At 58.2% G+C, this 56,168-nt stretch carries 51 protein-coding genes and 2 pseudogenes; 27 read left to right on the plus strand and 26 right to left on the minus strand.

Annotated features, from left to right (window positions below):
- Window positions 1–39 precede the first annotated feature (39 nt).
- Both rpsA and cmk read right to left on the minus strand, forming a co-directional pair.
- Window positions 40–1,737 (minus strand): 30S ribosomal protein S1, encoded by a 1,698-nt coding sequence (gene rpsA / locus KUL77_RS08390; RefSeq protein WP_297145671.1) that lies wholly within the window; start codon window positions 1,735–1,737, stop codon window positions 40–42.
- A 162-nt stretch (window positions 1,738–1,899) separates the two neighbouring features.
- Window positions 1,900–2,577, minus strand: a complete 678-nt coding sequence (cmk, locus tag KUL77_RS08395) for a (d)CMP kinase (protein WP_297145673.1) — start codon at window positions 2,575–2,577, stop codon at window positions 1,900–1,902.
- Window positions 2,578–2,710: 133 nt separating this feature from the next.
- Between cmk and ykgO the strand changes: the two genes are divergently transcribed.
- Together ykgO and KUL77_RS08405 are read left to right on the plus strand one after the other, a co-directional pair.
- Window positions 2,711–2,836, plus strand: coding sequence for a type B 50S ribosomal protein L36 (gene ykgO, locus KUL77_RS08400; RefSeq protein WP_010342887.1), 126 nt, complete (start codon window positions 2,711–2,713; stop codon window positions 2,834–2,836).
- A gap of 81 nt (window positions 2,837–2,917) precedes the next feature.
- A complete protein-coding gene (locus tag KUL77_RS08405; RefSeq protein WP_297145676.1) occupies window positions 2,918–3,970 on the plus strand; it encodes an agmatine deiminase family protein in 1,053 nt (350 codons plus the stop codon).
- On the opposite strand, the pseudogene KUL77_RS08410 reads toward KUL77_RS08405, so the two are convergent.
- From KUL77_RS08410 to KUL77_RS08425, 4 genes and pseudogenes are all read right to left on the minus strand, one after another.
- Window positions 3,936–4,826 (minus strand): annotated as a pseudogene (locus KUL77_RS08410) (ATP-binding protein); the annotation flags it as partial. The gene KUL77_RS08405 and the pseudogene KUL77_RS08410 sit on opposite strands and share 35 nt — an antisense overlap.
- Window positions 4,827–4,870: 44 nt before the next feature.
- Window positions 4,871–5,206, minus strand: coding sequence for a flagellar protein FlgN (locus KUL77_RS08415; RefSeq protein WP_297145679.1), 336 nt, complete (start codon window positions 5,204–5,206; stop codon window positions 4,871–4,873).
- The gene (gene flgM, locus KUL77_RS08420) at window positions 5,203–5,517 is read right to left on the minus strand and encodes a flagellar biosynthesis anti-sigma factor FlgM (RefSeq protein ID WP_297145681.1); all 315 of its coding nucleotides are present in this window, start codon (window positions 5,515–5,517) and stop codon (window positions 5,203–5,205) included. The genes KUL77_RS08415 and flgM overlap by 4 nt, the downstream gene beginning before the upstream one ends.
- A 78-nt stretch (window positions 5,518–5,595) precedes the next feature.
- On the minus strand, window positions 5,596–6,108 hold the full coding sequence (locus tag KUL77_RS08425; protein WP_297145684.1) for a flagella basal body P-ring formation protein FlgA: 513 nt from the start codon (window positions 6,106–6,108) through the stop codon (window positions 5,596–5,598).
- Between the two features lie 90 nt (window positions 6,109–6,198).
- Here KUL77_RS08425 and KUL77_RS08430 point away from each other — a divergent pair, with 90 nt between their 5' ends.
- From KUL77_RS08430 to flgL, 12 genes are all read left to right on the plus strand, one after another.
- The gene (locus KUL77_RS08430) at window positions 6,199–7,125 is read left to right on the plus strand and encodes a chemotaxis protein (RefSeq protein ID WP_297145686.1); all 927 of its coding nucleotides are present in this window, start codon (window positions 6,199–6,201) and stop codon (window positions 7,123–7,125) included.
- Window positions 7,126–7,244: 119 nt separating this feature from the next.
- Window positions 7,245–7,607 carry a flagellar basal body rod protein FlgB gene (gene flgB, locus KUL77_RS08435; RefSeq protein ID WP_297145689.1) on the plus strand — a complete coding sequence of 121 codons (363 nt, stop codon included), beginning with the start codon at window positions 7,245–7,247 and terminating at the stop codon, window positions 7,605–7,607.
- Window positions 7,608–7,619: 12 nt separating this feature from the next.
- Window positions 7,620–8,027 carry a flagellar basal body rod protein FlgC gene (gene flgC, locus KUL77_RS08440; protein WP_297145691.1) on the plus strand — a complete coding sequence of 136 codons (408 nt, stop codon included), beginning with the start codon at window positions 7,620–7,622 and terminating at the stop codon, window positions 8,025–8,027.
- Window positions 8,028–8,029: 2 nt separating this feature from the next.
- Complete coding sequence (locus KUL77_RS08445; RefSeq protein WP_297145694.1) at window positions 8,030–8,704, plus strand: flagellar hook assembly protein FlgD; 675 nt, start codon at window positions 8,030–8,032, stop codon at window positions 8,702–8,704.
- A gap of 30 nt (window positions 8,705–8,734) precedes the next feature.
- Window positions 8,735–9,964 (plus strand): flagellar hook protein FlgE, encoded by a 1,230-nt coding sequence (flgE, locus tag KUL77_RS08450; protein ID WP_297145697.1) that lies wholly within the window; start codon window positions 8,735–8,737, stop codon window positions 9,962–9,964.
- Between the two features lie 49 nt (window positions 9,965–10,013).
- Window positions 10,014–10,760: a flagellar basal body rod protein FlgF gene (locus KUL77_RS08455; RefSeq protein ID WP_297145700.1), complete on the plus strand. Its 747-nt coding sequence runs from the start codon at window positions 10,014–10,016 to the stop codon at window positions 10,758–10,760.
- Window positions 10,761–10,792: 32 nt separating this feature from the next.
- Entirely contained in the window at window positions 10,793–11,578 is a 786-nt protein-coding gene (gene flgG, locus KUL77_RS08460; RefSeq protein ID WP_297145703.1) for a flagellar basal-body rod protein FlgG, read from the plus strand.
- A gap of 8 nt (window positions 11,579–11,586) precedes the next feature.
- Window positions 11,587–12,303 (plus strand): flagellar basal body L-ring protein FlgH, encoded by a 717-nt coding sequence (locus tag KUL77_RS08465; protein ID WP_297145705.1) that lies wholly within the window; start codon window positions 11,587–11,589, stop codon window positions 12,301–12,303.
- Between the two features lie 7 nt (window positions 12,304–12,310).
- Window positions 12,311–13,417: a flagellar basal body P-ring protein FlgI gene (locus KUL77_RS08470; protein ID WP_297145708.1), complete on the plus strand. Its 1,107-nt coding sequence runs from the start codon at window positions 12,311–12,313 to the stop codon at window positions 13,415–13,417.
- 39 nt (window positions 13,418–13,456) lie between these two features.
- Window positions 13,457–14,428 (plus strand): flagellar assembly peptidoglycan hydrolase FlgJ, encoded by a 972-nt coding sequence (flgJ, locus tag KUL77_RS08475; protein ID WP_297145711.1) that lies wholly within the window; start codon window positions 13,457–13,459, stop codon window positions 14,426–14,428.
- A 3-nt stretch (window positions 14,429–14,431) separates the two neighbouring features.
- Complete coding sequence (gene flgK, locus KUL77_RS08480) at window positions 14,432–16,318, plus strand: flagellar hook-associated protein FlgK (protein ID WP_297145713.1); 1,887 nt, start codon at window positions 14,432–14,434, stop codon at window positions 16,316–16,318.
- An 18-nt stretch (window positions 16,319–16,336) separates the two neighbouring features.
- Window positions 16,337–17,557: a flagellar hook-associated protein FlgL gene (gene flgL, locus KUL77_RS08485; protein ID WP_297145715.1), complete on the plus strand. Its 1,221-nt coding sequence runs from the start codon at window positions 16,337–16,339 to the stop codon at window positions 17,555–17,557.
- Window positions 17,558–17,616: 59 nt separating this feature from the next.
- On the opposite strand, the gene KUL77_RS08490 is transcribed toward flgL, so the two are convergent.
- Genes KUL77_RS08490 through KUL77_RS08500 form a run of 3 tightly spaced genes read right to left on the minus strand, consistent with a single transcriptional unit; the run spans window position 17,617 to window position 25,248 of the window.
- The gene (locus KUL77_RS08490; protein ID WP_297145718.1) at window positions 17,617–20,691 is read right to left on the minus strand and encodes an efflux RND transporter permease subunit; all 3,075 of its coding nucleotides are present in this window, start codon (window positions 20,689–20,691) and stop codon (window positions 17,617–17,619) included.
- Window positions 20,692–20,698: 7 nt separating this feature from the next.
- Entirely contained in the window at window positions 20,699–24,184 is a 3,486-nt protein-coding gene (locus tag KUL77_RS08495; RefSeq protein ID WP_297145721.1) for an efflux RND transporter permease subunit, read from the minus strand.
- Window positions 24,181–25,248, minus strand: a complete 1,068-nt coding sequence (locus KUL77_RS08500) for an efflux RND transporter periplasmic adaptor subunit (RefSeq protein WP_297145724.1) — start codon at window positions 25,246–25,248, stop codon at window positions 24,181–24,183. Before KUL77_RS08500 ends, KUL77_RS08495 begins: the two co-directional genes overlap by 4 nt.
- Before the next feature lie 254 nt (window positions 25,249–25,502).
- Here KUL77_RS08500 and KUL77_RS08505 point away from each other — a divergent pair, with 254 nt between their 5' ends.
- The 3 genes from KUL77_RS08505 to KUL77_RS08515 all read left to right on the plus strand — a co-directional run bounded on the left by KUL77_RS08505 (window position 25,503) and on the right by KUL77_RS08515 (window position 26,603).
- Window positions 25,503–25,796, plus strand: coding sequence for a cytochrome c (locus tag KUL77_RS08505; protein WP_297145806.1), 294 nt, complete (start codon window positions 25,503–25,505; stop codon window positions 25,794–25,796).
- 8 nt (window positions 25,797–25,804) lie between these two features.
- Window positions 25,805–26,242 carry a c-type cytochrome gene (locus tag KUL77_RS08510; RefSeq protein ID WP_297145727.1) on the plus strand — a complete coding sequence of 146 codons (438 nt, stop codon included), beginning with the start codon at window positions 25,805–25,807 and terminating at the stop codon, window positions 26,240–26,242.
- A gap of 73 nt (window positions 26,243–26,315) precedes the next feature.
- Window positions 26,316–26,603 (plus strand): DUF6522 family protein, encoded by a 288-nt coding sequence (locus KUL77_RS08515; protein WP_297145729.1) that lies wholly within the window; start codon window positions 26,316–26,318, stop codon window positions 26,601–26,603.
- A gap of 76 nt (window positions 26,604–26,679) precedes the next feature.
- Here KUL77_RS08515 and nuoN read toward each other — a convergent pair whose 3' ends face one another.
- From nuoN to KUL77_RS08585, 14 genes are read right to left on the minus strand one after another with little or no spacing between them, the layout of a single operon-like run.
- On the minus strand, window positions 26,680–28,143 hold the full coding sequence (nuoN, locus tag KUL77_RS08520; protein WP_297145732.1) for an NADH-quinone oxidoreductase subunit NuoN: 1,464 nt from the start codon (window positions 28,141–28,143) through the stop codon (window positions 26,680–26,682).
- Between the two features lie 4 nt (window positions 28,144–28,147).
- The gene (locus KUL77_RS08525; protein ID WP_297145734.1) at window positions 28,148–29,659 is read right to left on the minus strand and encodes an NADH-quinone oxidoreductase subunit M; all 1,512 of its coding nucleotides are present in this window, start codon (window positions 29,657–29,659) and stop codon (window positions 28,148–28,150) included.
- A gap of 31 nt (window positions 29,660–29,690) precedes the next feature.
- Complete coding sequence (nuoL, locus tag KUL77_RS08530; RefSeq protein ID WP_297145736.1) at window positions 29,691–31,703, minus strand: NADH-quinone oxidoreductase subunit L; 2,013 nt, start codon at window positions 31,701–31,703, stop codon at window positions 29,691–29,693.
- Window positions 31,704–31,706: 3 nt separating this feature from the next.
- On the minus strand, window positions 31,707–32,030 hold the full coding sequence (gene nuoK / locus KUL77_RS08535) for an NADH-quinone oxidoreductase subunit NuoK (RefSeq protein WP_297145739.1): 324 nt from the start codon (window positions 32,028–32,030) through the stop codon (window positions 31,707–31,709).
- Complete coding sequence (locus KUL77_RS08540; RefSeq protein ID WP_297145742.1) at window positions 32,027–32,671, minus strand: NADH-quinone oxidoreductase subunit J; 645 nt, start codon at window positions 32,669–32,671, stop codon at window positions 32,027–32,029. The genes nuoK and KUL77_RS08540 overlap by 4 nt, the downstream gene beginning before the upstream one ends.
- Before the next feature lie 13 nt (window positions 32,672–32,684).
- Window positions 32,685–33,176 carry an NADH-quinone oxidoreductase subunit NuoI gene (gene nuoI / locus KUL77_RS08545; RefSeq protein WP_297145745.1) on the minus strand — a complete coding sequence of 164 codons (492 nt, stop codon included), beginning with the start codon at window positions 33,174–33,176 and terminating at the stop codon, window positions 32,685–32,687.
- Window positions 33,173–34,264 (minus strand): NADH-quinone oxidoreductase subunit NuoH, encoded by a 1,092-nt coding sequence (gene nuoH / locus KUL77_RS08550; protein WP_297145808.1) that lies wholly within the window; start codon window positions 34,262–34,264, stop codon window positions 33,173–33,175. Before nuoH ends, nuoI begins: the two co-directional genes overlap by 4 nt.
- A 20-nt stretch (window positions 34,265–34,284) precedes the next feature.
- The gene (gene nuoG, locus KUL77_RS08555; RefSeq protein WP_297145748.1) at window positions 34,285–36,513 is read right to left on the minus strand and encodes an NADH-quinone oxidoreductase subunit NuoG; all 2,229 of its coding nucleotides are present in this window, start codon (window positions 36,511–36,513) and stop codon (window positions 34,285–34,287) included.
- On the minus strand, window positions 36,510–37,877 hold the full coding sequence (gene nuoF / locus KUL77_RS08560; protein WP_297145751.1) for an NADH-quinone oxidoreductase subunit NuoF: 1,368 nt from the start codon (window positions 37,875–37,877) through the stop codon (window positions 36,510–36,512). Before nuoF ends, nuoG begins: the two co-directional genes overlap by 4 nt.
- A complete protein-coding gene (gene nuoE, locus KUL77_RS08565) occupies window positions 37,877–38,404 on the minus strand; it encodes an NADH-quinone oxidoreductase subunit NuoE (RefSeq protein WP_297145754.1) in 528 nt (175 codons plus the stop codon). Before nuoE ends, nuoF begins: the two co-directional genes overlap by 1 nt.
- Window positions 38,401–39,711 (minus strand): NADH-quinone oxidoreductase subunit D, encoded by a 1,311-nt coding sequence (locus KUL77_RS08570; RefSeq protein WP_297145757.1) that lies wholly within the window; start codon window positions 39,709–39,711, stop codon window positions 38,401–38,403. Before KUL77_RS08570 ends, nuoE begins: the two co-directional genes overlap by 4 nt.
- Window positions 39,708–40,472, minus strand: a complete 765-nt coding sequence (locus KUL77_RS08575) for an NADH-quinone oxidoreductase subunit C (RefSeq protein ID WP_297145759.1) — start codon at window positions 40,470–40,472, stop codon at window positions 39,708–39,710. The genes KUL77_RS08570 and KUL77_RS08575 overlap by 4 nt, the downstream gene beginning before the upstream one ends.
- A complete protein-coding gene (locus KUL77_RS08580; protein ID WP_297145762.1) occupies window positions 40,469–41,059 on the minus strand; it encodes an NADH-quinone oxidoreductase subunit B in 591 nt (196 codons plus the stop codon). The genes KUL77_RS08575 and KUL77_RS08580 overlap by 4 nt, the downstream gene beginning before the upstream one ends.
- Window positions 41,056–41,412, minus strand: a complete 357-nt coding sequence (locus KUL77_RS08585; protein WP_297145765.1) for an NADH-quinone oxidoreductase subunit A — start codon at window positions 41,410–41,412, stop codon at window positions 41,056–41,058. The genes KUL77_RS08580 and KUL77_RS08585 overlap by 4 nt, the downstream gene beginning before the upstream one ends.
- Before the next feature lie 283 nt (window positions 41,413–41,695).
- Between KUL77_RS08585 and KUL77_RS08590 the strand changes: the two genes are divergently transcribed.
- The 3 genes from KUL77_RS08590 to KUL77_RS08600 all read left to right on the plus strand — a co-directional run bounded on the left by KUL77_RS08590 (window position 41,696) and on the right by KUL77_RS08600 (window position 45,522).
- Window positions 41,696–43,510 (plus strand): DEAD/DEAH box helicase, encoded by a 1,815-nt coding sequence (locus KUL77_RS08590; RefSeq protein ID WP_297145767.1) that lies wholly within the window; start codon window positions 41,696–41,698, stop codon window positions 43,508–43,510.
- Window positions 43,511–43,579: 69 nt separating this feature from the next.
- On the plus strand, window positions 43,580–44,335 hold the full coding sequence (locus KUL77_RS08595) for a gamma-glutamyl-gamma-aminobutyrate hydrolase family protein (protein ID WP_297145770.1): 756 nt from the start codon (window positions 43,580–43,582) through the stop codon (window positions 44,333–44,335).
- The gene (locus tag KUL77_RS08600) at window positions 44,332–45,522 is read left to right on the plus strand and encodes an NAD(P)/FAD-dependent oxidoreductase (RefSeq protein WP_297145773.1); all 1,191 of its coding nucleotides are present in this window, start codon (window positions 44,332–44,334) and stop codon (window positions 45,520–45,522) included. Before KUL77_RS08595 ends, KUL77_RS08600 begins: the two co-directional genes overlap by 4 nt.
- Before the next feature lie 10 nt (window positions 45,523–45,532).
- On the opposite strand, the gene KUL77_RS08605 is transcribed toward KUL77_RS08600, so the two are convergent.
- Entirely contained in the window at window positions 45,533–45,688 is a 156-nt protein-coding gene (locus tag KUL77_RS08605) for a hypothetical protein (protein WP_297145775.1), read from the minus strand.
- Window positions 45,685–46,452 carry a sulfurtransferase gene (locus KUL77_RS08610; protein ID WP_297145778.1) on the minus strand — a complete coding sequence of 256 codons (768 nt, stop codon included), beginning with the start codon at window positions 46,450–46,452 and terminating at the stop codon, window positions 45,685–45,687. Before KUL77_RS08610 ends, KUL77_RS08605 begins: the two co-directional genes overlap by 4 nt.
- Before the next feature lie 48 nt (window positions 46,453–46,500).
- Between KUL77_RS08610 and KUL77_RS08615 the strand changes: the two genes are divergently transcribed.
- Window positions 46,501–47,748: a TIGR03862 family flavoprotein gene (locus tag KUL77_RS08615; protein ID WP_297145780.1), complete on the plus strand. Its 1,248-nt coding sequence runs from the start codon at window positions 46,501–46,503 to the stop codon at window positions 47,746–47,748.
- Between the two features lie 12 nt (window positions 47,749–47,760).
- Here the strand turns inward: KUL77_RS08615 and KUL77_RS08620 are convergent, their stop codons facing one another.
- Complete coding sequence (locus KUL77_RS08620; RefSeq protein WP_297145781.1) at window positions 47,761–48,801, minus strand: zinc-binding dehydrogenase; 1,041 nt, start codon at window positions 48,799–48,801, stop codon at window positions 47,761–47,763.
- A gap of 210 nt (window positions 48,802–49,011) precedes the next feature.
- On the opposite strand from KUL77_RS08620, the gene KUL77_RS08625 reads away from it, so the two are divergent.
- The 6 genes and pseudogenes from KUL77_RS08625 to KUL77_RS08650 form a co-directional block, all read left to right on the plus strand.
- Window positions 49,012–49,308 (plus strand): DUF1778 domain-containing protein, encoded by a 297-nt coding sequence (locus KUL77_RS08625; RefSeq protein WP_297145783.1) that lies wholly within the window; start codon window positions 49,012–49,014, stop codon window positions 49,306–49,308.
- A complete protein-coding gene (locus KUL77_RS08630; protein ID WP_297145786.1) occupies window positions 49,309–49,827 on the plus strand; it encodes a GNAT family N-acetyltransferase in 519 nt (172 codons plus the stop codon).
- Between the two features lie 724 nt (window positions 49,828–50,551).
- Window positions 50,552–52,702 (plus strand): ATP-binding protein, encoded by a 2,151-nt coding sequence (locus KUL77_RS08635; protein WP_297145788.1) that lies wholly within the window; start codon window positions 50,552–50,554, stop codon window positions 52,700–52,702.
- Window positions 52,703–52,745: 43 nt separating this feature from the next.
- Window positions 52,746–54,245 carry a DUF2779 domain-containing protein gene (locus tag KUL77_RS08640; RefSeq protein ID WP_297145791.1) on the plus strand — a complete coding sequence of 500 codons (1,500 nt, stop codon included), beginning with the start codon at window positions 52,746–52,748 and terminating at the stop codon, window positions 54,243–54,245.
- Between the two features lies 1 nt (window position 54,246).
- Window positions 54,247–55,221, plus strand: coding sequence for a WYL domain-containing protein (locus tag KUL77_RS08645; RefSeq protein WP_297145793.1), 975 nt, complete (start codon window positions 54,247–54,249; stop codon window positions 55,219–55,221).
- A gap of 17 nt (window positions 55,222–55,238) precedes the next feature.
- Window positions 55,239–56,168 (plus strand): annotated as a pseudogene (locus KUL77_RS08650) (hypothetical protein); the annotation flags it as partial.

The raw sequence follows: 56,168 nt of genomic DNA on the forward strand, positions 1-56,168 counted from the left end.
TATGCATCAGGCCGCCGCATGGGTACGACTACAGCAAGATTAGTCAGCCTTGTTCAGCTGTTCACGCAGCAGCGCGCCCAGCTTGGTGGTGCCGCTGGCGGCTTCTGCATTGGCCTTGTTGTACTCGGCAATGGCTTCGGCGGTTTCTGCCTCGTCCTTAGCCTTGATCGACAACTGCAGGCTGCGGCCCTTACGGTCCATGCCCACAAACTTGGCTTCAACTTCCTGGCCCACCTTCAGCACTTGGCTGGCATCTTCGATACGGTCGTGGCTGATGTCGCGCACGGCCACGTAGCCTTCCACGCCTTCGCCCAGATCAATGGTAGCGCCCTTGGCATCGACTTCCTTCACGGTGCCGGTAACCTTGGTGCCCTTGGCGTGCGCGGCCATGAACTGACCCAGCGGGTCCTGTTCCATTTGCTTGACGCCGAGGCTGATGCGCTCACGTTCCGGGTCCACAGCCAGCACCACGGCTTCCAGCGTGTCGCCCTTCTTGTAGTTGCGGGCCAGCTCTTCGCCGGTGGAGTTCCAGCTGATGTCGGACAGGTGGATCAGGCCGTCGATACCGCCGTCCAGACCGATGAAGATACCGAAGTCAGTGATCGACTTGATCTGACCGGATACCTTGTCGTTCTTCTTGTGGATGGCCGCAAAGGTTTCCCACGGATTGCTGGTGACCTGCTTGATGCCCAGCGAGATGCGGCGACGCTCTTCATCCACGTCCAGCACCATCACTTCAACTTCGTCACCCACCTGTACCACCTTTGCCGGGTTGACGTTCTTGTTGGTCCAGTCCATTTCGGAAACGTGCACCAAGCCTTCCACGCCCGGCTCGATCTCGACGAACGCGCCGTAATCGGTGACGTTGCTGACCTTGCCGAACACGCGGCAGTTGGCCGGGTAACGGCGAGCGATGTTGTCCCACGGATCCTCGCCCATCTGCTTCAGACCCAGCGACACGCGGTTGCGCTCGCGGTCGTACTTCAGCACGCGCACTTCGAGCTCTTGACCCACTTCCACCACTTCGGACGGATGGCGCACGCGCTTCCACGCCATGTCGGTGATGTGCAGCAGGCCGTCGATGCCACCGAGGTCGACGAATGCACCGTAGTCGGTCAGGTTCTTGACAACGCCCTTCAAGATGGCGCCTTCAACCAGCTTCTCCATCAGCTGTTCGCGCTCTTCCGAATGTTCGGTCTCAACCACCGCACGGCGGGAAACCACAACATTGTTACGCTTACGATCGAGCTTGATGAGCTTGAACTCCAGCTCCTTGCCTTCCAGATAGACCGGGTCACGGACCGGACGCACGTCCACCAGCGAGCCCGGCAGGAACGCACGGACGTCCTTGATGTCGACGGTGAAACCGCCCTTGACCTTGCCGCTGATGCGGCCAACGATGGTGGCATTGGCTTCGAGCGCTTCTTCCAGCTCGTCCCACACCATGGCGCGCTTGGCCTTCTCGCGCGACAGCACGGTTTCGCCGAAACCATTTTCGAGGGAGTCAAGGGCGACCTTGACTTCGTCGCCGATGCCAACATCGATTTCGCCGTTGTCGTTGCGGAACTGTTCGATCGGCACGATGCCTTCGGACTTCAGGCCGGCGTTGATCACCACAACGTCGTTGGTAACAGCAACCACGACGCCCTTGACGATGGCACCAGGCTTGAGCTTGGCAAAATTGGCCTGGCTGGCTTCAAACAGTTCGGCGAAAGATTCGGTAGCTACGGAGTTCATGAAAAATCTCAGGTGGATACACGGGCTGCTCACAGATATGGAAGCGGCCCACCTTGGGTCTGGCGTTTACGCAGAATGCGCTTGGCCATGTGTGAGTGAATGAATTAAGCCGCCGATATATGCAATACCTGCGGCACCTATCTGCAACGACATCAACGCGCGTCAAGTACCGGACACAACACCCAGCACCCGCGCCACGACCGTTTCAATGGAAAGCCCGGTAGTGTCGATGTGCACAGCCTCAAGGGCTGGCCGCAGCGGCGCTACCGCGCGATTCGCATCGCGGGCGTCACGAGCGAGAATCTCTCGTAGCAGACCGTCCATTGTGACCGAAACCCCTTTGTCTTTCAACTGTTTATAGCGCCTCTGTGCGCGCTCATCGGCGCTGGCGGTCAAAAACACCTTATGCGCCGCATCGGGAAAGATGACCGTCCCCATATCGCGACCATCCGCCACAAGGCCAGGCAATTGCCGAAACGCGCGCTGCCGGTCTTTTAGCGCCGTCCGCACCTCTGGAATTGCTGCAATAGCCGAAGCCGCCGCCCCTGCGGTTTCGGTGCGCAGCTCATCGGTTGCGTCCACACCATTCACAATGACGCGTGGCTCACCTGCTGCGTCGTCGCGGAAGCCAATATCGGTATCAAACGTGCAGCGCACCAGCGCCGAAGCATCCGATAAATCCACATCCGACCAACCCGCCGCGATACCAATAGCCCGGTATAACGCGCCGGAATCTAAATAATGCCAGCCCAGGCGCGCGGCCACGATGCGGCTAATCGTCCCCTTCCCTGAACCGGAAGGGCCATCAATTGTAAGTACAGGAGCAAGAATGGAAGTCATCCAGGTATTATGACGCGGCCTATCAATTTCACGCAGTGAATTTTATTTCCGGCAACCCATTGATCTAGCGATCAATTGCACGCTAGAATGTGCGGCTTCGTATTTCTTCCCATCCATTTGCCGAGGTTTCATCATGAAGGTCCTGTCCTCCCTGAAGTCGGCGAAGGCCCGTCACCGCGACTGCAAGGTGGTTCGCCGTCGTGGCAAGGTCTTCGTGATCTGCAAGTCCAACCCGCGTTTCAAAGCGCGTCAGCGCTAAGCAACAGCGCGTTGGCTGCATGCCAAAAAGGCCGCCTCTGGGCGGCCTTTTGCGTATTGAACTCTTGAGTATCTCAACACTATGACCACGCAAACGCTGCGCTTCCCCGCCGAATGGGAGCCGCAATCCGCCATCCTCATCGCTTGGCCGCACGCCGGAACCGATTGGGCGAAGCGCCTTGCCGCCGTCGAAACCACCTATACCGAACTTGCTGCAGCCATCACCCGCTTTCAGCCGCTGATCATCTGCGTGGCCGATGCCGAGGTGGAAGCGCGCGCGCGTGAGCTACTCGCCGTCAGCAGCGCATCGCTTGAGCGCATTCGTTTCGAACGGGTGGCCTACAACGACACCTGGCTGCGCGATAGCGGCCCGGTCACACTCGTGCCTGCAGAGAGCGCTGATGCTTCGCAGCCGTTTGGCCTGCTCGACTTTCACTTCACCGCGTGGGGTGGAAAATTTGAGGCCAGCCTCGACGACCAACTCGTAGAAAAACTTGCAGCACGCGGCCTGTTTCCCAATGCCTCGCGTCAGCGCATCGACTTCGCCTTAGAAGGTGGCGGCATCGAGACCGATGGCAAGGGCAGCTTGCTCACCACGTGGATCTGCCTGCACGAACGTCACCCTCACCTCAGCCGCGAAGAACTTAGCGCTCAGCTCGCCGCATGGCTCCAGCAAAAGCGCGTGCTGTGGCTCGATCACGGTTATTTAGAAGGTGACGACACCGACGCCCATATCGACACCCTCGCCCGCTTCGCACCGAATGAGGCCATCGTCTATCAGGCCTGTGATGACGCTGCAGATGCGCACTTCACCGAGCTACAGGCGATGGCGGCTGACATCGCGGCGCTACGCACCCTAGGTGGCCAGCCTTATCGGCAATTTCCGCTGCCGTGGGCGCAGCCTATTGTGGATGAAGGGCGCAGACTCGCGGCGTCTTACGCCAACTACCTCATCCTTAATGGTGCGGTACTGATGCCCGCCTATGGTGACGCCGCCGACAATGCTGCAGCCAACGTATTAGCGCTTGCCTATCCGGGCCGCGAAATTATCCAAATCCCCTGCCGCCCACTGATCTGGCAGAACGGCAGCCTGCACTGCATTACGATGCAGCTTCCGGCGGGGCTGCTGGGCTAGCCTGCTCCAGATTTGGCTGACGAATGGGCAGCACGACTTGAAACGTGCTGCCCTGCCCCACGCGGCTCTTTACATCAATTCGTCCGTGGTGCTTATTCACAATACTGTGGGAAATGGCCAGCCCAAGCCCAGTGCCGCGCCCGATGGGCTTGGTGGTAAAGAACGGGTCAAAAAGATGGGGCAGTGCATCGGCTGGAATACCGCAGCCGTTATCGGTCACATTCACCCACACTTCGCTATCGCTACAACCGCTGGATAGCTCGATAGTGCCGTGGGTTTCAATCGCCTGCCCGGCATTGAGCAGTAAATTCATAAAGACCTGATTGATCTCCGATGCAAGACACTCCACCTGCGGCAGTGGGTTGTAGTGTTTTTCCAACCGCACTTTATATTTCAGCTCATTCCATACGATATTGAGCGTGGAATCTAAACCATGCAGCAAGTCCGCGGGCTGCATCTTCTGCTCCCTGCCCACGCGGGAAAAATCTTTCAGGTCTTGCACAATTTTAACGACCCGCTCGATCCCTTCGCGCGATTCGCGCAGTAGGTTTGGCAAATCCCCGATGATGTACTCCACATCCATCTGCTTGCGCATGCGCAAGAGGCTTTCGCGCTGTGCGATTGGATCGTCTGAAAATAGGGCTTCGTGGTATTTTTCGATCAGACCAAGCAGCACTGTGCCGTAATCTTGCAGCGTGCCGAGGTTGGAGCCAACGTAGCCAATAGGGTTATTGATCTCATGCGCCACACCTGCCGCCAGCTGGCCGATGGACGCCATTTTTTCCGACTGCAACAGCTGCTCTTGCGCCGTCGCTAAACGCTGCCCGGCGCGCTGCAGTTCTTCATATTGCAACTGATTGGCGCTACGTCCTGAACGAGTCACGCGCAGCCCGCCAACGCTTAGACGCTTCCTAGCAGCCGGGATTGCGCCTGCGCACCGGCGTAGCCAGTACCGTCGTAGGTGGCGCTGGTTTCGGTACGCCCCAAATGGCGCAGCGTCCACGCCACTTCGCGGCGGCGCCGCGACAACAGCACGGCATTTGCGCGGTTAAGCTCATAGAGCGCTTCGATCCGCGTCGAGTCGCTGGCTTTAGCCACCTGCTCCGCCTCTGCCAGCGCTTCTAACTTGGCCTGCGTCGATTGCAACAGGCCTTCAATATCGTGTTCCAACAACGCCTGACGCTCGGCCTTCAGGGCCGACTCCAATGCATCCAACGGGTGCACATCCTGGCTCATCGCAGCAGCTGACGTTCCAAAGCAAGCAGACGGTTCGCGATATCCTGCGGATTCACTTGATAGGTGCCGGACTCGATTGCACTGCGCAGCTCTTTCACCCGCGCCATATCAACCTTGTTCGACGACGCCATATCTTTTGCCATGGCCTTGATGCCCACAGCTTCCCCGGTTAAACGCAGGCTATCGACCGGCGGGGTTTTCTGTACGTCGGCATCACGGGCCACTGCGCCCGAGCGCGCTTGGTTGGCTTCCTTTACGAGCGGCGTCTCGACTGGCTTAGCCGACAAGCCTCCATCGATTTTAGTACTCATGACGCGGTGCTCCTAAGGGGTGTTCGAACTCAGTAACGGCCGATACTGGGGTAACTTTAGGGAAAAATGAAAAAACCTTCAATTGATCACCTCGACCGTCCCGTCGGGCGCCAAACGTCCGCGAATAATGCGGTGTGAGCTGTCATTTTCCACATTAACAATGCCCCCAGCGCGCGCCTGCCCCAGCGCGCGACCGCCCATGCGCACCTCAGAAGCCCCAAACGCCGCGCGTAAAACAACAGGGTCACCGCGCCGCACTAAGATTTCTGAATCCACACTCGCTACGTTACCACGAGTTCCGCCGCCTACTGAAGTGTCGGCCGGGCGTACCGGCACGTACAGCCGCCATCCCGGCACGTCCGGGCAGCGCACATCGGCCAACTGTGGCCCCGCTGCCGTGGCGGCCAGAGGCTGTTTACAAGCTTTTAGACGCAATCCCGGCACCAAGGTGGCCTGTGCGCCCGGTCCGGCCTGAATCACAGCCAGCGCTGCATCACGCACCGCTTGCAAGGACTGAGCCGCCTCTTGCGCACGCGCAGCGCCCACTGAGAGCAGCAGTACGCAGGGCAGCAGAAGTGTGAAAACACGCATAAAGATCTCATTCGTGATGCAATCTGCTCCCAATGCAGCAAAAGTCATGCCACACTCAAGCTCTGGCCGCCCCTGCCGAAAACTCTGACTATGTCATCGCGCAACCAACTGCTGGACCGAATTGACCAACGTATCCGCCTCGCCGGGCATAATCGACTGGCGTTGCTGCTGTTTCGCTTGGGTGGGCGTCAGATTTTTGGCGTCAATGTTTTTAAGGTGCAGGAAGTGCTGCTGCGCCCGCAGCTGTTCACCATGCCGCAGCTCCCCAGCAGCTTTTTAGGGGCTGCCGACATTCGCGGCCGCAGCGTCCCGGTGCTGGATTTGGCTAGGGCCATCGGCCAGCCGGTGGATGAGCAGCCCAACTACCTTGTGGTGACCGAGTTCAACCGCACCGTTCAAGGCTTTTTAGTGTCGATGGTCGATCGCATCGTCAATATCGCCGTTGAAGATGTGATTCCGCCGCCAGACCTCGGCAACGACCCGCACTACCTCACCGGCGTCACGCGCTATCACGACGAACTCATTCAACTGGTGGACGTGGAAAGCGTACTGGCCGAAGCACTGCCACCGCCCGCTGCGATTGCCTCGATCACCCCTATCATGAACGTGGGTAACCGCGAGGTACTGGTTGTGGACGACTCGCGTGTGGCGCGCAACCAGATTCGCTTTGTGCTGGACCAGCTCGGCCTCACCTGCACCCAGCTCTCGGACGGGCGGCAGGCGCTTGACCACCTCAAGCAGCTGGCCGCCACTGGGGTGAAACCAACCGACCGCTACGCGATGGTGATCTCCGATATTGAGATGCCGTCGATGGACGGCTACACGCTAACGTCGGAAATTCGACGCGACCCCGCGCTCAAAGACCTCTATGTGCTGCTGCACACCTCACTTTCAGGTGTTTTCAATCACGCCATGGTTGAACGGGTCGGTGCCGACGATTTTGTGCCGAAATACTCGCAACATGAGCTGGCAGAACGGATCAAGCAGCGGGTAACGGCGGCTTCGCAAAAAACTTAAGCCCGAAAATTTCAGCGCAGCGCTCAATCACCACGCATTTCGCCCGGAAAGGCTCACCACACAACGGTTGGCACAAATTTTGCTGATAGCCATGCACAGAACCTCATTGAGAGGGGAGCATGAGCGATTTTCTAGGCATCCATGGCACCGCCCTAGCCCTGCGTGAGCAGCGGCTGCAGCTACTTGCCTCCAATTTGGCCAACGCCGATACCCCTGGCTATCAGGCCCGTGACCTCGATTTCAGCGCCGCGCTGCAAGCGGCGCTCATGCCTGGTGGCAGCGAAACCAGCGATGCCATTGGCGCTGCAGCCAGTGGGGCCACCTATCAGCGCCCGGCGCTGCAAGCCAGCCTCGACGGCAACACGGTGGATACCCAGCGCGAGCAGGCCACGTTCGCGCAAGCGGCGCTTGAATACCGCGCCTCCATGTCGTTTGTGGAATCCAAGGTGCGCACCATGCTAACCGCGATTACCGGCGAATAAGGAGCCTTCTAAATGAGCAATCTCCCTATTTTTGACGTAGCAGGCTCCGCAATGCAGGCACAGTCGGTGCGCCTGAGTACCGTTGCCAGCAACCTAGCCAATGCGAACACCATTGCCGGGACAGCAGAAGGGGCGTACCGCGCCAAGATGCCGCTGTTCCAAACCGAAACCATTCCCAGCAAGCCTGAGCTTGCTGGGGTGCGGGTGGCTGAGGTGCAAGAAAGCACCGCGGCCCCCACCCGCCGCTATGACCCCGGCAATCCATCCGCCAACGAGCAAGGCTACGTCTTTGCTCCCGAAATCGACCCGGTGGCGCAAATGGTGGACATGATTTCCGCCTCGCGCAGCTACCAAGCCAATGTCGAAGTCTTCAACAGCGCCAAGGAATTGGCCGTTGCCACCTTAAATATGGGCCGTTAACGATGAGTACCGTCACCTCCGCCACTTCTTCATCCGATGCTTGGTATTCGAAATACATGGGGAGTAATTCCAGTCCTCAGTCCAAGAACACCACCGACAAAACTGACTTTCTGCGCATGATGACCGAGCAGATGAAGAATCAGGACCCACTCAACCCGGTGCAAGGGGCCGATTTCCTTGCCCAGCTGGCGCAATTTTCTACTGTGCAGGGCATTGAAAAAATGCAAGAAGCAATGGGCGCAATGGCCAGTGTGATGGAAAGTGATCAGTCACTGCGCGCTGCAGCGTTGGTAGGTCGTGACGTGCAGATCGCGGCCGAAAAAGTCACCCTCGCCGCAGGTGCGGGGGTCAAAGGTGAGATTACCGCCTCAAAGGCAGGCCCTGTACAGGTGGAGGTGCTCGATGCAAAGGGCAATGTCGTCCACAAGATGGCGCTGGAAGCCGACGCTAGCGGGCCATTGGCATTCCAATGGGACGGCAAGACCGGCAACGGCGATACCGCACCCGCAGGCAGTTATTCCTTTCGTGCCACTACCGGCAGCGACGCGAAAGGCGAAGCACTCTCGGTACGGCTGATTTCGCGCGTCGAAAGCGTCTCTATCGAGCCCCAAGGTCTTGTCCTCAACATCGCAGGACTAGGCAGTCACGCCCTTTCCACCATCCGTCGCATCAGCTAACCACACCCCCCGTTTCCACAGGAGCGCACCATGAGCTTTCGAATCTCCGTCACCGGCATGAATGCCGCCAGTTCCGATCTGGAAGTGACCTCCCACAATATCGCCAACGTCAACACCGTCGGCTTCAAATCCTCGCGCGCCGAGTTCGCCGATATGTTTGCGGTGTCCGGCTACGGTATTTCGCAAAATGCGATCGGTGCCGGTGCGCGCCTTTCGGCGGTGGCGCAGCAGTTCAGCCAAGGCAATATCGACTTCACCGGCCGTTCGCTGGACATCGCGATTGCCGGCCAAGGATTTTTCACCATGGCCAGCGGCGGCAGTATCGTCTATTCCCGCGCGGGCAACTTTCAGGCCGATCAAAACGGTTATGTGATCAACCCCTCCAACCAGCGCCTGCAAGTGTTTCCGCCCAATGCCGCCGGTGGTTTCGATATTGGCCGCCTCACCGACCTGCAGCTGCCCAACGGCGATTCGCCGCCTTCGGCCACCACCTCGGCCAAGGTGCAAACCACGCTACCTGCCGGCGCAACCGCGCCCCTCGTGTCTCCGTTCGATCCGAATAACTCGGGCTCTTACAACTTCATGACGTCGGCTGAAATTTATGATTCGCTCGGCGGCGTACACACCCAAACCATGTACTACGTTAAAACTGCCAACCCGAACGAGTGGCAGATGAATACGTATATCGACGGCACCGCCGTCAACCCCGGCGGCACCCCAACTACTCTGCAATTCGACGGTTCGGGCACGCTGACCACCCCAGCTCCGCCGTCCACAGTGACTTTGGATCCGTTCACGCCCACCAATGGCGCGGCGGCCATCAATGTCAACTTGGATGTCTCCGGTTCAACCCAATACGGCAGTAAGTTCGTCGTCAACACGCTGTCGCAAAATGGTTATGCCACCGGCCGCATTATTGGTGTTGAAATTTCCGACGAGGGCGTGGTCTCGGCACGTTATACCAACGGCACGGTCAACCCGCTTGGGCAGATCGCGATGACCAACTTCCCCAACACCCAAGGCTTGCAGCCCATTGGCAATAACGCTTGGGCGGAAACCTACAAGTCGGGTCAGCCGCTGCGCGGGCAGGCCGGTACGTCAGACTTCGGCATGATCCAAGGCGGCGCGCTGGAAGTGTCGAACGTGGATTTGACCTCGCAGCTGGTAAACATGATCAGCGCGCAGCGCAACTTCCAAGCCAACTCGCAGATGATCTCGACGCAAGACCAGATCATGCAAACCGTCATCAACATGCGTTGATGCACGCCACGAAGCGCCCTCCGATTGGTGAGGGCGCAAGGAGCTCGAAATGACCGACCGCGCGCTTTACGTAGCCATGACCGGGGCCAGCGCCATGCTGCGCGGGCAGGCCACGGTCGCCAACAATCTTGCCAACACCAGCACAGCAGGCTTTCAAGCTGCGTTAGAAGCGACCGTTGCATACCCGGTGGCCGGGCCTGGCTTGGCCTCGCGGGTAGCTACCGAGTCGCGCACGCTCGGCACCGATTCCAGCATCGGCACGATTCACAACACCGGCAACCCGCTGGACATTGCCCTGCGCCCAGATCGCTGGTTGGCCGTGCAAGACAGTGCGGGCGGTGTGGCCTATACGCGCAGCGGTGATCTGCAGCGCAACCCCAACGGCCTGTTGATGACCTCACGCGGGCAAATGGTCTTGGGCGCCGACGGTGCTCCGGTCACCGTTCCCGACAACCAAGCACTGGATATAGGCGGCGACGGCACGATCTCCATCGTTCCCTTGGGGCAGCCGCCCTCCACGCTTACAGAGGCCGGAAAGCTGCAGCTAATTGCCGCAAAAACCACCGATATGGTGCGCGGTGAAGACGGTTTGATGCGCCCGCGCCCCGGCACGACCCCTGCCCCTGCCACCGACCAAGCACTGACCTCTGGCGCACTGGAAGACAGCAACGTTAAGCCTGCCGACGCACTGGTGCGGATGATCGAACTGGCGCGCCAATTTGAAACGCAGGTACAGATCTTGCAGAAGGTGGATGAGAACGCCCGCGCCACCAATTCGATGGTGTCACTGAGCTAACGCCACGCATAACGTTTTAGAGGACTGCTGCCATGACTCAAGCCCTATGGATCGCCAAGACTGGTCTGGATGCCCAGCAGACCAAGATGTCGGTGATCTCCAACAACCTCGCCAACGTCAATACCTCGGGTTTCAAGCGCGATCGCGCCGCCTTCGAAGATTTGATGTACCAAACCTTCCGCCAGCCCGGCGGTGCCACCTCCGAGCAAACCCAGCTCCCTACGGGCCTGCAGATTGGTACCGGCGTGCGCGTTGCCGCGACCGCCAAGCAGTTCATGCAAGGCACCTTGAACCAAACTGGCAATGCACTGGACGTGGCGGTGAATGGCCGTGGCTTTTACGAAGTATTGCTGCCCGATGGCAGCCCGGCCTACAGCCGTGACGGTAGTTTTCAGATCAATGCACAGGGTGAGTTGGTCACCAACGAAGGCTACGCGGTGCAGCCCGGCATTCAAATTCCAGAAGGCACACAAAGTCTCACTATTGCCGGTGACGGTACGATTAGTGCACAACTGGCCGGACAAGTGGCGCCGGTGCAGATCGGCGCGCTCACCTTGGCCGATTTCGTTAACCCAGCAGGTCTGCAGGCTCTAGGTGAAAACCTGTTTGCCGAAACCGGCGCCAGCGGCCCCGCACAAACCGGGACGCCAGGCACCGGCGGCTTGGGGCGGGTGATTCAAGGGTATTTAGAAGCCTCCAACGTCAACGTCGTGGAAGAGCTGGTGTCGATGATCGAGACCCCGCGCGCCTACGAAACCAACGCCAAAGCCATTTCCACCACGGACCAAATGCTGGCCTACCTCAACAACAACGTCTGAGGCCCATCATGAGCGCCCCGCTGTTTCGTCACCTTTTTGTTTTTGCTATCGCCGTATGCGGCCTAAGCGCTTGCGCCACGGTCAATCGCCTATCCGGCGACGTGCGCCCGTTCGAAGAGCCCGTTGTTCCGAATGTCATCGCCCCGTCTGGCCCGCTTCCGGTTGCCGCATTGGCCAGCGGCGATGGTGGAGGCTCGATCTACGGCGCCCGCAGCGGGCGTGGCATGAGCCTGTTTCAAGACAACAAAGCCAGTGATGTTGGCGACCTGCTCACCATCGCCTTGGTGGAAAGCACCACGGCCACCACCCAATCCAAAACCGCCGTCAATAAAAAGAGTGGGCTGGATTTTGGCATCCCAACACTGGGCGGCGCGGCTGTACCGGGGCTTGGGGCCTCCTTGGAAGGCGGGCGTACCTTCGCTGGCGATGGCAATAGCGCGCAAAGCAACAAACTGGTCGGGCAACTCACCGTGCGCGTGGTGCAAGATCTAGGCAACGGCAATTTACTGGTGCGCGGCGATAAGCAGATTCGCCTCAACCAAGGTGATGAATTGGTGCAAATTCAAGGAATCGTACGCCGTGCCGATATTACTGCGGACAACCGGGTAACGTCGGATCGCGTGGCCGATGCGCGCATCGTCTATGGCGGCCGCGGCACATTGGCACGCTCCAATGCCATGGGCTGGCTGAGCCGTTTCTTCAACTCTGCGCTCTACCCGTATTGAGATAAGCATGATGAACCGTACTTTCACCGCCATCGCTGCCCTGCTCTGCACGTTGCTGCTCGCACCAACGGCGCAGGCCGAGCGTGTCAAAGATTTGGCGCAAGTCGCTGGTGTGCGTGGCAACCCGCTGATTGGCTACGGTCTCGTGGTGGGCCTTGACGGCAGTGGTGACCGCACCAGCCAAACACCATTCACCGTGCAAAGCCTGAAAACCATGCTGGAGCAGTTGGGCGCTACGCTGCCACCGGGTGTGAACCCGCAGCTGAAAAACGTGGCCGCCGTGGCGGTACATGCCGAACTGCCCGCCTTCGCCAAGCCGGGGCAGCAAATCGACATCACGGTTTCCTCGATTGGTAACGCCGGTTCGCTACGTGGCGGCAGCCTGCTGATGACCCAGCTCAAAGGCGCCGACGGGCAGGTGTACGCCATTGCACAGGGCAACTTGATCGTGAGCGGCTTTGGCGCCTCCGGCCGCGATGGCTCCAAAATATCGGTCAATGCCCCCAATGGCGGCAACATTCCTTCAGGGGCTATTGTTGAGCGCGCGGCCCCGGCTTCGGCCAATGCAGGCGTTGTCACACTCAACTTGCGTGAAGCCGACTTCACCACCGCCTCGCGTATTGTTTCTGCAGTTAACCGCACCTTTGGCAGCGGCCGCGCGCAGGCGCTAGATGGCGTTACTATTGAAATCAACCCACCGCCGGGTGACCGCATCTCCTTCTTGGCCGCCCTTGAAGCCCTCGACGTCGATCCCGGCGCAGCGGCGGCAAAAGTGATTGTGAACTCCCGTTCTGGCACCGTTGTTATGGGCGGGCAAGTCACTGTACTGCCTGCTGCGGTTGCGCACGGCTCGCTCACCGTCAATATCAGCGAGGCGACCCAAGTCAGCCAGCCGGGCGCGCTATCCACCGGCGGCCAAACCGTCGCCGTGCCGCAATCAACGGTAACTGCCAGCAGCGAAGGCAGCCATATGGTGCTGTTGCAGGGCGGCACTTCGCTGGAAGAAATCGTCCGCGCCATTAACGCGGTTGGTGCGGCACCGGGCGATATCGTTGCGATTCTTGAAGCCCTTAAGCACGCTGGCGCGCTGCGCGCCGAGCTTGAGGTGATCTAATGCCCATGGCACAACATTTGCTTGAATAGCTTTATGGTTATGCGATTACCTGCCGCCACCGCCTTCCCGCTCCAGCGTTCACAAACGCCGGAGCGTTCGCGTATTGAAGAAGCTGCACGTGGGCTGGAAAGCCAGTTCGCGCAGATGCTGATCAAAAACATGCGCAGCACCACACCAGGCGACCCGATGGGTGGCAACTCCACCTACCGCGAGATGTACGACCAACAGCTCGCCAAAGAGCTGACCAAGGGCCGCGGCTTGGGCCTGCAGCCCATGATCATCCGCCAACTCAGCGGCACCGCTTCCACCACACCAGAGGCCGGCACCACGCCGCTACCGCTACGCCCCGTGGGGGCTCCCATGACGCTGCCCGCGGCTGATACGCCTTCGGGCCTGCCGCTTCCTGCGGGTCTGCGTGGCAGTGCGCTGACCCTCACCCCTGCGAGCAGCGGCACCTCATTACAGGCCATCCGTCCGCCTATGCTGGCAGCGGCGCAGCAAACCTGCGATGAAAACGCCCCACTTGATTGCAGCAGCCCGGAAGCCTTCGCGCGTTCGGTTTGGCCGCACGCGCAAAAAGCCGCCGCCGAACTCGGTGTTCCCGCCAAAGCCCTTGTTGCTCAAGCCGCGCTGGAAACCGGCTGGGGGCGGCGCTTGGCCGGACAAGACGGCAAAGCCACCTCGCATAATCTGTTCGGCATCAAGGCGGGCGGCAGTTGGCAGGGCAACCACGTCACTTCGGCCACGCACGAATACGTCAACGGCCAACGTATCAGCGCAAAAGCCGCTTTTCGTAGCTACAACAATACCGCCGACAGCTTTGCCGATTACACGAAGCTGTTACAGCAGCCGCGCTATGCTGCGGCTCGCCAAGGCGGCAATGATGTGCACCGTTTCGCAAATGCGCTGCAACGGGCTGGTTATGCCACCGATCCGTCGTATGCTGACAAGATCGCCGCCATTGCAGGTGGCCCCACGCTGCGGCGCGCGTTACAAGGACTGGAGGGTTAATTTATGGCAGTCGGTATGTTTGGCACAGGTGCCTCGGCCCTTCTCGCATTTCAGCGTGCGCTATCCACCATTAGCCACAACGTCGCTAACGTCAACACGCCCGGCTACTCGCGCCAACGCGTAGAGTTCACCGCACGCCCAGGAACACCCGAATTTTTGAACCTCGGCCAAGGTGTTGACGCTAACAACCTGCGTCGGCTTGCCGACAGTCTCGTATTCGGGCGGCAAAACGATAGCGCCGGGGAAATGGGGCGGCTCACCCAGATTTCGGATCTCACTTCGCGGGTGGACAAATTGATGTCCGACCCCAATACCGGGCTGTCAAAAACGTGGTCGAACTTTTTTAATGCAGCGAAGGGGGTTTCTTCCGACCCTACTTCCAACGCGGCGCGTAACGAACTGCTATCCAGTGGCCAACAGCTGGCCGCACGCTGGCAGAGTCTCGACCGGCAGCTATCGCAAATCGACCAAGACGCAGGTGCGCGCCTGCAGGGTCAGGTGGACACTGCGAACCAGCTGATCAACCAAATTGCCGAGCTCAACCGCACCATTTCAACCTCGGGCGGTGCAAACGCTTCCCCAGACCTGCTAGACCAGCGCGACCTACGCGTGACCGAGCTCGCCAAGCTCACCGGCGCACGCGCGCAACCACAAGACGGTGGCATGCTGAACGTCGTCGCCAGCAACGGCCAGCCATTGGTGGTGGGGATCAAGGGCATGCCGATGGCATTGACCTCTGACCCTTTGCAAGCCAACCGCATGCAGATCTCGCTGAAGAACCCCAACGGCACCACCACGCCGCTTCAAGCCGACGCAATTACCGGCGAAATTGGTGGTCTGATGGAGTTTCGCAATAATACGGTCGAATCCACGCGCGCCGAATTGGGCCGAATGGCCACCGCCTTTGCCCACACGTTCAATGCGGTGCAGCGCGGCGGCGTTGACTACGCCGGTAACGCGGGCAGCGATTTTTTCTCGATTAGCCCGCCGCAAATCAATGCACCCAGTAGCAACACCGGCAGCGCCACGCTGAGCGCCAGCGTAAGCGACGTTGGCGCGCTGACCGGCAATAATGTGCTACTGAAATACGATGGCACGAACTGGAGCGCCACCCGCGCCGACACCGGTGCCGCCGTCAACATGACCGGCACCGGCACTGCAGGTGACCCGCTGGTCATTGACGGCGTATCGGTCGTTGTTTCTGGCAGCGCCGGCAGCGGCGACAGCTTCCTGCTACGCCCCACTGCCGATGCTTCGTCCAGTTTGAAAGTAGCGATCACCGACCCTGAGCAGATCGCCGCCGCCGCACCGATGCGCGTAGGCCTTGATGCAGGCAATCTTGGCAGCATCAAAGGCGGCACGACGCAAATTACTGACCCTACGCAATTTGCCTCGTTTACCGGCGCCAATATCGTTTTTCTTGACGCTACCACCTATAGCCTCGATGGTGGCACCCCAGTCACCTACACGCCGGGCGATACCATCAGTGGCAACGGCTGGTCGCTGGTATTAGATGGCACGCCTGCCGCAGGCGATGAAATCAACCTCAGCCGCACGCCGCCGCGTTCGTCGGACAATAGCAATGCAGCGCTACTGGCCAACGTTGATGGTCAGTCTGTACTGAATGGTGGCCGCCTCAGCGTGACCTCAGCAATGACCCAGCTCACCTCACGGGTGGGCAGCGATGCACGCAATGCCCAGCTCAATCTGGACGCCCAAAAAGCCATCGACGATCAAATTACCGCCGAACGCGAATCGGTTTCTGGGGTTAATTTGGACGAAGAAGCCACCGAAATGCTGCGCTACCAGCAGGCTTATCAAGCCGCCACACAAATCATTTCCGTGGCCGACACGATGTTCCAGTCGCTTATGAACGCGGTGCGAAACTAAGGTTCGGAGGAGATTGTCATGACGCTACGCCTCTCAACACAAGGAATGTACCGCATGGGGATGGGCAATATGCTCAGTACCCAATCCAAAATCGCGCAGCTGCGCCAACAAATCAGCAGTGGCATTCGCTTGAACCAAGCCAAAGACGATCCCGTTGGCATGGCCACCGCACAAAAATTAGACCATCTGCAAGCATCGCTGGTGCAGTTTGGCAAAGATTCCGACCGCGTTGATCACCGTCTGCGCATGGAAGAAGGCGCCTTGGGTGATGCCAATGACAACCTCACCCGTGCGCGCGAGCTGGCTATTGAAGCCAATAAAGGCGGAATGAGCGATAGCGACCGTAAAATTATTGCCAACGAGATCAACCAAATTCGGCAAAACCTGATCGACATCGCCAACCGCGACGACGGCAATGGCCGCAAGCTGTTTGCAGGCAGCAGCGATGGCGTAACCCCGTTTACCGACAACAATGGCAACATCACCTACCACGGCGACGATGGGCGCAATAACGTGGAAATCTCGCCCGATGTCTTCGTGCAAGACGGCGACTCCGGCAGCGCGGTATTCCTGCGTGTGCGTACCGGCGACGGCTACTCACGCGGCACAGTCAGTGCAGCGAATACCGGCTCAGGCGTATTGAGTAGCGCCCTAGTCACCAATACCGCCACCTGGGGCAATAATACCTACACGGTTAATTTTACTGCGGCCAATGCGTATGAAATTTTAGACAGCGCAGGCAACCCGCTTTCCCCGGCAGTGGCCGGCACTTGGACCAATGGCGACACCATTCCTCCAGCGGCTGCGGGCCTTGGTGTCGAATTCAAAATTACCGGCCAGCCAGCCGCAGGCGACCAGTTCACCATTGAACGCGCGCCCAACCAAGACGTCTTCAAAACGCTCCAGCTTCTTGAAGACGCGCTGCTGCACCCCGGCAACAGCAGCGCCGACAACGCCCTACGCATTAACGCGATAGGCAGCGGGCTGGCCGATATTGCAACGGCGCAGGATCATCTACTGAATATGCGCACGGGTGTTGGTGCGCGCATGTCGAACTTGGATGTAACCTCTGACGAACGCAGCAAACAATCGATCAGCATGACCGAAACGCTATCCGCGCTGCGTGATACCGATTACGCCGACGCCATCAGCCAGCTCAATATGCAGATGCTTTCGCTGGAAGCGGCGCAAAAAGTCAGCGTGCAGATGTTCGGAATGTCGCTATTCAATAAGCTCTAAACAGCCATCGCCATCTGTTACTTGCAAAACGCCGGGTCATGCCCGGCGTTTTACTTTGCTTAGTGCGCAGCCAATGCCTTGCGCTGCGCGCGTGTCATCCGCGCCCGTGCAATCGAGCGCCCTACCCCTGCACGCAGGTCATCTAGGAGTGCATAAATCGTGGGCAAAAATAGCAGCGTGACCACGGTAGAGAACGCCAAGCCACCGGCAATCGCGCGCGCCATTGGGTAGTACGGCGGACCTTCCCCCCCCACTTGGGTGGTGGAAAGCGCGATCGGAATCATCGCCAAAATCGCGGTGCCCATCGTCATCATGATGGGGCGCAGGCGCTCGCGACTGCCTTCCACCAGCGCATCGATCCGCGGCAGCCCTCGGCGGCGCAAGTTATTGATGTGCTCGATCATCACGATGCCATTATTCACCACCACGCCCATCAGCACCAAAATGCCAATGAACGCCATGATGTTGAATTCGGTTCCAGTGATCCACAGCGCCCAATACACGCCAAAAATGGAAAACGCCACGCAACTCATGATCGCCAGAGGAAACAGCAGCGACTCAAACACAGAGGCCATCACGATAAACATCAGCACCAGAGCAATAACGATATTGCGCAGCATCTGCTGGTTCATATCGATATTCATGCCAAAGCCACCACCTTGGAAGGTGTAGCCATAGCCGGGCGGGAAATCGATAGCCTTCAGCGTGCTTTCGATCTCTTTCTTGGCCTCCTCCATCGTGGCACCGGATACTAGGCTGGCCTGCACTTTCAACATCGTCTGCCGGTTCATGCGCTGAATTCCGCGCGCCGACGGCTCCATGCTTACATCAACCATCGCCAGCAGCGGCACGCTGCGCCCGTCCGGAGCGCGCACGGTAAACGACTGCAACTCTTCAGGCCCGTAGTGGTCTGCGTCCTTGAAGCGCACACTTACCGGAATCTCAACTTCACCGCGCTGAAACTCACGCAAATTCGAACCGCGCAGAGCCAGCCCCACAAACTGCGCCACCTGCTGGGCATTGAAGCCGTAGCTCGCCGCACGCTCGCGGTTCACACGTACTTTCAACTCACTATTAGCATCACCCAAGTCCACGCGCACATCACGCAACGCTTTACCTTTCGCCAAGATCGGCAGCACGTCGTCCGCCAATTCCTTCAGCACTTGGGTGGAATCGCCGGTGAGGCTAAATGAGATGCTTTGATCACTTCCGCCCATCCCACCTTGTCGCCCCATCCCGATATTGGCACGCGCCGACTTCGGCAGACCCTCGCGAATTTCATCACTGATTTTTTTCGCCTGCTTAGCATCTTTCACATCTAGCTCGGCACGTGTCATCGCCCAGCCTTGCTCGGCATAGCGCGAATAAATTTGTTTAATTGCAAACTTCTTGCGGTTCGTATCGAGGTATTTTTCAACCTCTGCCACCACCTGCCCCATTTGCTCTTTGGTGTAAGAGCCCTGCCATTGGTAGAAGATACCCACCTGGGTCGGGTCTTCTTCGTTGCCTGAATCGCCTTTGGAGAAATGAATTGGAATGAAGCTCAGCGCGCTAATCAGCACGATCCCTGCCACGCTCCAACCACGGTTCAAAAGCGTCCAGCGCAGCACGCGGGCATAGCGATCTTGCAGGCGCGTAATCAGCGGCGACTTCACCGCCGGTGGCGTTTGCATCTTGGCCGACAGCATCGGGATCAGGCTCACCGCCACCAACCAAGAGGCCAGCAGCGATACCGAAATCGTCACCGCGAGCTGGGTCAAATAAATGGTCAGCATATTTTTCCCACCAAACATCATGGGCAAAAATACGATGCAGTGGCATAGCGTCCCCGCCGACAGCGCAATCGCGACATGGCGTGTACCCACGATCGACGCAAGCCGCGGCTGGCTGGGGTATTTTTCACGCTCTTGGTAAATGCTTTCTACCACCACCACGGCGTTATCCACCAGCATCCCCACCGCCAGCAGCAGGCCCATCATCGACAAGATATTGAGCGAAATGCCCGCAAAGTACATGAAGCCTAGCGTCATCACGAAACAAATCGGAATAGCCAGCGTCACCATCAGCGTGGACGGCCAGTGGCGCAAAAACAGATACAGCACGACGACTGACAACAGCAGACCAATCAGCCCTGCTTCCGCCAACGCCATCAGCGAACTAGTGACCTGTTCGCCTTGGTCCTCATGCACATCGATCGAAATCCCCGCCATTGCGGGCTCACGCCGAAGCACTTCTAACTCCGCACGCACCGCGCGCGATAGATCCACCAAGTTGGCGGCGCGCTCTTTGTAAATATCCACACCCACGCTGGGGCGTCCATCCACCTGCCGCACATAATTCATGCGCTGCGCCTGCATGGCGACATCGGCAATATCACCCAGCTTCGTGCCGCGCGCATTGATTGGTAGATCGCGTAGCTGCTCAAGCGTGGTCATTTCGCCCTTCGGCTGGATCCGCAAACGGCGACCATCATCGGTGATCTGCCCACCTGATACCGAAAAGTTTGCGGCCTGCAAGCGGCTCACCAGTTCGTTGAGCACCACGCCATTGGCGGTGAGGCGGTCAGGGTCAATGGCAACAACCACTTCCTGCTTCGGCACGCCCTCTACTTCAATTCGCGCCACGCCTGGCAAGCGCTCTAAACGTCGCTTGATGCTCTGATCGATGAGTTCAGCACGCGCAGTAAGATCATCTTTACTCGTTAGGCGCAGGCTCATCGCCTCTTCGTCCCCCGTATTCCAGCGGCGCACGAAATAGCGTTTGAAGTCATCGGGAAGCTGGTCACGGATGGCATCAATACGTTCACGCGCCTCAGAGGCCGCTACTGCGATATCGCGCCCCCAATCGGCGAACTCCACAAACACACCGCCACTATCGGCACTGGCATTGGCATTGAGCGATTTAATGCCCGACATCGTTGCCAGTGCTTCCTCCACAGGCCGCACTAAGTTGCGCTCAACCTCTTCCGGTGTTGACCCCACATAAGGCAGCTGCACAAAGAAGAACGGCGCCGACGCTTCGGGCTGCGACTCTAACGGCAGGCGAAACGCCGCGATCAGGCCAATCACCACCATCGACACAAACAGCATGATGGTAGTGACGGGGCGACGGATGGAAAGTTCAGTGATATTCATCCGTGCATCACCCTGCCGTACCACCTAAGGAATCGTGTTCGTGCGAAAGCACATCAGCAACTGCGGCAGCATCTTTACGTGCGCGCCGACCACGTTCGGCATAAAACTCGTCGGGTTTGCGGTCCAATAGGTCATACACCACCGGGATCACTAACAGCGTCAGCAGAGTCGATACCAAAAGACCGCCAATCACCGTAATGGCCATGGGGCTGCGCACTTCGGCACCATCACCAACGGCCAAGGCCAGCGGCAGGAAGCCGAACACCGCGCATAGTGTCGTCATCATGATTGGGCGCAAGCGCGAACGCGCACCTTCAACCAGCGCCTCGCGCTTGGCCACGCCCTCTTCGCGCAGCTGGTTGACCTTGTCGATCAAGATAATGGCGTTTTTCACCACCAACCCCACCAGCAAGATCAAACCGATAAACACCACCACCGAAATAGGCGAACCTGTGAGTGTGAGTGCGGCAACCGCGCCCACCAGTGCCAGTGGAATGGTGAACAAGATCACGAAGGGATGCAGCAGTGATTCAAACTGCGAGGCCATCACCAAATACACCAAAAACACCGCGAGGCTAAATGCAAATACGAGCGAGCGGATCGACTCATTTAGCTCCTGCCCCTGCCCACCGATCTCCATCCCAATATCCACTCCAAGCGGATTTTCAGCCACCATCGCCTCAACCTCGCGAATGGCGGCGCCAAGGTCGATATCGCGCAGGTTAGCCGACACAATCGCCACGCGGTGGTGATCCGCACGATGAATCTCACTTGGTCCGGTGGTGGCAATCACCTGCGCCACGGCATCAAGTTCAATCGGTGTGCCTTTTGCAGTGCCAATGATGAGATGGCGAATGTCTTCCACCGAAGCGCGGTCAGATTCCTGCGCGCGCACCAGAACGTCGATCTTACGGTCGCGGAAGCTATAGCGTGTGGCCACTTCGCCATTGACCTTTTTCACCACCGCGTCCGCAACTTGCCGCGTGGTAAGCCCCAGCGCCGCGGCGCGGTCTTGGTCGAATACGATCTGAATTTCAGGAAAGCCCTGCTCCACCGTCGATTTCACATCGGCATAGTGCGCATTGGCACGCAGCATCTTGGCGAGTTTGTTGCCCGCTGTGCGGATTGTTTCTAGGTCTTGTCCTTCCACCTCAATTTCTAGCGGCGGCGACAACGAGAACAATTCTGGGCGCGCAAAATCTACCTGCACACCGGGATGCTGCGCCATGGTTTTACGCAGCGCGTCGGTAAGCGGGCCTTCCGCATCATTACTTTGCATCACCACCGACAGCTTGCCGATGTTTTCACCGCTCTCGGTGGGGCTGGCATCTAGGCGTGTGCCGGCACCAGAGACGCCATACAGCACACGCACACCCGCATCTTTGGCATGCTGCGCCTGCACTTGTTTAATCAACGCATCGGTCTTCGCCAAGGGCGTACCCGGTGGTAGCTTGGCCGTCATATCGAAGCGGTCTTGCGCCAACTGTGGGATCAAATCGGTACCCAGCAACGGCAGCACCGCCAGCGTGGCTGCAAACGCAGCGCCTGCCACCAGCAAAATAGGTGCAGGGCGTGCCAAGGCACGCGGCAAGATCCGTAGATAGGCATGTTCAGCGCGGGCGTAAGGGGCCATCGCCATATCGCTGGCTTTGCGCATCAATGGGCCAACCACCGCACCAATGCCGCGCCACAGCCGCACAACCGCCCACACGATGCCAAAGAACCCATACTGAAACAGCCCAGCAACACCACGCCCGGCATACATCGCAGGTTTCTGCCAGGTCTTTTGCGCCTGCCACTGCGGGTGCGCGGCTTCTTCTGGGAAGCCCATCGGCGCACGACCTTTCAGTGCACTCAGCATGGGAATTAAGGTCATCGCCACCACCAGCGATACCGCAATGGCAATCGCCACGGTCAGCGCTTGGTCACGGAACAACTGCCCGGCAATCCCCTGCACAAAGACCAGCGGCAAGAACACTGCAATCGTGGTGAGTGTTGAAGCCACCACCGCCATGCTCACTTCCCGCGTGCCGGCAATCGCCGCTTCCAAGATACCTAACCCGCGCTCACGCGCTTTGGCAATGGACTCGAGCACCACGATAGAGTCATCCACCACAAGACCTGTGGCCAGCGCCAAGCCGCCTAGCGACATCACGTTCAAAGACAGGTCAAGCTGCCCCATGAAGAAGAACGTGGCGATGATCGACACCGGCAGCGACAGGCTGATGACGAAGGTGCTCCAGCCATCGCGCAGAAACAGGAAGATGATCAAGATCGACAAGATGCCGCCAATCACGCCATCCACTTTCACATCATGAATGGCATTACGGATGAATACCGATTGGTCTTCGATGGTCGTTAGCTCAACGCCGCGCGGCAGATGTTCGCGAATATCCTTGAGCTTAGCCTCCAGTGCGTCGGCGGTAGCCACGGTATTGGCATCGCCTTCCTTATACACCGCCAGTTCCACCGCTTCGCGGCCATTGAGGCGAATAATGGTCTCGCGCTCTTTATACCCTTGCCGCACTTCAGCCACGTCTTTAAGGCGCAGCGCTTGGCCGCCGCCCGCCGACGCGCTACTGCTACCCCCCGACTGTGCCAGCGCCGCCATCACGCTGGCGTTGCCGCTTGCTGCGGCCACGCGCATCGCCTGCTGGGTGCCACTATTGCTGGCCGCCGCCGCGCGTGTGGTAAGCAGCATATTGCGAATTTCATCCACCTTCGCAAACTGGTTCACCGTGCGCACAAGAAAGCGCTGCGAGCCTTCTTCCAAGCGCCCACCAGAAACGTTGACGTTTTCCTGCTGCAGGCGTTGGATCACGTTCTCTAGAGTCAGGCCAAGCTGTGCGAGCTTGCGCTGATCCACATCCACCTGCACTTCATCCTCTAAACCGCCGCCGACTTTCACCGCCGCCACACCGGTCACCGGCTCAAGCTTGCGCTTGAGGTCTTCATCCGCGTAGCGGCGCAGCTCCATCAGCTGACGAATTTCTTCATCACCGTGGCTATTTTCTTTTGCAGAAAGCGCCAACCGGATGATCGGCTGGGTGGACGGGTTAAACCGCAGCAGCACCGGCGGCTTGGCCTCCAGTGGAAATTGCAACGACTCCATTTTGTCGCGCACATCGAGGCTGGCCTGGTCCATATCGGTGCCCCAAGCAAACTCCAGCACCACATCAGACTGCCCTGTGCGCGAAATCGACTTCAGCTTGCGCAAGCCTTTCACTACGCCCAGCGCTTCTTCTGCGGGCTGAGAAATCAGCGTTTCAACTTCCGCAGGCGCGGCCCCTTCGTAATCGGTGCGCACGGTGAGCGTGGGGTAGCTTAAATCAGGCAGCAGATTCACCTTCAAACTGCCTAGCGCAATGAGACCAAATAGCACCAAAGTGACGGTCATCATCGCAATGGTGACGCGCCTACGCGTGGCAAACTCCACCAAGCTGAAGCCGCCACTGGGTGCATGCAGAGGGTCGTGCACGTCGTTCGGGCTCATTTGGCAGCGTCCACTTCCAACACTTTCACCGAGCTGCCTTCGCGCAGCGCCGCTTTACCTGCCACCACCACTTGATCGCCTGCTTTCAAGCCACTGCGCACTTCCACCCATGGGCCGTCGTCGTAGCCAAGCTTCAGCGCAACCCGCGCCGCTTTACCTGCACGAATCACGAACACCGCCGGATCGCCGCCATCTTCCAGCAACGCGTTACGCGGGATCACCAATGCATCGGCGCGCTGGTCATAGCGAATTTGAATGCGACCAAACATACCCGGCTGCAGCACATCGTTACTGTCAAATGCGCTGATCACGCGGAACGTGCCGCTACCGGCATCCACTACCGGCGAGACACGATCAATCTTACCCTCGAAGGTTTTGCCCGGCAGCGCGTCCACGGTGAGTTGCACCAACTGACCTGGCTTCAATTTTTCGATCTCACGTTCCGGCACGTTGAGCGTGGCTTCCAGCTTCGAAATATCCACGATGCTAAAAATCGGCGAGTTGATCTGCACGAAGTTGCCCGGCTTGATGTCGCGCGTGGCAACCACCCCGGAAATGGGCGCGGTCACGTTACCGTAGGACAACTCTAGCTTGGCCATCCGTAACTGAGCACGGGCATTTTCTAGGTCGAAGCGCAGCTGGTCTAAATCGTTGGCGCTCACCATTTTTTGCTCCGCCAGCTGGGTGGCGCGACGGTAGTTGGCTTCGAGCTTCTGCAGCTGCGCATTGGCCTGTGCTTCTTGCAGCACGGCGCGATCGCGGTCGATGCTGACCAGTGTTTGCCCTTCGCGCACGTGTTGCCCCACATCGGCCAGCACCTTCAGCGCGATACCTGAAGTCTTGGCCACCACCTGCGCTTCGGCGCGTGCCTCTAACGGTGCCGTTCCGCCATAGCTGGCTGAAATTGAGCGCTGCGCGGCTTTCGCCACTTCTACAGGAATCGCCTCAGCCGCCTGATTGGGCTTATCTCCCCCCGGCCCCGGCGCTCCGCTAATTTTGCAGGCCACTAGGCCAAATGAAAGCAACGCAATAAAACCAGCCCGTGAAGCAGTGCGATAGGTCATGTGCATGTGGGGAGATGAATGTTGTAGGTTGGTGTTGTAGTCAAGTATCTCACCTGACCGCTAATTGTTCTATCCGCCGAAGGTCATGGGTCAGTGAAAAAATAAATTCACAAAACTTGACCTATATCAAAATCATCTTTTATGGCTATACTGCGCCTGAACAAATGCCGAACACGATACACCGGCATCCACACACCAGACCATCACGGGACAGTCAGATGACGAGACCGCTGTTGCTTGCTGCAAGCCTGCTTATGTTGGCATCCACCGCCTACGCACAAACCCCGGCCCCTAAGACCGGAGACGCGACACGAGGCAAAGGGCTCACCTACACCTGCCGTGGCTGCCACGGGCTCACCGGCTACAAAAACGCCTACCCGAGCTACCACGTCCCCAAAATTGGCGGGCAGTCAGAAACCTATCTGCACAACGCGCTTTCAGAATACCGTACCGGTAAGCGCAAGCACCCCACCATGCAGGCCCAAGCGGAGAGCTTCTCCGAGCAAGATATCGCTGATATCGCCGCCTACCTATCCAGCCTGAAGTGAGCCGCGCCATGACCAAGATCACCATGACTCTGCTCGCCCTCGCCTGCGCGCTGTCCCTCTCTGCCTGTGGCGGCAACGCCAGTGGCGAACACGCGGCCGCCGATGCTTCCACCACAGATGTTCCCTCCAACGGCCTTCCCAAAGGCAACGCAGCCGCTGGCCGCGAGCTTGCCAATAAAGGCAGCAAGACGGTTGCCGCCTGCGCCTCCTGCCACGGCGCGGATGGCAACAAGCCGATTGATGGGATGTACCCGAAAATCGGCGGGCAATACGCCGACTACGTGGCGCACGCGCTGCTTGCCTACCGTGGCGGCACCCGCGCAGGCGCTACGGCCGACGTGATGGCCATTCAAGCCAAGGGCCTCAGTGACCAGCAAATCGCCGACCTTGCCGCCTATTTCGCCACAGCACCCAGCCAGCTGCGCGATCTACAGGGCGCGCCGTAAGCGTCACGCTCGTCGCGTTGTGGCATCTTAAGCACCGATACCGGAAAATACCCGTTTAGGTGCGAGTGCAGCCATGGGCAGAAGTATTGCCATTGACCTCAACCCCAAGTTCGAAATTGAAATCGAAGGCGGGCCGATTGCGACAGCCTTGGGTCTAGACCAAGACACCTTCTTTACGCTGCTCGAACAGCGCAAGATCGACCAGCTGTGCGAACGCGGCACGGAAGAAGATGAAGGCCTGTACCGCGCCTCGTTTTATTATGAAAACAAGCGCGCACGCATCGTGGTCGATAAAACCGGCAAGCCTATTGGCGAGATCGAGGCCAGCACGCGCGAGAAAGGTAAGCGCAGCGCGTCTTAACGCCTCATCTGCCAACCCTCCCAAACAAAACGGGGCGCGAAATTCGCGCCCCGCTCTTTATTCCTGCGCCTAAAACTTAGGCAAACGCGCTCTGGCACCACGCCATCAGCGGGCTCCATGCCCCCCCCAGCACCAGCAGGGCCAAGGCATTGACGCCAAATACCAGCTTCAAGGTGGCATCATCGCGCGGCAGCACAGGCTCACCCACTGGCTCGTCGAAGTACATCACCTTCATGACGCGCAGGTAGTAGAACGCACCGATCACCGCGCAAATAATGCCGACGATGGCCAGCCACAGCAGGCCGCCGTCGATGGCAGCGCGCAGCACCGCGAGCTTGGCCCAGAAGCCGAGGAACGGCGGAATACCGCACAGCGACGCCATCACGCACAGCACCATACCGGCGCTCCACGGGTCACGCGCATTCAAGCCCTTGAAGTCTTCGATCATATCGGCTTCAAAACCACGACGCGCCAGCAACACGATGGCACCAAACGCGGCGGTGGCCATCAGCGCGTAGCTGATCGCATAGAACATCGCAGCGGCGTAACCTTCAGGGCCACCACCGGCAAAGCCGAGGAAGGTGAAGCCCACGTGCGAGATGGTGGAATACGCCAGCATGCGCTTGAGGTTGGTCTGCATCAGCGCCACGACATTACCCACGATCAACGACAACGCAGCCAGCACCGCCAGCAGCGGTTGCCACTGTTCGGCCAAGGGGGCAGCGCCCACGCCAAGCAGACGCACCACCATGGCAAACGCAGCCAGCTTCGGAGCCGAACCAATGAACAGCGTGATCGGGGTTGGCGCACCGTGGTACACGTCGGGCAGCCACATATGGAACGGGGCCAGACCAAACTTGAAGGAGACGCCAGCAATCATGAACACCACGCCCGTCAGCAGCAGCATCGGCTGCGCCACGCTGCTCGCGGTATCGCGAATGGTCGCAAGGTCTAGGCTACCGGTTGCGCCATAAACCAGCGACATGCCGTACAGCAGCAGGCCCGATGCCAGCGCGCCCAGCACGAAGTACTTCATCGCCGCTTCCGAGGCCAGTGGGCTGTCGCGGTCCACCGCCACCAGAGCGTAGGAACTCAGCGCCAGCAATTCAAGACCGAGGTAGATCATGATCAGGCTACCGGCCGAGGTCAGCAGCATCATGCCCAGTGCGGCAAACATCACCAGCACCGAGATTTCGCCCTTATACAACCCGCGATCGCGGAAATACGGCCATACAAACAGCAGGGCGACGGCGGAGATTACGCACACCGACACCTTCAGCACATCGGCCATGGTGTCGCGCACAAACATGCCGTTCAGCACGGCGGTTTGTTCGCCACTGCCTACACCGGCCAAGATCAGCGCGGCGACAGCCAACAGTGAAAACACAGACAGCGTGTGGGTGATCGCCTTCTGGCTGTCCTTTAGGAACAGATCCAACATCAAAATGGCGAACGCGGCACCCACAAGTACCAGTTCGGGAATCAGCGGCAGCAGTTCGGTGGCCGCCGGCATGGCGAGAGTTGCTTGCATCGTCGTCATGTCCTCACAGCTTGGTCGCGGCGAGCTGGCTCGCCAATTGCGCGATGGAAGGTTCCATCAGGTCGGTCAGCGGCTTGGGATACACACCCAAGGCCAGAGTGAATACAGCAAACACGCCCAACACGATCCATTCACGCAGGTTGATGTCCTTCATTTCAGCCACGTGTGCATTGCCCACGTCGCCCCAAATGATGCGCTTGGTAAGCCACAGCGAGTAGCCCGCACCGATGATCAGGGTTAGCGCTGCGCCAAGGCCTACCAGCGGGTTCTGCTGGAAGCTGGCGAGGATCACCACAAACTCACCCACAAAGCCGCTGGTACCTGGCAGACCGCAGTTGGCCATCGCAAATAGCACCCAGAACATCGCAAACCACGGCATCACCTTGGCCACACCGCCGTAGTCTTTAATCATGCGGGTGTGCATGCGGTCGTACAGAACGCCCACGCAGGAGAACATCGCACCCGAGATAAAGCCGTGGCTGACCATCTGCACCATCGCGCCCTGAATACCGAAACGCGCGGTATCCACCAAGCCCTGATCGCGCACCAGCGAGAAACCGATAAAGATACCGAGGATCACAAAGCCCATATGTGCAACAGACGAATAAGCAATCAGCTTCTTCATATCCGGCTGCACCAGCGCCACCATGCCTACATAGATGATGGCAATCAGGCTGAAGGCAATCATCAACCACGCGAATTCGTGGCCCGCGTCCGGCACGATCGGCAAGGTGAAACGCAGGAAGCCGTAGCCACCGATCTTCAGCATAATCGCCGCCAGCACCACCGAACCACCGGTGGGCGCTTCCACGTGCGCGTCGGGCAGCCAAGTGTGCACCGGGAACATCGGCACCTTGATCGCAAACGCACCGAAGAAGGCAAAGAACAGCCAAGTTTGCTCGGTCATGGTCAGCGGCAGCGCGGCCATGTCGGCGATCTGCCAGCTACCGCCCTTCAGGTACAGGTAGATCAGGCCAACCAGCATGAACACCGAACCGAGGAAGGTATAGATGAAGAACTTCAGCGCGGCGTAGATGCGGCGCGGGCCGCCCCAGACACCGATGAGAATAAACATCGGAATCAGCATCGCTTCGAAGAAGACGTAGAAGAGGATTGAGTCGAGCGCGGCAAACGCACCGATCATTACGCCTTCTAGGATCATCAAGCTGGCGAAGTACTGCGACACGCGCTTTTGTACCGAGCCCCAGGCGCCAATCAGCACCAGTACGCCTACCAGCGCGGTCAGTGCAATCAGGGGCACCGAAAGACCGTCCACGCCGAGGTGGTACTGAATGTTGTAGGCCGGGATCCAGTCGCGCTGTTCAACAAACTGCATCGCCGCCGTGTCCATCTGGAAACCAGTGAACAGCGGGACGCAGAGCGCCAAGGTCAACAGGGCGAACGCGAGCGATACCCAACGGGCTAGCTCGGGCCGCTTGTTGCCCGCCATGAGTGAGAACACACCGCCGAGAATCGGCAGCCAGATTAAAAGACTAAGCAGGGGCCAGTGGGTCACGCTTGCAGTTCCATCCAATAGTGGTTCCGGCTTACTGCCAGTAGTGGTTAGCCATCGCCAACAGCGCGATGAGGCCAAGGATCATTGCGAATGCATAGTGGTAGAGATAACCCGATTGCACCTTACGCGCCATCGCCGCCACCATGCCGGTCAAACTCACGCTGCCATTCACGGCACCGTCAATCACACGGCTGTCGATCAGGTTAGAGCCCTGCCCTAACTTCAAGCTGCCACCCGCCAGCCCGCCGATCCACAGATCGTCCATGTAGAACTTACGCTGCAGCACCTTGATCGGCGCTGCCAGCGCACGTACCACGCCCGTCCGCAGCTCTGGCTTGATGATGTAGAGCAGCGTTGCCGTGGCAAAACCAAGGAAGGCCAGCCAGAACGGCAGAGTCATGAAGCCATGCAGCGCGAACGCCACCGGACCATGGAACTCTTCTGCGATCTTGGCCACCACGTTGTTTTCTTGCAGCACGTGGATCGAACCGGTGAAGAAGTCGCCAAACAGCATCGGGCCTGCGGTGAAGTACCCAATGACCACCGAAGCAATGCCCAGCAGCACCAACGGCACGGTGACCACCCACGGCGACTCGTGCGGCTCATGCGCACCATGGCCATGATCGTCATGCGCATGGCCATGATCGGCCTGTGCATGGCGGAAACGCTCTTCGCCGAAGAAGGTCAGATACAGCAGGCGGAAGCTGTAGAAGCTGGTGACGAAGGTCCCCAGAATCACCGCCCACATGCCGTACTGGGCAATCATGTCGCCGGGGTTGGCGTGCGCATGCAACTCGGCGGCAACAATAATCGTGTCTTTCGAGTAGTAGCCCGAGAAGAACGGCATCGCCACCAGCGCCAGCGTACCCAGCCACATGGTGATGTGGGTGATCGGCATGTACTTACGCAGGCCGCCCATCTTGAACATGTCTTGCTCGTGGTGCATGCCGATGATGACCGAACCCGCGCCAAGGAACAGCAGCGCCTTGAAGAAGGCGTGGGTCATCAGGTGATACACCGCCGCCGAATAGGCCGACACGCCCAGCGCCACGGTCATATAGCCCAGCTGCGACAGCGTGGAATACGCCACCACGCGCTTGATGTCGTTTTGCACCATGCCGATCAAGCCGGTCCAGAACGCACCCGTTGCACCGATAAACAGCACGAACGACAGCGCCGTGGTTGACAGTTCAAACAGCGGCGACATACGCGCCACCATGAAGATACCGGCGGTGACCATGGTTGCGGCGTGGATCAGTGCCGAAATGGGGGTTGGGCCTTCCATCGAGTCCGGCAGCCAGACGTGCAGCGGCACCTGCGCCGATTTGCCCATCGCACCGATGAACAGGCAGATGCAGATCACCGTCGGGATCGACCAAACATGCCCCGGCAAAATTTCTACAGTGGCATTTTTGATGGCATCGGTATTGGCAAACGCGGTGACGTAATCCAGCGTGCCGACCCAATACAGCACACCGGCGATACCGAGCAGGAAGCCGAAGTCACCCACGCGGTTGACCATAAACGCTTTCAGGTTGGCAAACACCGCCGTCGGTTTCTTGTACCAAAACCCGATCAGCAAGTAGGACACAAGGCCCACGGCTTCCCAGCCGAAGAACAACTGCATGAAGTTATTGCTCATCACCAGCATCAGCATACTGAAGGTGAATAGCGAGATGTAGCTGAAGAAGCGGGTGTAGCCGTCGTCATCGGCCATGTAGCCAATGGTGTAGATATGCACCAGCAGCGAAACGAAGGTCACCACGACCATCATCATCGCGGTGAGCTTATCCACCATGAAGCCTACGTCCACCGAGATGCTACCAGCCGTCAGCCAGTTATACAGATTCTCGTTGAACACGGCCGCGCCCTGCATCAACTGCCACAGCACATACATCGACAGTGCACTGCTGGCAGCCACGCCCAAAATCGTGACCGAATGCGAGGCGGTGCGGCCAATCTTCTTGCCGAACAGGCCCGCAATCAGGCTGCCGATCAACGGCAGCAGCACCACTAAAATCAAATGGGTTTTCGAGATGGCCATGCGTCAGCCCTTCAACATGTCGATGTCGGCAACGTCAATCGTGCGACGGTTGCGGAACAGGGTCACCAAGATCGCCAAACCGATCGCTGCTTCCGCAGCGGCCACGGTGAGGATGAAGAACACGAACACTTGCCCAGCGGCATCCCCCAGCGAACGCGAGAACGCTACGAAGTTGATGTTCACCGACAGCAGCATCAGCTCTAGCGACACCAAGAGCATGATGACGTTCTTACGGTTCAAAAAGAGCCCCGCCACGCTGATGCAAAACAGCACCGCGCCCAGCGTGAGGTAGTGGCCCAAGGATAGGCCGGTTAAAAGTGTATTCACGGGGTTCCCTCCTCGGCCTTGGGTGCTTCAACCACCGGCACTTCGGCTTGCATCTTCACCAAACGCACACGCTCGGCGGGCTTGGCACGCACCTGCTCAGCCGGGTTCTGGTGCTTGGCACCCGGGCGACGGCGCAGAGTCAGCATCACGGCGGCCACCACGGCCACGGTCAAAATCACGGCGGCGGTTTCAAACGGCAGCATAAAATCGGTGAACAGTGCACGCGCCAACCAAATGGTATTGGGTGCCTCGCCACCGGCAGCGGCGTTGTCGGCCAGCGGTGCTTGCGCTGCGGCGCGCACACCGATCAGTACCAGCATTTGCACCAGCATCACTGCCGCCACAATGAGGCCCACCGGCAGATAGCGCACGAAGCCCTGACGCATCGGCACTTTATCCATGTCGAGCATCATCACCACGAACAGGAACAGCACCATCACCGCGCCCACATACACCAGCACCAAGGTGAGGCCGAGGAATTCCACATTCCCCAGAATCCAGGTGCAGGCCACGGAGAAGAACGTCAGCACCAGATACAGCACGGCGTGCACCGGGTTGCGGGCGCTGATGGCGGCCAAACCAGCCCCCGCCGCGACGGCGGCAAAGGCGAGAAAGGCTAAAGTTTGAAAATCGAAGTCCATGCAGTGTCGTGCCTCAACGATAAGGGGCATCGGCTGCGCGACGCTCGGCAATTTCCGCCTCTAGGCGGTCGCCGATCGCGAGCAGTTTGGGCTTGGTCATAATGTTCTGACCGCGCTGATCGAAGTGATACTCGTGAATATGCGTTTCCACGATGGAGTCGGTGGGGCAAGACTCTTCGCAGAAACCGCAGAAAATGCACTTGAATAGGTCGATCTCATAGCGCGTGGTACGGCGGCTACCGTCGTCTTCACGCGGTTCGGCTTCAATGGTGATCGCCAGCGCCGGGCACACCGCTTCGCACAGTTTGCAGGCGATGCAGCGCTCTTCACCATTTTCATAGCGACGCAGTGCATGCAGGCCACGGAAGCGCGGCGACATCGGGGTTTTTTCCATCGGGTACATCAGCGTGTACTTGGGACGGAATAGATACTTCAAGGTCAACCACATGCCGCTGAGCATTTCCAGCAGCAGCAGGCTCTTGAAGTAAGACACTACCTTACTCATGCCGCAGCTCCCATTTCACCGCCACCAATGATGCCGAAATAGACCATCAGCGCGGTGACAAAAATCCAAGCGAGGGTAATTGGAATGAACACCTTCCAACCCAAGCGCATGATCTGGTCATAGCGGTAGCGCGGGAATGTTGCGCGCAGCCACAGGAAGCAGGTGGCGAAGAAGAACATCTTGGCAAACAGCCACCACCAACCATCACCCAGCACGGTAGAAACCAGCGGAATATCCGGGATCAGGGCTGCAGGAATGGGGGAGAGCCAGCCGCCAAGGAAGAACGTGGCGGTTAGGATGCTGACCAGAATCATGTTGGCGTATTCGGCCAAGAAGAACAGCGCGAACTGCGAGCCAGAGTATTCCACCATGTGACCGGCGACGATTTCCGACTCACCTTCCACCACGTCGAATGGCAGACGGTTGGTTTCAGCCACACCCGACACGAAGTAGATCACAAACAACGGCAGCAGCGGCAGGAAGAACCAGTTCAAGAAGCCGCCCTTACCCGCCTGCGCCATCACAATGTCAGAGATATTCAGGCTACCGGCGGCGATCAATACACCCACCAGCGAGAAGCCCATGGCGATTTCGTAGCTGATCATCTGCGCCGAGGCGCGCATGGCACCTAGGAACGCATACTTCGAGTTGGAGGCCCAGCCCGCGATGATCACGCCATAGATACCAAGGCCGGTCATCGCCAGCAGGTATAACAAACCTGCATTGGCATTTGACAACACCACTTTGGAATCAAACGGCACCACCGCCCAGGCGGCGAACGCTGGCACCAGCGACAGCATCGGCGCTAAGCGATATAGCACCGGATGCGCCACGGTGGGCTGCACCACTTCTTTGAACAGCAGTTTGAACACGTCGGCGAAGGCCTGCAGGATGCCCCAGCCCACATACATCGGCCCGTGGCGAACGTGCATCCAGCCGATGAACTTACGTTCCCAGACCACATAGAAGGCCACGGCCAAAATTACCGGCACGGCGATGGCGAGGATCTTCAGCACGATCCACACCAGCAAGCCGGTGGCACCGAACGAAAGCAATGCCTCGCGCAGCGGGTCGATGGCGTACTGCATTACGGGATTGGCGACAGTCATCATGCGCGCGCAACCTCAACCTTAGTAGCGGCCACTAGCGGCGCGGTAGCGCCGTAGCCAGATTCAATCCATACGGTACCAGCCGCCACCTTGGCGTCCACCGACACCTGCAGCGTGGCGTTGCCCGCAGCGGTGCTGAATTTCACCATGCTGCCGTCGGTGATGCCGTTTGCATCAGCGGGGTTCAGCACGGCGCGTGGACCAACGGTTAGCGGATGGGCTTGCAGTGCGGCGCAGCGGCGAATGATCGAATCCACGCGATAGATCGCCTGCGATACAGCCAGTTCCAGACCACTATTGGAGGCCGTAACCGCACTCCCCTTCGCCACCTGCACCGGCTTGGACTTGAGGCCCGCACGCAGGCCCGCCAAGTCGGTGAACTCAAAGCCCGCAAGCTTGAGCTCACCGCCCAAAGCGCGCAGGAAGCGCCAGCCCGAATGCGCCGCACCCGGCAGCTTGCCCGCTGCGGCGGTCTGCTGTTCCACGCCATCAAGATTGGTTAGCGTGGCTTCAATTTCTGGCAGCGCGCCAATGGGTAGAATGACGTCGGCCACATCACGCGTGGACTGGCAGGCGAACTGGCTGAACGCGATCACTTTCGCACCGCTCAGCGCCTTCATTGCCGCCTGCTGATTAGCAAAATCCAGACCGGGCTCAATGCCATACAGCACATAGGCCGAACGCGGCTGCGCCAACATGGTTTGTGCATCGCGCGCGGTGGGCAACACACCCAAGCGGGTGAGGCCCAGCGCATTGGCACCTTGCGGCACGCGGCACAATTTGGCGTTGTTGGCCGCTGCGAACTCGGCCGCCGCCTTACGGATCTGCGCCGCATGCGGGCCGTTTTCAGCCACGGCGCCCACGATCACAGCGACATTCGCCGCGCCATCAAGCTGCACCTTGGCCAGCTCCGCCGCGATCTGCGATGGCGCCACAATATGCTTGCCGGTGATGGTGAAGGTGAATTCAAAATCGACCGGGTTGACGACGTGAATCTTGGCACCTTTCTTGAACGCCTTACGAATGCGCTGATGCAGTAGCGGCACTTCGTGACGGATGTTCGAGCCTACGATCACAATGGTGTCGGCTTTTTCGATCTCGGCCACCGGCATTCCGAAGACTTCGGCAACGGCCCCGTCGGAAAGATCCAACTGGCTGATGCGGTGATCGATATTGCCACTGCCTAAACCGTCGGCCAGACGCGCCAGCAGCGCGCCCTCTTCGTTTGACGTAGCCGGATGCACCAGCACGCCCAAGCTGTCGCCACGATGTTCTGAAAGAATCTTGGCCGCCATGTCCAGCGCCTCTTCCAGCGAAGCTTCACGGAAGCTATCGCCGTCGCGGATCAGCGGCACACTGGCGCGGTCTTCGGCATACAGGCCTTCGTGGGCGTAGCGGTCGCGATCGGACAGCCAGCACTCGTTCACCGCTTCATTATCACGCGGTACGCTGCGCAGCACTTCGCCACGGCGCGAATGATGGAACAAGTTGCTGCCGAGAGCATCGTGATAACCCAGCGACGGACGCGCGGTGAGTTCCCACGGACGCGCCTTGAAGCGATACACCTTGTTGGTGAGCGCGCCCACCGGGCAAACGTCGATGACGTTACCCGAAAGTTCGGTGGTCAGCGGCTTGCCATCGTAGGTACCGATCTGCAGGTCTTCACCGCGATACATGCCGCCCAGCTCGTAGGTGCCAGCAATTTCAGCGGTGACGCGGATGCAGCGCGTGCAGTGAATGCAGCGGGTCATTTCGCTGGCCACCAGCGGGCCGAGATCTTCATCGGCCACAGAGCGCTTGCGCTCTACAAAGCGGTTGACCGAACGGCCATAGCCCAGCGACAGATCCTGCAGTTCGCACTCGCCGCCTTGGTCACAGACAGGGCAGTCCAGCGGGTGGTTGATCAGCAAGAACTCCATTACGTTACGTTGGGCCTTGAGGGCCTTATCGTTACGCGTAAACACCTTCATGCCGTCCATCACCGGCGTAGCGCAGGCAGGCGACGGCTTCGGCGCGGCGCGGCCGCCCACTTCGGTATCCACCAAGCACATGCGGCAGTTGGCCGCGATCGGCAATTTTTCGTGGTAACAGAAGCGCGGCACCGGGATGCCTGCTTTATCTGTCGCTTGAATGATCATGGAACCTTTTGGAACCGCCAGTTCCTTACCATCCACAAAGATGGTGACGTGGTCGGGCGGTAGGTTCGGATTTACGGGTTGTGCGCTCACGCCACCACCTTCTCAGCCTTGACCAGCGTGCCCGCGCGTTCGTCATCGACGTAAAACCGCTTGTTCACGATGGCATATTCAAATTCATGCCAGTAATGGCGAAGGAAACCCTGCACCGGCCACGCGGCCGCTTCACCGAAGGCGCAAATGGTGTGGCCTTCGATCTGCCCTGCCGCGGCTTTGAGCATGTGCAGGTCATCCATATCGGCCTCCAAATTGGCGATACGGTTGAGCATGCGATTCATCCAGCCGGTGCCTTCGCGGCACGGCGTGCACTGGCCGCAGCTTTCATTTTTGTAGAAGCGGCTGATGCGCTGACAGGCGCGCACCATGCAGGTGGTTTCGTCCATCACCACAACGGCACCAGAACCAAGACCGGAACCAGCCTTCTGAATGGCGTCGTAGTCCATGGTCAGGCCCATCATGATGTCACCCGGCAGCACCGGCATCGACGAACCACCGGGGATCACGGCCTTGATCTTATGGCCTTTGCGTACGCCGCCGCACAGCTCTAGTAGCTCGGAGAACGGGGTGCCCAAGCGGATTTCATGATTACCCGGATTGGCCACATGACCCGACACCGAGAAAATCTTGCAACCGCCGTTGTTCGGCTTGCCTAAATTCAAGAACCACTCGGCGCCGTTGCGCACGATGGCAGGCACAGAGGCATAGGTTTCGGTGTTGTTGATGGTGGTGGGCTTGCCGTACAGGCCGAAGTTGGCTGGGAACGGCGGCTTGAAGCGCGGCTGGCCTTTCTTGCCTTCCAGCGATTCCATCAACGCAGTTTCTTCACCGCAAATGTAGGCGCCCGCGCCGAGTGCGTTGTAGATATCAATATCCACGCCGCTACCAAGCACGTTTTTACCCAGCCAGCCGTGCTTATAGGCTTCCGCCAATGCTTCTTCGATATGCTCGAACGGCTCGTGGTGGAACTCGCCGCGCATGTAGTTGTAGGCCACCTTGGTATTGGTGGCGTAGCAGGCAATGGCGAGGCCTTCCAACACCGCATGCGGGTTGTAGCGCAGGATGTCACGGTCTTTGCAGGTACCCGGCTCGGATTCGTCCGAGTTGCACAGGATGTATTTTTCACCATCGTGCTTGGGCATGAAGCTCCACTTCAGCCCGGTGGGGAAGCCTGCACCACCGCGACCACGCAGGCCCGAGGCCTTGATCATCTCGATGATATCGGGGCCCGGAATTTTTTCCGTCAGCACCTTGCGTAGCGCCTGGTAGCCGCCGGTCTTGAGGTAGTTTTCATACGACCACGGCTTATCAAAATGCAGCGTGGTGTACACGGCTTGGTGTTCCTTCGGTGCAGGACCGACGGGGCCGTAGCCTTCTGAGTAGTGAGAATGTCCAGCCATTACTTCAATCCATCCAGCAGCTCGTCCACTTTTTCAGGGGTGAGCTTTTCGTGGTAATGCCCATTGATCACAACCACCGGGGCGCCGCAGCAAGCGGCCACGCATTCTTCCTCACACTTGAGGTAAACGCGCCCATCTTCGGTGGACTCGCCCAGCTTGATACCGAGCTTCTTCTCCGCATGCGCGACAAGATCATTCCCGCCATTGAGCCAGCAGCTGATATTGGTGCAGAAGGCAACGTTATTACGCCCCACCGGCTTGGTCTCAAACATCGAGTAGAAGGTGGCAACCTCGTAGGCCCATACCGGCGGAATATCGAGATATTTCGCTACCGCCGCCATGAGCTCATCGGTTAAGAAACCGACGTTTTGCTCTTGCGCGGCGTACAGCCCTTGCAGCACGGCAGAACGCTTGCGGTCGGCCGGGAACTTGGTCAGCCAGTGGTCGATATGCGCGCGCGTTGCATCCGACAGTACCACCATCGGATCTACGTTGCGGCACGCCTCAAAATTACCTGTTGCTTTCATCGATCCACCTCACCAAACACGATGTCGTAGGTACCGATCATCGCTACCACGTCGGAGAGCATGTGCCCCTTCGTGATTTCATCCATTGACGACAAATGCGCAAAGCCCGGCGCGCGTAGGTGCACGCGGAACGGCTTATTGGCACCGTCGGACGCCAAGTAGCAGCCAAATTCACCCTTCGGGGCTTCCACCGCGCAGTAGGTTTCACCTTCTGGCACGCAGTAGCCTTCTGAGAACAGTTTGAAGTGGTGAATCAGCGCTTCCATGCTGTGCTTCATTTCTTTGCGCGACGGCGGTGCCACCTTGTAGTTATTGGTGATCACCGGGCCGGGGTTGGCCTTCAGCCACTTCACGCACTGCTGAATAATGTGGTTGGACTGGCGCATTTCGGCCATACGCACTAGGTAGCGGTCGTAGCAGTCGCCGTTCACACCCACCGGAATATCGAAATCCACTTCGGCGTACTTGGCATAGGGCTGCTTCTTGCGCAGATCCCATTCAATACCCGAGCCGCGCAGCATTGGGCCACTCATGCCCCATGCTTTGGCCTGCTCCGGCGTTACCACGCCAATGCCAACGGTACGCTGCTTCCAAATACGGTTCTCGGTGAGCAGGGTTTCGTACTCATCCATCCGGTTCGGGAACTCTTGTGTGAAATGCTCCAAGTAGTCCAGCAGCGAGCCTTCGCGCCATTCGTTGAAGCGCTTGAGCTTCGCACCCTTATGCCAAGGCGATTCTTTGTACTTGGGCATATGGTCGGGAAGATCACGGTACACACCACCGGGGCGGTAGTACGCGGCGTGCATACGCGCGCCGGATACGGCTTCGTAGCAGTCCATCAGCTCTTCACGTTCGCGGAAGGCGTACAGAAACACCGCCATCGCACCCAAGTCGAGGCCGTTAGAGCCCAGCCACATCAGGTGGTTCAAGATGCGGGTGATTTCGTCGTACATGGTGCGAATCCACTGCCCGCGCTCCGGCACTTCGATCCCCATCAGGGTTTCGATGGCGCGCACATAGGCGTGTTCGTTGCACATCATGGAGACGTAATCCAGACGATCCATGTACGGGATCGACTGGTTAAAGGGCTTGGACTCGGCCAGCTTTTCGGTACCGCGATGCAGCAGCCCGATATGCGGGTCGCAGCGGCGCACGGTTTCGCCGTCCATTTCCAAAATTAGACGCAACACGCCGTGCGCGGCCGGGTGCTGCGGGCCGAAGTTCATGGTGTAGTTGCGAATTTCTTGCAGCGACTCGGCCGCACTACTGGCAAACGCCTGCCCGCTGGGTTCGACATGCGCGTTCATCGGCGCGTCTCCCGCTGCAAGATACGATTGGTGCGTTCGGCCTCGGCCGTGGCTAGGCTGGCGTTATCGCGAATCACACGGGCCACGCCCACGCGCGGCACCACGCTGGTCACGGGTTCATACACCACGCGTTTTTTCTCCTCGTCGTAGCGCACTTCCACGTTACCGATCAACGGGAAGTCTTTGCGGAACGGATGCCCCACAAAGCCGTAGTCGGTCAGGATGCGGCGCAGGTCCGGGTGACCATCAAAAATAATGCCGTAGAGATCGAACGCTTCGCGCTCGAACCAGTCGGCACCAATCCACAACCCCGTCACCGAAGGCACCAGCGGCAAGCCGTCTTCCGGCGCGAAGCAGCGCACGCGCAGGCGCAGATTGCGGGCAATCGACAGCAGGTGCAGGTTCACCGCAAAGCGTTTGTGCTCGCGCACGTCCGGCGCCGAAGATGCGGGCTCTTCGGTCTGGTGGCTGGGCGCTTCACCAAAGCTGAAGCGGCCCATACCCTGGCCTTCCACGCCACGCGAGAAGCCTTGCGAAGACACACCCACGGTATCCCATTCGTCGCTGCCGTAGCCGAGATAGTCGATACCGCATAGGTCGATAAAGGTTTCAAACCCAAATTCATCGCGCAGGGTTTTACAGGTGGCCAGCCATTCGGCCGGGGCCACTTCCAGCGTCACTTCCATACGCGGCTCGGCCACCAGCACAGCGGCTTCGCCAAAGCGTGCCGTTAGCTGTTCGATCAAGGCTCGCGTACTCATGCGCGCGCCCCTTCTGGCTTGGGCGTGGACGAGAACGGGTTCTGCTCAAGCCGCTTGATTTTCTTCTGCAACTGCAAAATGCCATACACCAGCGCTTCGGCGGTGGGCGGGCAACCCGGCACGTACACATCCACCGGCACCACGCGATCACAGCCGCGCACCACCGAGTAGGAATAGTGATAGTAACCGCCGCCATTGGCGCAGCTACCCATCGAAATCACCCACTTAGGGTCGGGCATCTGGTCATAGACCTTGCGCAGCGCCGGAGCCATCTTGTTGACCAAGGTGCCGGCCACGATCATCACGTCGGACTGACGCGGCGAGGGGCGAAACACCACACCGTAGCGGTCAAGGTCAAGACGCGCCGCACCGGCGTGCATCATTTCCACCGCACAGCAGGCCAAGCCGAAGGTCATCGGCCACATCGAGCCGGTACGCGCCCAGTTCCACAGCGCGTCAAGGCTGGTGGTCACATAGCCGTTTTGCAGCAGCGGGTTATCCCCATCGGGACGCAGAATGTCATCCAGCCGACCTTCCGGCAGCGGATTACTGGCTGCATCCAATACGTTTTGAACGATATTGCTCATTCCCACTCCAGCGCGCCGCGCTTCCAGACGTAGACGAAGCCGATCACCAGCAGGCCCAAGAACACGCCCATCTCGATCAACCCAAACAGGCCAAGTTCGCGAAAGACCACGGCCCACGGGAACACGAAGGCAATTTCAAGGTCGAAGACGATGAATAAAATTGCGACCAAGTAATAGCGCACATCAAACGGCATACGCGCGTTTTCGAAAGCATCGAATCCGCATTCGTACGGCGAGAGCTTTTCAGCACTCGGACGCTTGGGGCCAAGCACATTGCCAATGATGATCAGCGCGATGCCGATCCCTGTAGCAACAATCAGAAACAGCAGAGTGGGCAAATATTCAGCCAGCACGCGTGCCTCGCTCGTTCTTGTACATAACAGCCGCGCATTCTACCCGCCCAAGCGGGTGAAGGGCCAGACCTTCAGCGTGAAGATCAACGTGAATTTCACATCTTTACCGCTACTTTATGCCGCTTTGAGAATCGTTCGCATCAAGAAGAGCGATTTTTCAAAATCACCCGGAACAAATAGAACGTCTTCACCATCGCCCATTCATGTTCTGGAACAACAGCACTACAGATTGCAGCGTAAACTATTCGCCCATTACTTTTCGGCGACAACGCCACGAGGCTGCATGAGCGCCGACACTCCCACCCTTCCCTTATTTACTGAACTTGGCCTGCCCGAGAATCTACTCGTTGCGCTGCGCGAAGTGGGTTATGAAAACCCCAGCCCAATTCAGGCCGCCACCATCCCGCCGCTGCTAGAAGGCCGTGATGTGCTGGGCCAGGCGCAAACTGGCACGGGTAAAACCGCCGCATTCGCCCTGCCCGCGCTGGCCAAGCTACAGCCGCAAGCGGGCAAGCCGCAGGTTCTAGTGCTGGCGCCCACACGCGAGCTGGCGATCCAAGTAGCCGAGGCGTTCCAAACCTACGCCAAGCACATTCCCGGCTTCCAAATTTTGCCGATCTACGGCGGCCAGGGCTACGGCCCGCAGCTGCAGGCGCTGCGTCGCGGCGTGCACGTGGTGGTGGGCACACCGGGCCGCGTGATCGACCATTTAGAGCGCGGCACGCTGGATCTGTCTGAGCTAAGCATGTTGGTGCTGGACGAAGCCGACGAAATGCTGCGCATGGGCTTTATTGATGACGTGGAAAAAGTGCTGAAAAGCACGCCAGAGACGCGCCAAGTAGCGCTGTTCTCGGCCACCATGCCCGCGCCGATCAAGCGCATCGCGCAAGCGCATCTGCGCACGCCGGTGGAAGTGGCGATCAAATCGCAAACCACCACTGCGTCCAGCATTCGCCAGCGGTTCTGGATGGTCAGCGGCATTAACAAGCTCGACGCACTCACCCGCATCATGGAAGCCGAGCCGTTCGACGCCATGATTATTTTTGCGCGCACCAAACTCGCCACCGATGAGCTGGCAGAAAAGCTCGCTGCGCGCGGCTTTAGTGCAGCCGCGATCAATGGTGACGTGGAGCAAAAGACCCGCGAGCGCACCATTCAGCGCCTCAAAGACGGGCATATCGATGTGCTAGTGGCCACCGACGTAGCCGCGCGCGGGCTGGATGTGGAACGCATCAGCCATGTGCTGAACTACGACATTCCCTACGACACCGAAAGCTATGTGCACCGCATTGGTCGTACTGGCCGCGCCGGGCGTAGTGGTGAGGCGATTTTGTTTGTAGCTCCGCGTGAACGCGGCATGCTGCGTGCAATTGAACGCGCCACCCGCCAGACCATCGAACAGATGAACCTGCCCACCGTGGATGCGGTGAATGAACGCCGCGTGGCGAAGTTCCTCGGCAAAATCGACGACGTACTGGCGGGCGAAGACCTCACCATTTTCCGTGATTTGGTTGAACGCTACGAGCAAGAAAAGAACGTACCTGCAGTAGAAATCGCCGCTGCGCTGGCCAAGCTGGTGCAGGGCAAGACGCCCTTGCTGCTGCCCAAGCCCGCCAAACCCGAGAAGGCATTTGAACTGCGCGATGACAAGCCGCGTGGCGAACGTGCTGAACGCGGCGAACGTCCCAAGCGCGAACCGCGCGAACACGCCCCGCGTGAGCACGGTGCGCCGGAAGCGGGCATGCAAACCTATCGCATTGACGTGGGTTACCAGCACGGCGTGCAGCCGGGCAATATCGTGGGCGCAATTGCCAACGAAGCCGATTTAGAGGCGCGCTACATTGGCCGCATTGATATTCGCGACGATTACACCTTGGTGGATCTGCCCGAAGGCATGCCGCACGAATTGTTGGCACACATGAAAAAAGTGCGCGTGGCCAGTAAGCCACTGAACATGCGCATCGCCACCGATGAAGACCAAGATGCACCCAAGCGCAAACGCAGCTTTGGTGAGAACGCTGGCCCGCGTAAGCCGGGCGGTTTCAAACCCGGAGGCCCGCGCAAGCCCGGCGGTTTCAAGCCACGCGGCCCGCGCTGATTCAACCCGTCATGCCGTTATAGTGGGCGGCCATTAGCCGCCCCGCTAAGCCTTTGGCATAGTGGCGATATGTCTCGCATTCTTGTCTTCCAACACGTTGCTGCAGAGCCACTTGGCACGCTTGATCCGCTGATTCGCGCACGCGGGCACCGCATTCGTTTTGTCAATTTTGAACGCAACCCCGACGCGCAGCCCGATATCGATGCCTACAAAGGGCTGATCGTGCTGGGTGGCCCGATGAATGTTGAAGACCAAGCGCAGCGCCCGCATTTGCGCACCGAGCTTGCGGCCATTGACCGCATGCTTGAATTAAACCGCCCGGTATTGGGCATTTGCCTTGGCGCGCAGCTGCTTGCGCACGCCTTGGGTGCACCAGTGAAACGCCAGCACACGCCGGAAATCGGCTGGTATCCCGTTTACGCCACTGAAGCAGGGCGCAACGATGCGGTGCTCTCGCCTCTAGGTGAAAGCGCGTCTATCTTCCAGTGGCATGGCTGCCATTTTGAAGTGCCGGAAACCGCCACCCACCTTGCGCGCAGCGATACTTGCGAGCAGCAAGCATTCCGTTGGGGCGATAATGCCTACGGCTTCCAATTTCATCTTGAAATGAATCAACCGCTGATCGAACGCTGGCTTGCTAACCCTGCCTACTGCGCCGCACTGGCAGAACTTGCCGGGACGCAAGACGAAGCGCGCATTCGTGCCGATACCCAGCGCCATATCGCGGGCATGCAGGCGCAGGCAGATGGTGTGTTCAATAATTTCTTAGACCTCGTTGGCCGCCCGCAACGGCGCTTTACCCTACCCTCACGTGAGTGGGTGTGAACCAGACGTTTGACGCCATCGTCATTGGTGCCGGTGCTGCAGGGCTGATGTGCGCCCGCAGTGCGGGGCTGCTTGGTTTGCGCGTATTGGTGCTTGACCACGCCAATAAGCCTGGGAAAAAAATATTGATGTCGGGCGGTGGCCGCTGCAATTTCACCAATACCGGCGCAGCGCCTGCCAACTATCTTTCAGCCAATCCGCATTTTTGCAAATCCGCCCTCGCCCGCTACACGCCGTGGCACTTCATTGAGCTTGTAGAACAGCACGGCATTGCGTATCACGAAAAAGAACTGGGCCAGCTATTTTGCAATGAGTCGTCCAAGCTTATTTTGAAAATGCTGTTGGATGAGTGCGCCGCCGTACACGCGCAGATCCGGCTGCAGTGCAGTATCGAACAGATCACGCATACCGATGCAGGACTGTTTCAACTTCGCACCACACAAGGGACATTTACCAGCGCAAAACTCGTGATCGCCTGCGGCGGTCTTTCCATTCCCAGCATGGGTGCTTCTGGGTTTGGTTACCTTACGGCGAAACAATTTGGCCACACCGTACTGCCAACGCGCGCAGGGCTTGTGCCGCTTACGCTGTCCGGCACGCATGCACAGCGCCTGCACGACTTAGCAGGTGTTTCTCTGCCTGTAGAAGCGCGCAGCAACGGCAAAGCATTTCGCAATTTTATGCTGGTCACCCACCGTGGCATCAGCGGGCCCGCGATCTTGCAAATTAGCTCGTTTTGGCAGCCGGGCGATGAATTGCAGCTCAATCTTTTGCCGGGGCAAGACATTCCCAGCCTGCTGCACCATTGGCAAAGCACGCGCCGCGATAGCGAACTCAAAACACTGCTCAGCGAGGTGCTGCCCAAACGCTTCGCACAGCGCCTTTGCGAGCATTGGCTCAATAACAAGCCACTGCGCCAATACACGCCGCGCGAACTGGCTGATATCGCCGCATTACTGGAACGCTGGCCGTTGATCGCCAGCGGCACCGAAGGCTATCGCACTGCCGAGGTCACGCTGGGCGGCGTGGACACGCAAGAACTCTCGTCCAGCACGATGATGTCAAAACGCGTGCCCAATCTTTATTTTATCGGTGAAGTTGTGGACGTTACCGGCTGGCTGGGCGGCTACAACTTCCAATGGGCGTGGGCTAGCGGGCACGCGGCGGGCAACGCACTGGCCGCTTAAGACGCCCGCATCAAAACGGCAAAAATGGCACGCCCAAATACGGGTGCAGCCACCACCAGAGCGCGACTGCGGCTGCGGCCCAAAGCAAGAGCTTTAAGAACGCACCCGCCACCTTCAATGCCAACCACACGCCGATCACAATGAGAACAATGGCGATCCAATTCACGCGTGTGCATCCTGCTGAGTAGCGGAGCCGTCCACCAAGGGTAGCAGCTGCGGGTCTAAGGAAATGCGCTCGTCGAACACGAAGCAGCCACCGTCGTAGCCAAGCCCACCTACTTGTTCGAAATAACCCAAGATGCCGTCATCAAGCTGCAGCATATTGCTCCAGCCATCGCGCTGCAGCCACAGTGCGGCTTTTTCACAGCGCACGCCGCCGGTGCAGAAGCTCACGATTGTGGCGTCTTTGAGCGACTCGCGATGCGGCTCCAGCGCCGCAGGTAGATCGGTAAACTTATCAATTGGTAACGTCAACGCACCTTGGAAGGTGCCGTAAGCTACTTCCTGCTGGTTGCGTGTATCGAGCATCACTACGCGTTTACCGGCATCGTCGTGGCCCTGCTGCAGCCAGCGCGCCAAGGTACGCGGAGCCACCACGGGTGCGCGTTTGCCCAGTTCCAGCGGCGATGATTGGTCGCGGCGAAAGGTAATAATTTCTTTCTTACGCTTCACTTTTAAGCGCGCAAACGGAACGCGTTCGCTCCAGCTTTCCTTAATATGCAGCGCTTCAAAACGCGAATCGTTGCGCAACCACTGCAAGAAATCGCGCAGCGGGTCTTCAACACTGGCCAAAAAAAGATTCAAGCCTTCGGGCGTCACCAAGATCGTGCCGCGCAGTGCAGCCGCTTCCGCACGCTCACGCAAGGTCAGCGCCAGTGCATCCACATCGGCGATCTCAACAAATAAATAAGCAGCAATATTCAGAATCATCCGCCTATTGTAGTCGCGATCACGGCGTTCCCATAAAATCATCTGCAAATGAATTCACTTTCCCACTCCCCTCGCCTCGCTGTGATCGGCGGCGGCCCCGCTGGCCTAATGGCCGCGGAAACCGCACGCGCCGCAGGGCTAAACGTCCATCTATTTGAAGCCAAAGGCTCAGTGGGGCGTAAATTTCTGATTGCCGGTAAAGGTGGGCTGAACCTGACCCACTCGGAAGCGCGGCCTGCGTTTGATGCGCGTTACCGCGAACGCGCCGCAGCCGTTGGCGTATGGCTCGATGCCTTTGACGCCGATGCGCTACGCCAATGGGCGCGTGAACTGGGTGTTGAAACGTATGTAGGTAGCTCTGGGCGCGTGTTTCCGATGGATCGCAAAGCCGCACCACTGCTGCGCGGTTGGGTGCGGCGCATGAAAGAAAACGGCGTGCAGTTTCATGTTCAGCACCGCTGGCTGGGCTGGAATAGCGACGGCGCGCTGCGCTTTTCAACCACCGAAGGTGAGGCCACATTTGAAGCCGATGCTGTGGTGCTGGCCTTGGGCGGCGGCAGCTGGCCACAGCTTGGTTCGGATGGACATTGGGTTGAACTGCTGGAGCAGCGTGGCTTGCCGGTTGCCTCGCTGCAGCCCGCTAACTGCGGATTCGATATTCGTTGGAGCACCTATCTTTCCAGCAAATTCGCCGGTGCACCGCTTAAACCGGTGATCGCCCACTGGCAAGGCAGCGGCGGCAACGCGCAGATGCTGCAAGGTGAGTGCGTGATCACCGACACCGGCATTGAAGGCAGCCTGATCTACGCCATTGCTGCAGACCTGCGGCAACAGATTCAACAACAGGGCAGCGCCCTGCTCCACTTAGACCTAGCCCCAGGCCGCGAGCTATCACGCTTGTGTAGCGACCTCGAAAAACCTCGCGGCAGCCGCAGCATTGGCGAACATTTGCGCAGGCATGCGGGCATCAGCGGCGTCAAAGCCGCCCTTGTGTTTGAAGTGTTAGACAAAGCCGCGCAGCACGATATGCAGCGCGTTGCGCAAATCATCAAACAGCTACCGCTGCGCTTAGAACGCCCGCGTCCCTTGGCGGAGACCATTTCTACCGCAGGTGGCGTGCCGCTGGAAACACTGGATGAAGGCCTGATGTTGAAACAACTCCCAAGCGTTTTTTGCGCCGGAGAAATGCTCGACTGGGAAGCCCCCACCGGCGGCTATCTGCTCACTGCATGCTTTGCCAGCGGCCAGCGCGCGGGCAAGGCCGCGGCGCGCTGGTGCCAAGCGCCGGAACATTGAATAGGTTAGCGGCTAAGGCGTAATCACCGCGCGTCGGTTCGCGCGAAAACCACTAAGGTCATCTAAGCGGTGGTTAATCGCATTGGCATCTAGCGGCAGACGCTCAGCAATGACGCTGTCCAGATCCAGCTGACCGCGCGCAGCAAACTCCATCAAGGTAACCAACTCACTGCGCAAATGGTCGGATACACCAATGATCTCGGCTTCATAATTGATCACGTTGCCAAAGCTATCTACGGCAAAAGGCTCTTTGCAGATTCCCGCCAAGGCCGCGCGCCCTTGCGGCGCCAGCACCGCCACCGCTTGCTGCTGAGTGGTAGGAATACCCGCAAATTCAAGCGCAACATCCACCCCTGCGCCCTGCGTTTGATCGCGAATTTGCTGCTCTACCGAACCATTTCCCGGGTGAATTGGAATTGCTCCTAGTGCCGCGGCCTGCGCAAGTTTCTGCTGATCAATATCAATGGCGAACACTTGGCTTACACCCGCAATCCTCGCCAGCTGCAGCGCCGATAGCCCCAAGCCGCCGATACCAAACACGGCTACGCGATCACCAGCTACCACACGCGCTTTGCGCATCGCATGAAACGCCGTTGCACTGGAGCACATCATCACCGCAGCAGCGGCGCTGCTCACCGAATCGGCAATACAAATTGCATTCATCGCAGGGGCCACGATGTAGTCGGCATAACCGCCATCGCGATGTTTGCCAAGCATCTGCACTTCGCGGCAGAACTGCTCTAAGCCGCGCCTGCAATAATCGCAATGCCCGCAGGTGACTAAGTAGTGAAGTGCTACACGATCGCCTTCGACAAACCCCGTAACCCCCTCGCCTACCTGATCGACACGCCCAGCCACTTCATGCCCCAGCGTAATCGGTAATTTCGCAACCGAGCCCGTACCCGAACGGTAGTGGGCATCGGAATGGCAAATTCCTGCGGCTTCCACACGGATGCGCAGCTCACCCTTACCCGCTTCAGGCAAAATGATTTCCCGCAGCGCAAGCGGCTGCCCCTGCTGAACAACTTGCACAGCGCGCATGGTGTTGGGCATTGCCGGAACTCCGAGGATCATAGCGTTCAATTACACGCCAGCTATTGCGTAAATGCAAAACGCTCCGTTTGGTCTTCAATCGGCAATAGGCTGCAAAGGCAGCAACAAAGTGGAGAAACCAGAAGAGCAAAGAACGCTGCCCATCTTGACACGTACGGACAAATTACGTACAAAACATAGGATACAAGTCAATTTCTCACGAGGCCAACCATGCTGCATACACCTGAAGCTCAAGGAAAATCGCGCAACGCGCGGCTGGAGGCGCGCGTGTCCAGCGACCAGAAGAATTTTTTTCAGCGTGCAGCCAACCTGACCGGACGCACCCTGAGCGAACTGGTCATCGACAGCACGCAAGAAGCTGCCGCTAAGATCGTGCAGGAGCACGAAGTCATCCGCCTGAGCCGTGAGGAACAGGTGGCGTTCGTGAGTGCGCTGCTCGCGCCTTCTGTACCGGGGCCGCGCCTGCAAAAGGCCGTCAAAAGCTACCGTCAGAAGGCGGGGTTTTAATTGGCGCTTATCCTTACGCCGGAGCACATCAGCCCACTGACCAAGACCCATGAGCGCAAGTCATTCGATTGCGGCCATGAAGACCTGAATCGTTACTTGCGCGAACAGGCGCGGCAGGACGCTGAAAAGCGCGTAGCCGCGCCGTTTGTGCTCACGCAGCCGGGTGATCCCAAGGTGCTCGGCTTCTACACCCTTTCATCGTCCATTATTCCTGTGAGCGAACTGCCGGAAGATATGATGAAACGGCTGCCACGCTACGGCCAGTTACCTGTCACACTGCTCGGGCGGTTGGCGGTGGATCGTTCAGCGGGAGGCCAAGGTGTCGGAGAATTTTTGCTGGTCGATTCCCTGCGCCGCAGCCTAGAGGCCGCGCAGCAGATCGCGGCGATGGCGGTAGTTGTGGATGCCAAAAACGAGCGAGCCGAAAGCTTTTACCAGCACTTTAACTTTCAGCCGTTCCAAAAAACCCCGCTGCGACTGTTTCTGCCCATGGCGCAGATTGCACAGCTGTTCGCATAGCAACTTGTCAGCAAATAGTCTTAGTGGATGATTAGCCCGACGGTCATTTTCAGCACACAATGCAAAAGCAGTGTCTATATTTGGGCTACAAATGGGCTACAGGTGGGCTACAGCCTCTTTGATCACTTGAAATTTCATGATGGCTTTTGTCTTGTACCACCCAGCAACCCTACGAAAGTACATGGCGCTCCGCCCCGAAACCCGCATAAAACAACGATTTTCGCCCTAGGGTATTGCGCTGCAGCAACAAGCTCTATACAATGCATGACTCTGCTGCGGGATGGAGCAGTCTGGCAGCTCGTCGCTCATAATCCATACAAACTTATTGTTCTCGATTGTTATAAGTCGATCCTACTTGGTATTATTTGAGCTTTCTCTATATATGTCAATGACTTGCATAATTATTGCGCAAGTCTGTTTAGCGCCTCTCTGCGTCGAATAAAACCGTTTTTCGATGATGCGTGAGAATTACTTGGTTACACATATCGTGACCGTTGCTCGTCATACGTTCTTCTTTAACCAATCGATACCGGTGCTTGAGCAGCACGGACTCAGCGGCTGACTCATTGGCCATCCCGCTGCACGGAATATTACTGGCCCATGCCCCGTAGTCGCATCGATCAACTAGTAGCTTTGTTGGCCTTCAATCAGCAATAGGCTAATCACGTGCGACACATTACGTCGCAACCATCCGGATGATAACTCCACAAGAAGGAGAATCATCATGGCACGGCGTAGCACCAACCGTTCTAAAAGTGCAATCGAAATTAATCCAGCTATTCGTCTCTGGTTACTGCGAACTCTAGTACCACTGGGCGCGCATCGCGAGTTTTTGCATTCGCAGGGCTTTCACAACGATGACCTCGCCACAGCATTGGGTTTAGGGCATTGGGTTGATTCGTCACAATCTGATATCCCTTCATTTTTGTGTCGCCCCAGTAAGACAGCTAACACCAATACCGAGGAAAACGAATTCGATTTAAAGGCTGTCAGGTCCGAACTCCGACAACTTCATCAGCAAGCAGAAAAGGACTCGCATAAAGCGACTCTTTCAGCCTGCTTGCGTCACAACATCGACCAATTGTCGAGGCTGGTGGGCTTGAACTCGACAGACTGCCGAGTATTGGAGTTTGCCGTATCGATCCATCACGAGCGCATTCTAGACGATACTGCCGACTGGCTGGGAAGCCTTTCGTCGGCCAAGGTCTTTCACGTTTTGTCGGTTATCCTCGACCTGCCCGAGCCGGAGATTCGGGCCTCTTTGAGTGCACAAGGGATCTTAGCGCGCTCAGGCTTAGTTTCGGTTGAACGCAGTGGCGCCAACGTGCTGCGTCACAAATTGGACGTGCTCTCCCATAACTTTGCCGATCTAATGGCTACATCGGAAGCCGATCCGATCAGCCTGCTGCGCGGCACTGTATCCGCCTCAAGCCCTGCACAACTTACCTTATCTGATTACAACCACATCACCCACTCTCTTGAAATACTGCGTCCGTATCTGCGGCACGCGGTTTCAACAGGGCGGCACGGCGTCAATATTTTTCTGTATGGCGCACCGGGAACGGGCAAGAGTCAACTAGCACGCGTCCTAGCTGATGAATTGGAATGCGAGCTATTCGAGGTGGCCTGCGAGGATGCCGATGGCGATCCAGTTAGCGGGGAACGCCGTTTGCGCGCTTTCCATGCGGCACAGAGCTTTTTCGCACAGCGTCGAGCTTTGGTTGTATTCGATGAGGTCGAAGATGTCTTCAACGATGGCGACAATTTCTTCGGCCGCAAGAGTACAGCCCAGGTGCGCAAGGCGTGGATCAACCGGATGCTGGAAGAAAACCCGGTGCCCACGCTATGGCTGTCCAACTCTATCCATTGTCTTGACCCAGCCTTCATCCGTCGCTTCGATATGGTCTTTGAACTCCCCGTACCCCCGAAAAAGCAGCGAGAACGAATTTTGCAGGAAAGCTGCGGAGACCTGCTGGATGCCAGCCGAATTTCGCGTATCGCTGAGGCCGAAACACTGGCTCCGGCGGTGGTTGTCAAAGCCGGTGCCGTCGTACGCACCATCCAAGAAGAACTTGGCGAGAGCAATGCGGCTGCGGCCTTTGAAAGGCTAATTTCGAACACACTGGAAGCACAAGGGCACCGGCCACTGGCTCAAAACGCCCCGAACCGGCTGCCAGAAGTTTATGACCCTGGCTTCATTCACGCCGATGCGGATCTGGCGATCGTGGCCGATGGGCTTCAGTCGGCAAAATCCGGAAGGCTCTGTCTCTACGGCCCACCGGGAACAGGCAAGACGGCTTATGGCCGCTGGGTTGCAGAACAGCTCGGAGTGCCCCTGCTCGTCAAACGCGCATCGGATCTGATGTCACCTTACATAGGTGAGAATGAGCGCAACATCGCACGCGCCTTCCGAGAGGCGCAAATCGATGGCGCAGTCTTGCTGATGGATGAAGTGGACAGTTTCCTGCAGGATAGACGTAGTGCGCAGCGGGGCTGGGAAGTGAGCCTAGTCAACGAGATGCTGACCCAAATGGAATCTTTCCCAGGGGTATTCATCGCCTCGACCAATTTGATGGACGGGCTGGACCAGGCGGCGCTGCGCCGTTTTGACCTCAAAGTGAAGTTCGACTTTCTGCGCCCCGATCAGGCGTGGGAGTTGTTGCGCCGCCACTGCGCTGCCTTGGGGCTAGCCACACCCGCGGCGGAGGTACAGGCGCGGATTTCCCGACTGCAACGGCTGACACCGGGGGATTTTGCTGCCGTGTTGCGCCAACACCGGTTTCGCCCGCTTGAAAATGCATCTGCATTGGTGTCGGCTCTTGAAAGCGAGTGCATGGTGAAAGAAGGTGCAAAGCGCCCCATTGGTTTTATATAGTCGATGCTTCGTGAGAAAACGAATAGGTAAAGAAGGGGCAATCATGCGTACACTCTCGAAATCCAAGCTTATGTGCTTCCGACAGTGCCCCAAGCGCCTATGGCTGGAGGTACACCGCCCTGACCTACGCAAAGACTCTTCCGCCACACAGGCAAGTTTTGCAGTTGGCCATCAGGTCGGTGATATCGCACAACGACTTTACGACCCTGAAGGAAAAGGGGCACTGATCGATCCGCAAGCAGAGGGTTTCGATACGGCTTTCACTCGTACGCAAACTCTGTTGCGATCAGCTCAGCCTATTTTTGAGGCGGGTTTTCGTGCAGAAGGGGCACTGGCTTTCGCCGACGTGATGCTGCCGGTAAGGAAAGGTGGAAAGCGCACTTGGCGCATGGTTGAAGTGAAGTCATCTACCTCGGTCAAGGATTACCACCGTGATGATGCCGCCGTACAGGTATTTCTGGCGCACGCCTGCGGCGTTCCACTTTCCGCCATTGCCTTAGCTCATATCGACAGTTCTTGGTGTTACCCCGGCGACGCTGATTACAGCGGTCTCTTGCTTGAAAACGATCTGACCGAAGAGGCGTTCAGCCGTGGTGAGGAAGTTCGCAGCTGGATTGCCGCGGCACAGCAGATCGTCGCAAAAAGGAAGGAGCCAACCGTCAAGACCGGCAAACAGTGTAGCGATCCCTACGAATGCGGTTTCCTGGCGTATTGCCAAAGTCTCGAGCCTCAAGCAGAACAGCCGATCCGTTGGCTGCCGGGGCGACTGAGTAACAGCCTGTCGGCGCATATCGAGGCGAATAGCCTGACCGAACTGCGCGATGTGCCCGATGCATTGCTCAACGATAAGCAACAACGCGTCAAAACAGCCACCCTTTCTGGCAAACCCTATTTCGACAGGAAAGCGGCTGCACAGGCGCTGGCCAGTCACAAGCTACCGGCCTACTTTATGGACTTCGAAACCATCCAGTTCGCCGTACCTATCTGGAAAGGCACGCGCCCGTATCAGCAGATCCCCTTCCAGTTCAACGTCCACCGCCTTTCACGCACGGGCAAACTTGAGCAGCAAGCATTTCTCGACCTCTCAGGCAATGATCCTTCCAAAGCATTCGCCAAAGCCTTGATTGCGGCATGTGGCAAGCAGGGCCCGATCTTCGTCTATAACGCCGGTTTCGAGACGGCCCGTATCCGCGAATTATCAGACCGCTTCCCTCGCTTGGCGAAACCACTACTGGCATTAAACGAGCGCGTGGTGGACCTGCTGCCAGTGGCCAGGGATCATTATTACCACCCCAGCCAAAAGGGAAGTTGGAGCATTAAGGCCGTGCTTCCTGCACTATGCCCAGACCTTAAATACGGAGACCTCGACGGCGTCCAAGATGGCGGCATGGCCATGAGCGCCTACTTGGAGGCCATCGCAGCACACACCAGTCAGTCACGAACATCTGAAATCGAGCAGCAATTACTTGCGTACTGCGCACTCGATACCTATGCCATGGTGCGCCTGTGGTCGATCTTCTCGGGCTCAGCCTTGAAGGTCTGAAATGGCGAAGCGTTCTGACACCCTCGAAACCGTACTCCTCGCCGTCGAATTGCTGCGCCGTATACCGCGTAGCCGAAAGGTGACCGCCAGTGAACTACATCAGCAACTGAAGGACGCTGGCATAGATCGCGATTTGCGCACGATCCAGCGCCAACTCGAAATGCTCAGCGAGCATTTCGAGATCGAGCGCGATGACCGTAGCAAACCCTACGGTTACCGTTGGCTGGAACAGGCCAAAGCACTGGCAGTGCCCAACCTGACGCCGCAAGAGTCGCTGTTGCTCCAGTTAGCAGAGGAGCACCTGAACAACCTATTGCCCACCCGGTTGATGAAATCCATGGAAGGATTCTTCAGACAGGCTAAGCGAAATCTTGGCCCTGACAGCAGTGCGCGCCTTGAACGCGAATGGCCCGGCAAAGTGCGGGTCGTTGCCACCAGCCAGCCCCTTTTGCCCCCCAAGATTGTTCCGGGCGTCTTCGAAATCGTCAGCGAAGCTCTGTATTGCAATCATTGGCTTCATCTCGATTATCGAAATTCGGCAGGAAAACGGAACAAGGTGGACGTCATGCCCTTGGGCCTCGTACAACAGGGGCCTCGCCTTTATCTTGTATGCCGCTACCGAGGCTATGACAACGAGAGAAATCTGGCACTGCACCGCATCTTGTCAGCCAAGATGTCGACGCTAACGTTCGAGCGGCCCAAGGAATTTGACCTCAAGAAGTACGACGACGACGGGCGGTTTGGATTCGGTGATGGAGAAAAGGTACGTTTGACTTTTCGTATTAAGCACAATGCTGGGCTTCATCTTCTGGAATCTCCGCTATCGAGTGATCAGCAAGTGGTCGAAATTGAGGACGGAATATTGGAAATCACGGCCACGGTGGTCGACAGCGCGATGCTGGAACGGTGGCTGCGAGGATTTGGGGATGCGGTTGCTGATGTACAGCGACTCCCCATTGTCGCGGCCAAGCTGTAACGAAGGAGAACTAATTAATGGAAAGTACATGGGGCCTTCTTGGTCCCGAGCTTTTGTCGAATGTGCGCCGCACTCGGACCCTTGGACTGGGCGCGTCGGTGCGTCACTTTAATGATCTTGCCATTCCCGGTTTAGGTGGTGTCTGGTATGGCAAGCAACTGCTGCTTGCGACGCTCGGTGTGACTGTGGCCGAAAATGCGCGCAGCCGAGGTGCGAAAGTTCAGAATATTGAAGTGGCTAACGCAATTGAAGCACTGGCCTGTTGGCTGGCCTTCAGAAGCAATCGCTGGAGTAGTGATGCTCGCTTGCGCGGAAATGCCAAGCTGCAAGACAAAGATGATTTCAGTTTTAGGCGGGTACGCCAGCGAAATTTCTACGTCACACAGCCTATGCGAATGGCGACCGTCCAGGCCCTGCCTGCACTTGGCTTTGTCGAATCCGATGGCACGCGATTCAATGCATTTCGTTGCTCAGATGAAGGAAAAGCCTTTATCGAAGCGGCATTAGGGAGATGTCGTCCGTATAACAGAGAGGTTGTCGATCATCTAACCTTGTGGGCGCAAATGAAAGATGATCGCGTCAATACAGATGCACTTCGACAGGCTCTTTCGCCACTCGAAAAGCTATCCAATGAAGCAATCCAATTACTTCGGGAAAGACTCGTCCAAGAAGGTAGTAAATCCTTCGAGTATAAGAAACGGTGGGGTAACTCACTGGCGTGGGTCGAGTCACTCCGAGAAAATAGGCCAGACAGGCTAACGTGGGCGCAGCGTCCGCAAGAAATTTCAGAAGATCATTGGCACGATCTTCAGGCAGGAGCCTTGTTTTTTGAAGCTCGTGAAGCCGCAATTGCCACTCTCGATGCAGCAGAGGTCCATATCGGAAACCAGGGTGCCGGGCAATTCCTATCCTTGAAACATCAAGTTCCTGATTCGCTGGCACAGCCG

The sequence above is a fragment of the Thermomonas sp. genome (assembly GCF_019104945.1).
Classification (GTDB): Bacteria; Pseudomonadota; Gammaproteobacteria; order Xanthomonadales; family Xanthomonadaceae; genus Thermomonas.

What these genes read in the sequence shown, in the direction of transcription:
- KUL77_RS08570 (WP_297145757.1), bottom strand. Translation starts at nt 39,711, where the DNA reads ATGAACGCGCATGTCGAACCCAGCGGGCAGGCGTTTGCCAGTAGTGCG.
- flgC (WP_297145691.1), top strand. Translation starts at nt 7,620, where the DNA reads ATGAGCAATCTCCCTATTTTTGACGTAGCAGGCTCCGCAATGCAGGCA.
- KUL77_RS08500 (WP_297145724.1), bottom strand. Translation starts at nt 25,248, where the DNA reads ATGACCTATCGCACTGCTTCACGGGCTGGTTTTATTGCGTTGCTTTCA.
- KUL77_RS08515 (WP_297145729.1), top strand. Translation starts at nt 26,316, where the DNA reads ATGGGCAGAAGTATTGCCATTGACCTCAACCCCAAGTTCGAAATTGAA.
- flgJ (WP_297145711.1), top strand. Translation starts at nt 13,457, where the DNA reads ATGCGATTACCTGCCGCCACCGCCTTCCCGCTCCAGCGTTCACAAACG.
- KUL77_RS08445 (WP_297145694.1), top strand. Translation starts at nt 8,030, where the DNA reads ATGAGTACCGTCACCTCCGCCACTTCTTCATCCGATGCTTGGTATTCG.
- KUL77_RS08610 (WP_297145778.1), bottom strand. Translation starts at nt 46,452, where the DNA reads ATGATTCTGAATATTGCTGCTTATTTATTTGTTGAGATCGCCGATGTG.
- KUL77_RS08425 (WP_297145684.1), bottom strand. Translation starts at nt 6,108, where the DNA reads ATGCGTGTTTTCACACTTCTGCTGCCCTGCGTACTGCTGCTCTCAGTG.
- KUL77_RS08415 (WP_297145679.1), bottom strand. Translation starts at nt 5,206, where the DNA reads ATGAGCCAGGATGTGCACCCGTTGGATGCATTGGAGTCGGCCCTGAAG.
- KUL77_RS08540 (WP_297145742.1), bottom strand. Translation starts at nt 32,671, where the DNA reads ATGGACTTCGATTTTCAAACTTTAGCCTTTCTCGCCTTTGCCGCCGTC.
- cmk (WP_297145673.1), bottom strand. Translation starts at nt 2,577, where the DNA reads ATGACTTCCATTCTTGCTCCTGTACTTACAATTGATGGCCCTTCCGGT.
- KUL77_RS08580 (WP_297145762.1), bottom strand. Translation starts at nt 41,059, where the DNA reads ATGAGCAATATCGTTCAAAACGTATTGGATGCAGCCAGTAATCCGCTG.
- KUL77_RS08640 (WP_297145791.1), top strand. Translation starts at nt 52,746, where the DNA reads ATGCGTACACTCTCGAAATCCAAGCTTATGTGCTTCCGACAGTGCCCC.
- KUL77_RS08490 (WP_297145718.1), bottom strand. Translation starts at nt 20,691, where the DNA reads ATGAATATCACTGAACTTTCCATCCGTCGCCCCGTCACTACCATCATG.
- KUL77_RS08615 (WP_297145780.1), top strand. Translation starts at nt 46,501, where the DNA reads ATGAATTCACTTTCCCACTCCCCTCGCCTCGCTGTGATCGGCGGCGGC.
- nuoN (WP_297145732.1), bottom strand. Translation starts at nt 28,143, where the DNA reads ATGACGACGATGCAAGCAACTCTCGCCATGCCGGCGGCCACCGAACTG.
- flgK (WP_297145713.1), top strand. Translation starts at nt 14,432, where the DNA reads ATGGCAGTCGGTATGTTTGGCACAGGTGCCTCGGCCCTTCTCGCATTT.
- rpsA (WP_297145671.1), bottom strand. Translation starts at nt 1,737, where the DNA reads ATGAACTCCGTAGCTACCGAATCTTTCGCCGAACTGTTTGAAGCCAGC.
- KUL77_RS08470 (WP_297145708.1), top strand. Translation starts at nt 12,311, where the DNA reads ATGATGAACCGTACTTTCACCGCCATCGCTGCCCTGCTCTGCACGTTG.
- nuoF (WP_297145751.1), bottom strand. Translation starts at nt 37,877, where the DNA reads ATGGCTGGACATTCTCACTACTCAGAAGGCTACGGCCCCGTCGGTCCT.
- KUL77_RS08645 (WP_297145793.1), top strand. Translation starts at nt 54,247, where the DNA reads ATGGCGAAGCGTTCTGACACCCTCGAAACCGTACTCCTCGCCGTCGAA.
- ykgO (WP_010342887.1), top strand. Translation starts at nt 2,711, where the DNA reads ATGAAGGTCCTGTCCTCCCTGAAGTCGGCGAAGGCCCGTCACCGCGAC.
- KUL77_RS08430 (WP_297145686.1), top strand. Translation starts at nt 6,199, where the DNA reads ATGTCATCGCGCAACCAACTGCTGGACCGAATTGACCAACGTATCCGC.
- KUL77_RS08625 (WP_297145783.1), top strand. Translation starts at nt 49,012, where the DNA reads ATGCTGCATACACCTGAAGCTCAAGGAAAATCGCGCAACGCGCGGCTG.
- KUL77_RS08465 (WP_297145705.1), top strand. Translation starts at nt 11,587, where the DNA reads ATGAGCGCCCCGCTGTTTCGTCACCTTTTTGTTTTTGCTATCGCCGTA.
- KUL77_RS08405 (WP_297145676.1), top strand. Translation starts at nt 2,918, where the DNA reads ATGACCACGCAAACGCTGCGCTTCCCCGCCGAATGGGAGCCGCAATCC.
- nuoH (WP_297145808.1), bottom strand. Translation starts at nt 34,264, where the DNA reads ATGCAGTACGCCATCGACCCGCTGCGCGAGGCATTGCTTTCGTTCGGT.
- nuoE (WP_297145754.1), bottom strand. Translation starts at nt 38,404, where the DNA reads ATGAAAGCAACAGGTAATTTTGAGGCGTGCCGCAACGTAGATCCGATG.
- KUL77_RS08455 (WP_297145700.1), top strand. Translation starts at nt 10,014, where the DNA reads ATGACCGACCGCGCGCTTTACGTAGCCATGACCGGGGCCAGCGCCATG.
- KUL77_RS08590 (WP_297145767.1), top strand. Translation starts at nt 41,696, where the DNA reads ATGAGCGCCGACACTCCCACCCTTCCCTTATTTACTGAACTTGGCCTG.
- flgG (WP_297145703.1), top strand. Translation starts at nt 10,793, where the DNA reads ATGACTCAAGCCCTATGGATCGCCAAGACTGGTCTGGATGCCCAGCAG.
- KUL77_RS08575 (WP_297145759.1), bottom strand. Translation starts at nt 40,472, where the DNA reads ATGAGTACGCGAGCCTTGATCGAACAGCTAACGGCACGCTTTGGCGAA.
- KUL77_RS08635 (WP_297145788.1), top strand. Translation starts at nt 50,552, where the DNA reads ATGGCACGGCGTAGCACCAACCGTTCTAAAAGTGCAATCGAAATTAAT.
- KUL77_RS08495 (WP_297145721.1), bottom strand. Translation starts at nt 24,184, where the DNA reads ATGAGCCCGAACGACGTGCACGACCCTCTGCATGCACCCAGTGGCGGC.
- flgM (WP_297145681.1), bottom strand. Translation starts at nt 5,517, where the DNA reads ATGAGTACTAAAATCGATGGAGGCTTGTCGGCTAAGCCAGTCGAGACG.
- nuoL (WP_297145736.1), bottom strand. Translation starts at nt 31,703, where the DNA reads ATGGCCATCTCGAAAACCCATTTGATTTTAGTGGTGCTGCTGCCGTTG.
- flgL (WP_297145715.1), top strand. Translation starts at nt 16,337, where the DNA reads ATGACGCTACGCCTCTCAACACAAGGAATGTACCGCATGGGGATGGGC.
- KUL77_RS08505 (WP_297145806.1), top strand. Translation starts at nt 25,503, where the DNA reads ATGTTGGCATCCACCGCCTACGCACAAACCCCGGCCCCTAAGACCGGA.
- nuoI (WP_297145745.1), bottom strand. Translation starts at nt 33,176, where the DNA reads ATGAGTAAGGTAGTGTCTTACTTCAAGAGCCTGCTGCTGCTGGAAATG.
- KUL77_RS08595 (WP_297145770.1), top strand. Translation starts at nt 43,580, where the DNA reads ATGTCTCGCATTCTTGTCTTCCAACACGTTGCTGCAGAGCCACTTGGC.
- flgB (WP_297145689.1), top strand. Translation starts at nt 7,245, where the DNA reads ATGAGCGATTTTCTAGGCATCCATGGCACCGCCCTAGCCCTGCGTGAG.
- flgE (WP_297145697.1), top strand. Translation starts at nt 8,735, where the DNA reads ATGAGCTTTCGAATCTCCGTCACCGGCATGAATGCCGCCAGTTCCGAT.
- KUL77_RS08510 (WP_297145727.1), top strand. Translation starts at nt 25,805, where the DNA reads ATGACCAAGATCACCATGACTCTGCTCGCCCTCGCCTGCGCGCTGTCC.
- KUL77_RS08620 (WP_297145781.1), bottom strand. Translation starts at nt 48,801, where the DNA reads ATGCCCAACACCATGCGCGCTGTGCAAGTTGTTCAGCAGGGGCAGCCG.